Origin of the sequence: Candidatus Pantoea deserta (assembly GCF_003813865.1) — a bacterium.
Taxonomy (GTDB): Bacteria; Pseudomonadota; Gammaproteobacteria; order Enterobacterales; family Enterobacteriaceae; genus Pantoea; species Pantoea deserta.
In genome coordinates this window covers 1-56313 of the sequence record NZ_RMVG01000012.1, presented here as the reverse complement: position 1 = coordinate 56313, position 56313 = coordinate 1, and the positions used below count along the sequence as shown (strand labels likewise).

At 57.2% G+C, this 56313-nt stretch carries 56 protein-coding genes, 3 tRNA genes and 1 other RNA gene (1 of these 60 only partly in view); 27 read left to right on the top strand and 33 right to left on the bottom strand.

What is annotated here, in order from left to right; all coding sequences use genetic code 11:
• Positions 1-536, top strand: partial view of a phosphoenolpyruvate synthase gene (gene ppsA / locus BBB56_RS15210; RefSeq protein WP_123801780.1) — the final stretch only. It extends 1849 nt beyond the left edge of the window; 536 of the gene's 2385 nt are visible here — the last part of the coding sequence; its start codon lies beyond the left edge, outside the window; its stop codon occupies positions 534-536.
• Positions 537-597: 61 nt separating this feature from the next.
• Here ppsA and rprA read toward each other — a convergent pair.
• Positions 598-706: antisense sRNA RprA (gene rprA, locus BBB56_RS15205), an RNA gene on the bottom strand.
• A gap of 244 nt (positions 707-950) precedes the next feature.
• Positions 951-2069 carry an AI-2E family transporter YdiK gene (gene ydiK, locus BBB56_RS15200; protein WP_123801779.1) on the bottom strand — a complete coding sequence of 373 codons (1119 nt, stop codon included), beginning with the start codon at positions 2067-2069 and terminating at the stop codon, positions 951-953.
• Positions 2070-2276: 207 nt separating this feature from the next.
• On the opposite strand from ydiK, the gene ydiJ reads away from it, so the two are divergent.
• Positions 2277-5333, top strand: a complete 3057-nt coding sequence (ydiJ, locus tag BBB56_RS15195; protein WP_123801778.1) for a D-2-hydroxyglutarate dehydrogenase YdiJ — start codon at positions 2277-2279, stop codon at positions 5331-5333.
• A gap of 30 nt (positions 5334-5363) precedes the next feature.
• On the opposite strand, the gene BBB56_RS15190 is transcribed toward ydiJ, so the two are convergent.
• Positions 5364-5768: a hypothetical protein gene (locus BBB56_RS15190; RefSeq protein WP_123801777.1), complete on the bottom strand. Its 405-nt coding sequence runs from the start codon at positions 5766-5768 to the stop codon at positions 5364-5366.
• 390 nt (positions 5769-6158) lie between these two features.
• Between BBB56_RS15190 and sufA the strand changes: the two genes are divergently transcribed.
• From sufA to BBB56_RS15155, 7 genes are read left to right on the top strand one after another with little or no spacing between them, the layout of a single operon-like run.
• Complete coding sequence (gene sufA, locus BBB56_RS15185; RefSeq protein ID WP_123801776.1) at positions 6159-6533, top strand: Fe-S cluster assembly scaffold SufA; 375 nt, start codon at positions 6159-6161, stop codon at positions 6531-6533.
• A 7-nt stretch (positions 6534-6540) separates the two neighbouring features.
• Positions 6541-8034, top strand: a complete 1494-nt coding sequence (gene sufB / locus BBB56_RS15180; RefSeq protein ID WP_123801775.1) for a Fe-S cluster assembly protein SufB — start codon at positions 6541-6543, stop codon at positions 8032-8034.
• Between the two features lie 42 nt (positions 8035-8076).
• A complete protein-coding gene (sufC, locus tag BBB56_RS15175; protein ID WP_123801774.1) occupies positions 8077-8823 on the top strand; it encodes a Fe-S cluster assembly ATPase SufC in 747 nt (248 codons plus the stop codon).
• Positions 8798-10075, top strand: coding sequence for a Fe-S cluster assembly protein SufD (gene sufD, locus BBB56_RS15170; RefSeq protein WP_123801773.1), 1278 nt, complete (start codon positions 8798-8800; stop codon positions 10073-10075). Before sufC ends, sufD begins: the two co-directional genes overlap by 26 nt.
• The gene (gene sufS / locus BBB56_RS15165; RefSeq protein ID WP_123801863.1) at positions 10075-11298 is read left to right on the top strand and encodes a cysteine desulfurase SufS; all 1224 of its coding nucleotides are present in this window, start codon (positions 10075-10077) and stop codon (positions 11296-11298) included. The genes sufD and sufS overlap by 1 nt, the downstream gene beginning before the upstream one ends.
• A gap of 20 nt (positions 11299-11318) precedes the next feature.
• The gene (sufE, locus tag BBB56_RS15160) at positions 11319-11735 is read left to right on the top strand and encodes a cysteine desulfuration protein SufE (RefSeq protein ID WP_123801772.1); all 417 of its coding nucleotides are present in this window, start codon (positions 11319-11321) and stop codon (positions 11733-11735) included.
• Between the two features lie 56 nt (positions 11736-11791).
• Complete coding sequence (locus BBB56_RS15155; RefSeq protein WP_123801771.1) at positions 11792-12799, top strand: L,D-transpeptidase family protein; 1008 nt, start codon at positions 11792-11794, stop codon at positions 12797-12799.
• A gap of 62 nt (positions 12800-12861) precedes the next feature.
• Here the strand turns inward: BBB56_RS15155 and BBB56_RS15150 are convergent, their stop codons facing one another.
• From BBB56_RS15150 to BBB56_RS15125, 6 genes are all read right to left on the bottom strand, one after another.
• A complete protein-coding gene (locus BBB56_RS15150) occupies positions 12862-13098 on the bottom strand; it encodes a major outer membrane lipoprotein (protein ID WP_007374746.1) in 237 nt (78 codons plus the stop codon).
• A gap of 301 nt (positions 13099-13399) precedes the next feature.
• On the bottom strand, positions 13400-14812 hold the full coding sequence (pykF, locus tag BBB56_RS15145) for a pyruvate kinase PykF (protein WP_123801770.1): 1413 nt from the start codon (positions 14810-14812) through the stop codon (positions 13400-13402).
• A gap of 343 nt (positions 14813-15155) precedes the next feature.
• Positions 15156-15232: transfer RNA gene (locus tag BBB56_RS15140), tRNA-Val, on the bottom strand.
• Between the two features lie 11 nt (positions 15233-15243).
• A tRNA-Val gene (locus BBB56_RS15135) sits at positions 15244-15320 on the bottom strand.
• Between the two features lie 3 nt (positions 15321-15323).
• Positions 15324-15400, bottom strand: a tRNA-Val gene (locus BBB56_RS15130).
• A gap of 347 nt (positions 15401-15747) precedes the next feature.
• Complete coding sequence (locus BBB56_RS15125; RefSeq protein WP_123801769.1) at positions 15748-17121, bottom strand: MATE family efflux transporter; 1374 nt, start codon at positions 17119-17121, stop codon at positions 15748-15750.
• A gap of 193 nt (positions 17122-17314) precedes the next feature.
• On the opposite strand from BBB56_RS15125, the gene BBB56_RS15120 reads away from it, so the two are divergent.
• Positions 17315-17962 (top strand): riboflavin synthase subunit alpha, encoded by a 648-nt coding sequence (locus tag BBB56_RS15120; RefSeq protein ID WP_123801768.1) that lies wholly within the window; start codon positions 17315-17317, stop codon positions 17960-17962.
• 46 nt (positions 17963-18008) lie between these two features.
• On the opposite strand, the gene cfa is transcribed toward BBB56_RS15120, so the two are convergent.
• Together cfa and punC are read right to left on the bottom strand one after the other, a co-directional pair.
• Positions 18009-19157 carry a cyclopropane fatty acyl phospholipid synthase gene (gene cfa, locus BBB56_RS15115; protein ID WP_123801767.1) on the bottom strand — a complete coding sequence of 383 codons (1149 nt, stop codon included), beginning with the start codon at positions 19155-19157 and terminating at the stop codon, positions 18009-18011.
• Positions 19158-19468: 311 nt separating this feature from the next.
• Positions 19469-20671: a purine nucleoside transporter PunC gene (gene punC / locus BBB56_RS15110; protein WP_123801862.1), complete on the bottom strand. Its 1203-nt coding sequence runs from the start codon at positions 20669-20671 to the stop codon at positions 19469-19471.
• A 122-nt stretch (positions 20672-20793) separates the two neighbouring features.
• Between punC and punR the strand changes: the two genes are divergently transcribed.
• Positions 20794-21699, top strand: coding sequence for a DNA-binding transcriptional activator PunR (gene punR / locus BBB56_RS15105; RefSeq protein WP_123801861.1), 906 nt, complete (start codon positions 20794-20796; stop codon positions 21697-21699).
• On the opposite strand, the gene purR is transcribed toward punR, so the two are convergent.
• On the bottom strand, positions 21696-22721 hold the full coding sequence (gene purR, locus BBB56_RS15100; protein ID WP_123801766.1) for an HTH-type transcriptional repressor PurR: 1026 nt from the start codon (positions 22719-22721) through the stop codon (positions 21696-21698). The two genes, punR and purR, sit on opposite strands and share 4 nt — an antisense overlap.
• A gap of 285 nt (positions 22722-23006) precedes the next feature.
• On the opposite strand from purR, the gene cydH reads away from it, so the two are divergent.
• The gene (gene cydH / locus BBB56_RS15095) at positions 23007-23096 is read left to right on the top strand and encodes a cytochrome bd-I oxidase subunit CydH (protein WP_123801765.1); all 90 of its coding nucleotides are present in this window, start codon (positions 23007-23009) and stop codon (positions 23094-23096) included.
• Positions 23097-23147: 51 nt separating this feature from the next.
• Here the strand turns inward: cydH and BBB56_RS15090 are convergent, their stop codons facing one another.
• On the bottom strand, positions 23148-23948 hold the full coding sequence (locus BBB56_RS15090) for a C40 family peptidase (protein ID WP_123801764.1): 801 nt from the start codon (positions 23946-23948) through the stop codon (positions 23148-23150).
• 362 nt (positions 23949-24310) lie between these two features.
• Here BBB56_RS15090 and BBB56_RS15085 point away from each other — a divergent pair, with 362 nt between their 5' ends.
• On the top strand, positions 24311-24646 hold the full coding sequence (locus BBB56_RS15085; RefSeq protein WP_199756248.1) for a Grx4 family monothiol glutaredoxin: 336 nt from the start codon (positions 24311-24313) through the stop codon (positions 24644-24646).
• 165 nt (positions 24647-24811) lie between these two features.
• Here the strand turns inward: BBB56_RS15085 and rnt are convergent, their stop codons facing one another.
• From rnt to eptA, 5 genes are all read right to left on the bottom strand, one after another.
• Positions 24812-25489, bottom strand: coding sequence for a ribonuclease T (gene rnt, locus BBB56_RS15080; RefSeq protein WP_123801762.1), 678 nt, complete (start codon positions 25487-25489; stop codon positions 24812-24814).
• A 111-nt stretch (positions 25490-25600) separates the two neighbouring features.
• Positions 25601-26008 (bottom strand): lactoylglutathione lyase, encoded by a 408-nt coding sequence (gene gloA / locus BBB56_RS15075; RefSeq protein WP_123801761.1) that lies wholly within the window; start codon positions 26006-26008, stop codon positions 25601-25603.
• Between the two features lie 111 nt (positions 26009-26119).
• The gene (locus BBB56_RS15070) at positions 26120-27217 is read right to left on the bottom strand and encodes an alkene reductase (RefSeq protein ID WP_123801760.1); all 1098 of its coding nucleotides are present in this window, start codon (positions 27215-27217) and stop codon (positions 26120-26122) included.
• 48 nt (positions 27218-27265) lie between these two features.
• On the bottom strand, positions 27266-27862 hold the full coding sequence (locus BBB56_RS15065) for a TetR/AcrR family transcriptional regulator (RefSeq protein WP_123801860.1): 597 nt from the start codon (positions 27860-27862) through the stop codon (positions 27266-27268).
• A 39-nt stretch (positions 27863-27901) separates the two neighbouring features.
• Positions 27902-29533, bottom strand: coding sequence for a phosphoethanolamine transferase EptA (gene eptA / locus BBB56_RS15060; protein WP_123801759.1), 1632 nt, complete (start codon positions 29531-29533; stop codon positions 27902-27904).
• Positions 29534-29734: 201 nt separating this feature from the next.
• On the opposite strand from eptA, the gene BBB56_RS15055 reads away from it, so the two are divergent.
• From BBB56_RS15055 to BBB56_RS15040, 4 genes are all read left to right on the top strand, one after another.
• Positions 29735-29974 carry a DUF1289 domain-containing protein gene (locus BBB56_RS15055; protein ID WP_123801758.1) on the top strand — a complete coding sequence of 80 codons (240 nt, stop codon included), beginning with the start codon at positions 29735-29737 and terminating at the stop codon, positions 29972-29974.
• 55 nt (positions 29975-30029) lie between these two features.
• Positions 30030-30926: an aldo/keto reductase gene (locus BBB56_RS15050; protein WP_123801757.1), complete on the top strand. Its 897-nt coding sequence runs from the start codon at positions 30030-30032 to the stop codon at positions 30924-30926.
• A gap of 85 nt (positions 30927-31011) precedes the next feature.
• Positions 31012-31533, top strand: coding sequence for a superoxide dismutase family protein (gene sodC, locus BBB56_RS15045; RefSeq protein WP_123801756.1), 522 nt, complete (start codon positions 31012-31014; stop codon positions 31531-31533).
• Between the two features lie 138 nt (positions 31534-31671).
• Positions 31672-32139 (top strand): hypothetical protein, encoded by a 468-nt coding sequence (locus BBB56_RS15040; RefSeq protein WP_123801755.1) that lies wholly within the window; start codon positions 31672-31674, stop codon positions 32137-32139.
• Here the strand turns inward: BBB56_RS15040 and BBB56_RS15035 are convergent, their stop codons facing one another.
• The 3 genes from BBB56_RS15035 to BBB56_RS15025 are packed head-to-tail and all read right to left on the bottom strand — an operon-like array spanning position 32140 to position 35247.
• Positions 32140-34140, bottom strand: a complete 2001-nt coding sequence (locus tag BBB56_RS15035; RefSeq protein WP_123801754.1) for an FUSC family protein — start codon at positions 34138-34140, stop codon at positions 32140-32142.
• 7 nt (positions 34141-34147) lie between these two features.
• The gene (locus BBB56_RS15030; protein WP_123801753.1) at positions 34148-35005 is read right to left on the bottom strand and encodes an efflux RND transporter periplasmic adaptor subunit; all 858 of its coding nucleotides are present in this window, start codon (positions 35003-35005) and stop codon (positions 34148-34150) included.
• A complete protein-coding gene (locus BBB56_RS15025) occupies positions 35005-35247 on the bottom strand; it encodes a DUF1656 domain-containing protein (RefSeq protein WP_123801752.1) in 243 nt (80 codons plus the stop codon). Before BBB56_RS15025 ends, BBB56_RS15030 begins: the two co-directional genes overlap by 1 nt.
• 154 nt (positions 35248-35401) lie before the next feature.
• On the opposite strand from BBB56_RS15025, the gene slyA reads away from it, so the two are divergent.
• Complete coding sequence (gene slyA / locus BBB56_RS15020; RefSeq protein ID WP_123801751.1) at positions 35402-35839, top strand: transcriptional regulator SlyA; 438 nt, start codon at positions 35402-35404, stop codon at positions 35837-35839.
• A gap of 37 nt (positions 35840-35876) precedes the next feature.
• Here slyA and BBB56_RS15015 read toward each other — a convergent pair whose 3' ends face one another.
• A complete protein-coding gene (locus BBB56_RS15015; RefSeq protein ID WP_123801750.1) occupies positions 35877-36344 on the bottom strand; it encodes an outer membrane lipoprotein in 468 nt (155 codons plus the stop codon).
• A 282-nt stretch (positions 36345-36626) separates the two neighbouring features.
• Here BBB56_RS15015 and anmK point away from each other — a divergent pair, with 282 nt between their 5' ends.
• The 5 genes from anmK (at position 36627) to pdxY (ending at position 41091) form a co-directional block, all read left to right on the top strand.
• On the top strand, positions 36627-37742 hold the full coding sequence (gene anmK, locus BBB56_RS15010) for an anhydro-N-acetylmuramic acid kinase (protein ID WP_123801749.1): 1116 nt from the start codon (positions 36627-36629) through the stop codon (positions 37740-37742).
• Between the two features lie 17 nt (positions 37743-37759).
• Positions 37760-38092, top strand: a complete 333-nt coding sequence (locus BBB56_RS15005) for an MliC family protein (RefSeq protein WP_123801748.1) — start codon at positions 37760-37762, stop codon at positions 38090-38092.
• Between the two features lie 5 nt (positions 38093-38097).
• Positions 38098-38754 carry a pyridoxamine 5'-phosphate oxidase gene (gene pdxH / locus BBB56_RS15000; RefSeq protein WP_123801747.1) on the top strand — a complete coding sequence of 219 codons (657 nt, stop codon included), beginning with the start codon at positions 38098-38100 and terminating at the stop codon, positions 38752-38754.
• Between the two features lie 138 nt (positions 38755-38892).
• Positions 38893-40167, top strand: a complete 1275-nt coding sequence (gene tyrS / locus BBB56_RS14995) for a tyrosine--tRNA ligase (protein ID WP_123801746.1) — start codon at positions 38893-38895, stop codon at positions 40165-40167.
• A gap of 63 nt (positions 40168-40230) precedes the next feature.
• Positions 40231-41091, top strand: a complete 861-nt coding sequence (pdxY, locus tag BBB56_RS14990; RefSeq protein WP_123801745.1) for a pyridoxal kinase PdxY — start codon at positions 40231-40233, stop codon at positions 41089-41091.
• Between the two features lie 32 nt (positions 41092-41123).
• Here pdxY and gstA read toward each other — a convergent pair whose 3' ends face one another.
• Together gstA and dtpA are read right to left on the bottom strand one after the other, a co-directional pair.
• A complete protein-coding gene (gene gstA, locus BBB56_RS14985; RefSeq protein ID WP_123801744.1) occupies positions 41124-41729 on the bottom strand; it encodes a glutathione transferase GstA in 606 nt (201 codons plus the stop codon).
• Between the two features lie 144 nt (positions 41730-41873).
• The gene (dtpA, locus tag BBB56_RS14980; protein ID WP_123801743.1) at positions 41874-43370 is read right to left on the bottom strand and encodes a dipeptide/tripeptide permease DtpA; all 1497 of its coding nucleotides are present in this window, start codon (positions 43368-43370) and stop codon (positions 41874-41876) included.
• A gap of 666 nt (positions 43371-44036) precedes the next feature.
• On the opposite strand from dtpA, the gene BBB56_RS14975 reads away from it, so the two are divergent.
• A complete protein-coding gene (locus tag BBB56_RS14975) occupies positions 44037-44732 on the top strand; it encodes a CTP synthase C-terminal region-related (seleno)protein (protein WP_123801742.1) in 696 nt (231 codons plus the stop codon).
• 28 nt (positions 44733-44760) lie between these two features.
• Here BBB56_RS14975 and nth read toward each other — a convergent pair whose 3' ends face one another.
• The 9 genes from nth to ydgT all read right to left on the bottom strand — a co-directional run bounded on the left by nth (position 44761) and on the right by ydgT (position 52191).
• Positions 44761-45396, bottom strand: coding sequence for an endonuclease III (gene nth, locus BBB56_RS14970; protein ID WP_123801741.1), 636 nt, complete (start codon positions 45394-45396; stop codon positions 44761-44763).
• The gene (locus tag BBB56_RS14965; protein WP_123801740.1) at positions 45393-46097 is read right to left on the bottom strand and encodes an electron transport complex subunit E; all 705 of its coding nucleotides are present in this window, start codon (positions 46095-46097) and stop codon (positions 45393-45395) included. The genes nth and BBB56_RS14965 overlap by 4 nt, the downstream gene beginning before the upstream one ends.
• Positions 46090-46722 carry an electron transport complex subunit RsxG gene (gene rsxG / locus BBB56_RS14960; protein WP_123801739.1) on the bottom strand — a complete coding sequence of 211 codons (633 nt, stop codon included), beginning with the start codon at positions 46720-46722 and terminating at the stop codon, positions 46090-46092. Before rsxG ends, BBB56_RS14965 begins: the two co-directional genes overlap by 8 nt.
• Before the next feature lie 3 nt (positions 46723-46725).
• On the bottom strand, positions 46726-47784 hold the full coding sequence (gene rsxD / locus BBB56_RS14955; RefSeq protein WP_123801738.1) for an electron transport complex subunit RsxD: 1059 nt from the start codon (positions 47782-47784) through the stop codon (positions 46726-46728).
• Entirely contained in the window at positions 47785-50166 is a 2382-nt protein-coding gene (gene rsxC, locus BBB56_RS14950) for an electron transport complex subunit RsxC (protein WP_123801737.1), read from the bottom strand.
• Positions 50159-50737 (bottom strand): electron transport complex subunit RsxB, encoded by a 579-nt coding sequence (gene rsxB, locus BBB56_RS14945; protein WP_123801736.1) that lies wholly within the window; start codon positions 50735-50737, stop codon positions 50159-50161. The genes rsxC and rsxB overlap by 8 nt, the downstream gene beginning before the upstream one ends.
• On the bottom strand, positions 50737-51318 hold the full coding sequence (gene rsxA / locus BBB56_RS14940; RefSeq protein ID WP_123801735.1) for an electron transport complex subunit RsxA: 582 nt from the start codon (positions 51316-51318) through the stop codon (positions 50737-50739). The genes rsxB and rsxA overlap by 1 nt, the downstream gene beginning before the upstream one ends.
• 123 nt (positions 51319-51441) lie before the next feature.
• Positions 51442-51885, bottom strand: a complete 444-nt coding sequence (locus BBB56_RS14935; RefSeq protein WP_123801734.1) for a DUF2569 domain-containing protein — start codon at positions 51883-51885, stop codon at positions 51442-51444.
• A gap of 90 nt (positions 51886-51975) precedes the next feature.
• Positions 51976-52191 (bottom strand): transcription modulator YdgT, encoded by a 216-nt coding sequence (ydgT, locus tag BBB56_RS14930; protein ID WP_123801733.1) that lies wholly within the window; start codon positions 52189-52191, stop codon positions 51976-51978.
• Between the two features lie 712 nt (positions 52192-52903).
• Here ydgT and ytfQ point away from each other — a divergent pair.
• The 3 genes from ytfQ to BBB56_RS14915 all read left to right on the top strand — a co-directional run.
• Positions 52904-53860, top strand: coding sequence for a galactofuranose ABC transporter, galactofuranose-binding protein YtfQ (ytfQ, locus tag BBB56_RS14925; RefSeq protein ID WP_123801732.1), 957 nt, complete (start codon positions 52904-52906; stop codon positions 53858-53860).
• Between the two features lie 54 nt (positions 53861-53914).
• On the top strand, positions 53915-55435 hold the full coding sequence (locus BBB56_RS14920; RefSeq protein ID WP_123801859.1) for a sugar ABC transporter ATP-binding protein: 1521 nt from the start codon (positions 53915-53917) through the stop codon (positions 55433-55435).
• Positions 55428-56313, top strand: an 886-nt coding sequence (locus BBB56_RS14915) for an ABC transporter permease (protein ID WP_148085444.1), incomplete at its 3' end; no start/stop codon positions are given. The genes BBB56_RS14920 and BBB56_RS14915, both read left to right, overlap by 8 nt.

Sequence of the window (56313 nt, the reverse complement as noted above, 5' to 3'; positions counted from 1 at the left end):
GCTTCCGTGACTGCTTCGCGCTGGAGTGTGAGGCGGTTAAGCGTGTTCGCAATGAAATGGGACTCACCAACGTCGAAATCATGATCCCCTTCGTGCGTACCGTGGCGCAGGCGGAGGCGGTGGTCGATGAGCTGGCGCGTCAGGGGCTGAAGCGCGGCGAAAACGGGCTGAAGGTGATTATGATGTGCGAAATCCCCTCCAACGCCCTGCTGGCCGAGCAGTTCCTGGCGCACTTTGACGGCTTCTCTATTGGATCGAACGACATGACACAGCTCGCGCTGGGCCTGGACCGCGACTCTGGCGTGGTCTCCGCCCTGTTTGACGAGCGCAACGACGCGGTCAAGGCGCTGCTGTCGATGGCGATTCAGGCGGCGAAGAAGCAGGGAAAATATGTCGGTATCTGCGGGCAGGGACCTTCCGACCATCAGGACTTTGCAGCCTGGCTAATGGAAGAGGGCATCGACAGCCTGTCACTCAACCCGGATACCGTGGTGGAAACCTGGCTATCGCTGGCGGAGTTAAGCAAAACCGCATGATTTCACAGAGAAAATAGTCATACAGAGGCCAGCTTTGCTGGCCTTTTTACTTTTCTTCGGCCAAAAAAAAAGCCCATCACAGGGGATGGGCAAAGACTACACACAGCAATTCTTCACTTTACTCAGGGGAAAAAGGTTGTTTAAAAATCAGTGGGTTGATTTCAAACTATGGAATCATGTTATTCACCGCGCCGCTCTGAGTCTTTAAGAATCCTCTTATTAGTTTAAAGCCAGTAAACTTTTGTCACGTCTTTTATGGGAAAAGTCAGGCAATACAGTGTGAAAAATAAACTATTCGCCGCAGATATGCGGCCTCATGGCCGAAATCTGCGTTTTTTCTTAAAAGCTGCTAATGAAAAAAAATATTTACGTGACGAAAATGAATCAGGGCAGTTAACTGCCCTTACGCCTGCTTCAGGAAGGCAAATGCTCGTCATCGTGGTCAGACAAAATATCCACCACGCTCGCCGGATCGTCCGAAGGCGCCGGCGCCTCATGCATCCAGACGGAAACCAGTCGATAGGAGACTGCCAGCACGACGGGACCGATAAACAGGCCAATCAGGCCAAAGGCTACCAGTCCGCCGATAACGCCTGAAAGGATCAAAATCATCGGCAGATCGGCACCCATTCTAATCAGCACCGGACGCAGCACGTTATCCAGCGTGCCGACCACGCAGCTCCAGATCAGCAGCACCGTGCCCCAGGTGGTGTCGCCGCTCCAGTAGAGCCAGACAATAGCAGGAACCAGCACGATAAGTGGCCCGATTTGTACCAGACAGCAGAGGATCATCAGCACGGTGAGCAGCGTGGCGTAGGGAATGCCGGAGAGCGCCAGTCCGATGCCGCCTAACACGCCCTGTACCAGCGCCGTTACCACCACGCCCAGCGCGACGGCGCGAATAGCCTGACCGGCCAGCAGCACCGTGGCGTCGCCGCGACGACCCGCCATGCGAAAAGCGAAATGGCGGATCCCCTGCGCCGCCTGCTCGCCGCGCCAGAACAGCAGCGCGCTGAACAGCAGCATCACGCCCAGATGGATCATCAGTCGGCCAAAATGGCCCGCCTGCGCCACAAAAAAGCCGGTGGTGCGGCCAACGTAGGGTTGCAGCTTGGCCATAACGGCGGAGCCGCCGCCCGCAATCAGTTTGTGGTAGCTGGAGAAGAGTTTATCGCCAATCGCCGGAACATCGTTGAGCCACAGCAGCTTCGGCATCTCCATATGGCCCTGAGTCGCCCAGGCGATCACGGGCGCGCTGTTGTCAATCAGGCTGTTAACCAGCAGCGTGGTCGGAATAATAAACAGCAGCAGCAGCAGCAGCGTCATGACGATGACCGCCAGCGAGCGCCGGTTCCAGAGCAGTCGCTGCACGCGCAGCATCAGCGGCCAGGTAGCAATGACCACCATACTCGCCCAGGCAAACCCTAAAATAAAAGGCTGTACTATCCAGATGCAGGCGACGATCATCAATAAGATAAACATCAGCGTAAACAGCATCTGCGGCAAATCCGTGGTGCGGTGCAGATTTTTCATAACTGATAACGACCTCAAATAATCCTTCATTAAAGGGCAAACAGGCCCGACCTAATGATGAGCTATTTTGCCGGCATTAAACAGAGCATTAAGAAGGGGTTTTTCCCCATTCTGAAAAAACAGCCAGCGGCATAAAAATGTGTTAAAACGGAGCGTTCAGACAAATAAAGACAACGCAAACGTATACAACATCCTGGTCTTACAACAATGATCCCACAGATTTCTCAGGCGCCTGGCCTTGTTCAGCGGGTGCTGACATTCCTTGAAGCGCTACAAGCGCAGGGTTTCACCGGCGACACCGCCACCAGCTATGCCGACCGCCTGTTAATGTCCACCGATAACAGTATTTATCAGCTGTTGCCGGATGCGGTGCTGTTTCCCCGTTCCACTGCTGATGTGGCGCTGATCGCGCGCGTAGCGGGCGAGGAACGATTCAGAGAGCTGATCTTTACGCCGCGCGGCGGCGGTACCGGCACCAATGGCCAGTCGCTGAATCAGGGCATTGTGGTGGACATGTCGCGCCATATGAACCGTATCCTGGAGATTAACCCTGAGCAGGGCTGGGTGCGCGTCGAGGCGGGCGTCGTTAAGGATCAGCTTAACGCGTGGCTTAAGCCTTACGGCTTCTTCTTTTCGCCAGAGCTGTCCACCAGCAACCGCGCCACGCTGGGCGGGATGATCAATACGGACGCCTCTGGTCAGGGTTCGCTGGTCTACGGGAAAACCTCGGACCACGTGCTGGGGCTACGCGCGGTCTTGCTCGGCGGCGATATTCTCGATACCCGGCCGATGGCCACGGCGCTGGCGGAAACCCTGGCGCAGACGCCGACGCCGGAAGGACGCATCTACCAGCAGGTGCTGACGCGATGCCGTGAACAGCGCGCGCTGATACTGGAAAAATTTCCAAAGCTTAACCGCTTCCTGACCGGTTACGACCTGCGTCATGTGTTTAGCGACGACATGCAGACTTTCGATCTGACGCGCATTCTGTGCGGCGCGGAAGGCACGCTGGCGTTTATCACCGAGGCGCGGCTCGACATTACGCCGATCCCGAAAGTGCGCCGCCTGGTGAATATCAAGTACGACTCGTTCGATTCTGCTCTGCGCAACGCGCCGCTGATGGTGGAGGCCAGAGCGCTGTCGGTTGAAACCGTAGACTCAAAAGTGCTGAACCTGGCGCGGGAAGACATTGTCTGGCACTCGGTGCGCGAGCTGATTACCGATGTGCCGGATCAGGAGATGCTCGGCCTGAACATCGTGGAGTTTGCTGGCGACGACGGCGCGCTGATTGAGCAGCAGGTAAGCGCGCTCTGCGCGCGGCTGGATAGCCTGATGGCGCAGCGCGAGGGCGGCGTTATCGGCTATCAGCTGTGTCAGGATCTCGACGGCATTGAGCGCATCTATAACATGCGTAAAAAGGCGGTAGGGTTGCTGGGCAACGCCAAAGGCCGCGCCAAACCGATTCCTTTTGTGGAAGATACCGCCGTGCCGCCGGAAAACCTTGCCGACTACATCGTTGAGTTTCGCGCGCTGCTCGATAGCCACGGTCTGAGCTACGGCATGTTTGGCCACGTGGATGCAGGCGTGCTGCATGTGCGTCCGGCGCTCGATATGTGCGATCCGCAGCAAGAGATGCTGATGAAAACGCTTTCGGACGAGGTGGTGGCGCTCACCGCGCGCTACGGCGGACTGCTGTGGGGCGAGCATGGCAAAGGCTTTCGCGCCCAGTACAGCCCGGCGTTTTTTGGTGAAACCCTGTTCGGTGAACTGCGCAACATTAAGGCGGCGTTCGATCCCGCTAATCGCATGAACCCTGGCAAAATCTGTACGCCGACAGGCAGCAATGAGCCGATGATGCAGGTCGATGCCGTGAAGCGCGGCAGCTATGACCGCCAGATCCCGCTGACGGTGCGCAGCGACTGGCGCGGCGCGATGGAGTGCAACGGCAACGGTCTCTGTTTCAACTTTGACGCGCGCAGCCCGATGTGCCCGTCAATGAAGATTACCCGCAACCGCATTCATTCGCCAAAAGGACGCGCCACCCTGACGCGCGAGTGGCTGCGTCTGCTGGCGGAGCAGGGCGTCGATCCGCTCCAGCTGGAGCGGCAGCTGCCGGAAAATCAGCTTTCGCTGCGCGCCCTGATCGGCCGCATGCGTAACAGCTGGCACGCCAGCAAAGGGGAATATGACTTCTCTCACGAGGTGCATGAGGCGATGTCCGGCTGTCTGGCCTGTAAAGCCTGTTCGACCCAGTGCCCGATAAAGATTGACGTGCCGGACTTCCGCGCGCGCTTTTTACAGCTTTACCATACGCGCTATCTGCGTCCGGTCAGCGACCACCTGGTCGCGGCGGTGGAAAGCTATGCGCCGCTGATGGCAAAGGCCCCCAGGACCTTTAATTTCTTCCTAAAACAGCCGTGGATGCGCGAGCTGAGCAAAAACCATATCGGCATGGTGGATCTTCCGCTGCTGTCGTCGCCGTCGCTGAAACAGGAGCTGAGCGGCCATCCGGCGATGAGTATGACGCTGGAGAAGCTGGAGGCGCTGAGCGCCGAGCAGCGCGCCGGAACGGTGCTGGTGGTGCAGGATCCCTTTACCAGTTTCTATGAGGCGCGGCTGATTACCGATTTTATTCGCCTGATCGAAAAGCTGGGTCTGCGTCCGGTGCTGTTGCCTTTTATGCCTAACGGTAAGGCGCAGCACGTGAAGGGCTTCCTACAGCGCTTCGCGCGCACCGCAGGCAAAACGGCGGACTTCCTTAATCGCGTGGCGAAGCTGGGAATGCCGATGGTGGGCGTCGATCCCGCGACGGTGCTCTGCTATCGCGACGAATATAAGCAGACGCTCGGCGACAGGCGCGGCGATTTTCATGTGCAGCTGGTGCATGAGTGGCTGCGCGATGTGGTCAGCGCGCGTAACGTGCAGCAGCAGGGCGGCGAAAGCTGGTATCTGTTTGCGCACTGCACCGAGGTGACGGCGCTGCCGGGCGCGCCAGGGCAGTGGCAGGACATCTTCTCCCGCTTTGGCGCGAAGCTGGAAAACATTAACGTCGGCTGCTGCGGCATGGCGGGCACCTACGGGCACGAAAGCAAAAACCTTGATAACTCGCTGGGCATTTACGCGCTGTCATGGCATCCGCAGCTGCAAAAGCTGCCGCGTCAGCGCTGCCTGGCGACGGGTTTTTCCTGCCGCAGCCAGGTAAAGAGGGTAGAAGGCAACGGCATGCGCCATCCGTTACAGGCGCTGCTGGAATTAATCCCCTAAAATTGCGCGCGACGTCACAGCGCGGCTGGATTAGAATATCCAGCCCGCGTGACGCATGAAGTCGCTTTGCAACGCGGTCGCTTTATCCCACTCTCCGACCAGCGCCAGCTGATGGCACAGGCGGGTAAGGGACAGGCGCGCCAGCTGGCAGGCCTGAAGGCGGAACAGGCGATCGCGTTTGCTGTTGCCCATCTCCTGCATCAGGCGATGGTGTAGTCTGCCCAGAGCGTGCAGATAGCTCTGATCGTCTCCGTTGATTTGGCAAACTTCCGCCATATCCAGACAGGTGTCGTTAAACTGACGCAGCTGATGAATGGAACAGTCTGCCCGGTCGAGCTTTGCCTGAGCCATATAAAAATCGACAGTGAGATCGCGTATCGCGAATTTATAGTCGTCGATTTTATGCTGTAACCAGGCGGAGACGGAAAGCGCCACGGAGACACCTCAGGTTGATAATGATAATAATTATCATATTCAACTGGGTCGGGATTGCAATCGGTCAGGTAAAAAATTTACATGATTTACTTAGCCTGTTAATAAAATCGGTAAGAACAATCCTGGCGCGCAAGATAAAGGCGTAACCTATCAATAGGAAATTATTAATAACTGGCTGAAAAATTTTTTACGTAATTTTAACAAGTTAGGCTACAGGGTTCCGCGCGCGCAGCCCTGCCGCAAAGGGCTGTGAAGCAGCTATGCTTAATAAAGCAGCAGTAAAAAACAGCACGAGATGATTATCCCTGCAAAACAAGAGGTTGAAGTGATCGCCCAGATCCTTACCATAGAGGGATAGCCTGAAAAGGTCCGGACTTACGAGGTATCAACATGGCATCTGTAAATGCAGCAACCTTCTCTCCTGATGACTTCATCTGGAAAGGAGTCACGCTGACTGATTCCGCCGCAAAGCAAATTCTGACTCTGGTCGCGCAGGACCCTGAAGTTAAAGGCCTGCACCTGGGGGTGAAACAATCCGGCTGCGCCGGTTTTGGTTATGTCATGGATTTGGTGAAAGAGCCTGCCGATGACGATCTGCAATTTACACATAACGGCGCAACGCTCTATGTGCCGCTTCAGGCGATGCCCTTTATTGACGGCACCGAAGTGGATTATGTCCGCGAAGGCCTGAACCAGATCTTTAAATTTAATAACCCTAAAGCTCAGCACGCCTGCGGGTGCGGTGAAAGCTTTGGCGTCGAGTAAGTGAAATATGTCACGACACAGCGAAGCATCTGACGATGTACAAATGTGGGAAGGCAAGCTCAATTATAAAGAGGGCTTCTTTACCCAGTTGCAAACCGACGAAATGGCGCACGGCATCAACGAAGATGTGGTGCGCGCGATCTCGGCTAAGCGTAACGAGCCAGAGTGGATGCTGGAGTTTCGTCTTAAAGCCTTTCGCGCCTGGCTCGAAATGGAAGAGCCGCACTGGCTGAAAGCGCACTATGACAAACTGGATTATCAGGATTACAGCTACTATTCGGCCCCGTCCTGCGGCAACTGCGACGACAGCTGCGCTTCAGAGCCAGGCGCGTTGCAGTCTTCGGGCGTGGAAGAGACGAATAACTATCTGACGCAGGAAGTGGAAAAAGCCTTCGATCAGCTCGGCGTACCGGTCCGCGAAGGGCGCGAAGTGGCGGTCGATGCGATTTTCGACTCGGTTTCCGTCGCGACTACCTACCGCAGCAAGCTGGCGGAACAGGGCATTATTTTCTGTTCGTTCGGCGAAGCCATTCAGGAACATCCTGAGCTGGTGCAGCAGTATCTGGGCACCGTGGTGCCGGCTAACGACAACTTCTTCGCGGCGCTGAACTCTGCGGTTGCCTCTGACGGCACCTTTGTGTACATCCCGAAAGGGGTGCGCTGCCCGATGGAGCTGTCGACCTATTTCCGCATCAACGCGGCGAAAACCGGTCAGTTTGAGCGCACTATCCTGATTGCCGACGAAGACAGCTATGTCAGCTATATCGAAGGCTGTTCTGCGCCGGTGCGCGACAGCTATCAGCTGCACGCGGCGGTGGTGGAAGTGATCATCCACAAAAACGCGGAAGTTAAATATTCTACCGTGCAGAACTGGTTCCCGGGCGGCGAAGGCGAGGGCGGCATCCTTAACTTCGTGACCAAGCGCGCGTTGTGTGAAGGCGAGAACAGCAAAATGTCCTGGACGCAGTCCGAGACCGGCTCCGCCATTACCTGGAAATATCCAAGCTGCATCCTGCGCGGCGATAACTCTATCGGCGAATTTTACTCGGTCGCCCTGACCAGCGGCCGTCAGCAGGCCGATACCGGCACCAAGATGATTCACATCGGCAAAAATACCAAATCGACCATTATCTCGAAGGGCATCTCGGCCGGTAAGAGCCAGAACACCTATCGTGGTCTGGTAAAAATCATGCCGACCGCCACCAACGCCCGTAACTTTACGCAGTGTGACTCGATGCTGATCGGTCCGGACTGCGGCGCGCATACCTTCCCCTATGTGGAAACGCGCAACAACACCGCCCAGCTGGAGCATGAGGCGACCACCTCGCGCATCGGCGAAGATCAGCTGTTCTACTGCCTTCAGCGCGGAATCAGCGAAGAAGACGCGATCTCCATGATCGTTAACGGCTTCTGTAAAGATGTTTTCTCTGAGCTGCCGCTGGAATTTGCCGTGGAAGCACAAAAACTGTTAGCCATCAGCCTTGAGCACAGTGTGGGCTGATGCCGTCACACGCGTTGCCGGAAGCAATGTGAAGGAAAGAGTATGTTAAGCATTAAAGATTTACAGGTTAGCGTTGAAGATAAAGAGATTTTGCGCGGTCTTAACCTCGAAGTGAAGCCGGGCGAAGTCCATGCCATTATGGGTCCTAACGGCTCAGGCAAAAGTACGCTCTCGGCAACGCTGGCTGGTCGCGAAGATTATGAAATCACCGGCGGCTCCGTCAGCTTCAAAGGCAAAGATCTGCTGGAGCTGGACCCGGAAGATCGCGCTGGCGAAGGCATTTTCATGGCGTTCCAGTATCCGGTTGAGATCCCTGGCGTCAGCAACCAGTTTTTCCTGCAAACCGCAGTAAACGCGGTGCGCAAGTATCGCGGTAAAGATGAGCTGGACCGTTTCGATTTCCAGGACTTTATCGAAGATAAAATCCACCTGCTGAAAATGCCGGAAGATCTGCTGACCCGTTCGGTCAACGTCGGCTTCTCCGGCGGCGAAAAGAAACGTAACGACATCCTGCAAATGGCGGCGCTGGAGCCGGAACTGTGCATTCTTGATGAAACCGACTCCGGTCTCGACATCGATGCGCTGAAAATCGTGGCGGAAGGCGTTAACAGCCTGCGCGACGACAAGCGCGCCTTTATTATCGTGACCCACTATCAGCGTATTCTGGACTACATCAAGCCGGACTTCGTGCATGTGCTGTACAAAGGTAAAATCGTGAAATCCGGCGACTTTACCCTGGTGAAACAGCTGGAGGAGCAAGGCTATGGCTGGCTTACCGACGAAGAGTGATAACGCCCTGCAACAGTGGCATCACCTGTTCGAATCGCGCGGCGAAACACGCTCGTTGCAGGCTCAGCAGCACTGGCAACAGCTGATGCGCGTCGGTCTGCCGACGCGTAAGCATGAGAACTGGAAATACACCGCGCTTGATGGGCTGTTCGCCCATCAGTTCGTGCTGCCGCACACCCAGACGCTGGATCAGGCGCAGGTTGACGCGCTGGCGCTGCCGCTGGACGCCATTCGCCTGGTATTTGTGGATGGCCAGTTTCAGCCCGCGCTGAGCACGGCGGATACCGAATTATTTAGCGTGCAGCTCAGCCGCGCCGCCGAGCGTCGTCCGCTGCCGGCGTCGGTTCAGCCGGAGGTGTTTCTGCACCTGACCGAGAGCCTGGCGGAAGAGGTGGCCTTTGTGCGTCTGGCGCGCGGCAAAGCGGCAGCGCGTCCGCTCTATCTGCTGCATATCACCAGCGGTCAGGCCGATGCCCTCAACACCGTGCATCATCGCCACCACTTCGAGCTGGAAGAGAGCGCGCAGGCGCAGGTGATCGAGCACTACGTGACGCTAAACGGCGCGCAGCACTTTACCGGCGCGCGCTTTACCTTTGCCGTTGGCGACAACGCTCAGCTGACGCATGTCAAACTGGCGTTTGAAGAGAGCAGCAGCTATCACTTCGCCCATAATGACATTGTGATCGGCCGCGATGCCCAGGTAAGCAGCACCAGCTTCCTGCTGGGCGCGGGCCTGTCGCGTCACAACACCAGCGTGCAGCTTAACGGCGAAAACAGCCAGCTGTCGCTGAATAGCCTGGTGCTGCCGATGGGTTCGGAAGTGGCGGACACCCGCAGCTATCTGGAACACAACAAAGGCTACTGCCTGAGCCGTCAGCTGCATAAAACCATCTCGCGTGACAAAGGCCGCGCGGTGTTTAACGGCCACATCAACGTGGCGCAGCATGCGCTGAAAACCGACGGTCAGATGACCAACAACAACCTGTTGCTGGGTCGTCTTGCGGAAGTGGATACCAAGCCGCAGCTGGAAATCTACGCTGACGACGTCAAGTGTAGCCACGGCGCAACGGTTGGCCGTATTGATGATGAGCAGATGTTCTACCTGCGCTCGCGCGGTATTGCAGAGGACGCTGCACAGCAGATGATCATTCATGCCTTCGCGGCCGAGCTGACCGAAGCGCTGGACGATGAGACGCTGCGTCAGGCCGTTCTGCAACGCATCGCGGCGCGTTTCCCTGGAGATGCCTCATGATGAACTTCGATCTCGAACGTATCAGGGCCGACTTCCCGATCCTGAAGCGTGAGGTCAACGGTCATCCGCTGGCCTACCTTGACAGCGCGGCCAGCGCTCAACGTCCGCTGGCGGTCATTAACGCCGAAAGCCACTTTTACCAGCACGGCTACGCCGCCGTGCATCGTGGTATTCATAGCCTGAGCGCGCAGGCCACTACCGATATGGAAGACGTCCGCCTTCAGGCGGCGCGTTTTCTTAATGCTTCTTCGCCTGAAGAGATCGTGTTTGTCAAAGGCACCACCGAGGGTATTAACCTGGTGGCGAACAGCTGGGGCGCAAGCCAGCTGAAAGCCGGCGACAACCTGATCATTACCGAGATGGAGCACCACGCTAATATCGTGCCGTGGCAGATGGTCGCCCAGCGCACCGGCGCGGAAATCCGCGTGCTGCCGCTGAACGATCGGGGCGAGCTGGCCGTTGAGGCGCTGGCGGGACTCATTGACAGCCGCACGCGCCTGCTGGCGGTGACGCACGTCTCAAACGTGCTCGGCACCGTAAACCCGGTAAAAGCGCTGGTGGCGCAGGCGAAAGCGGCCGGTCTGGTGACGCTGGTGGACGGCGCGCAGGCGGTGATGCACGGTCGCGTTGACGTGCGGGACATCGACTGCGATTTCTATGTGTTCTCCAGCCATAAACTCTACGGCCCGAACGGCGTCGGCATCCTTTACGGACGCAAAACGCTGCTCGACGAGATGCCGCCGTGGGAAGGGGGCGGCTCCATGATCGATCAGGTCATGTTGCCTACCGGCACCACCTGGAACAAAGCGCCCTGGCGTTTCGAAGCAGGCACGCCTAATACCGGCGGCATTATTGGATTCGGTGCGGCGCTGCGTTACGTGGAGGAGATCGGCCTGGACGTCATCCAGCAGCGTGAACAGTCGTTAATGCGCTACGCGCTCGACAAACTCGCTTCGGTGCCGGATCTGGTGATCTATGGCCCACAGGATCGCGCGGGCGTCATCGCTTTTAACCTGGGCAAGCATCATGCTTACGACGTAGGCAGCTTCCTCGATCAATACGGTATTGCCATCCGCACCGGTCACCATTGCGCGATGCCGCTGATGCGTCATTTCGCGGTACCGGCGATGTGCCGCGCTTCTTTCGCTTTCTACAACAGCGAAGAAGAGGCCGACCGTCTGGCGGCAGGTTTGACCCGTATTCATCGTCTGCTGGGCGGTTGAGCAGAGTTCAGGAGTCAGTCATGGCAAATTTGCCAGAGAAAGAAAAACTGGTGCGCAACTTTAATCGTTGCGCTAACTGGGAAGAGAAGTATCTCTACATTATTGAACTGGGCGCAAAACTTCCAGAATCATCCGAAAGCCTGCACCAGCCGGAAAATGTCATCTCCGGCTGCCAGAGTCAGGTGTGGATCAGAATGACGCCGCAGGCCGACGGCACTATCGCTTTCGAAGGCGACAGCGATGCCGCAATCGTTAAGGGCTTGATTGCCGTCGTGTTTAGTCTCTATCAAAACCTGACGGCTGCGGATATTGTCGCGCTGGACGTGCGCCACTGGTTCGCTGAACTGGCGCTGACTCAGCATTTGACGCCGTCGCGGTCGCAGGGCCTTGAGGCAATGATTCGGTCAATTCGCCATAACGCTCAAAATCTCCTCTGAGTTAAACTAACAGACGCCAACAGGCGTCTGTTTTTTTATCTGAAAGAGAAGATTGCATGAAATCAGCCTTACGTTTTGCCGGTGCGTTGCTGCTGAGCGTTGGACTCGCCGCACCTGCTTTTTCCACGGAATATCCGCTCCCGCCCGCAGAAAGCCGCCTTATCGGCGAAAATCAGTTAACCACCGTTCCCGATGACAAACGTCCTTTAGAAGCTATTGCCGCTAAATACCAGATTGGTCTGCTCAGCATGCTGGAAGCGAATCCAGGCACGGATCCGTGGCTGCCGAAAGCCGGGACGCAGCTGGTGGTGCCGCAGCAGATGCTGCTGCCGGATACGCCGCGAGAGGGGATTGTGGTGAATCTGGCCGAACTGCGCCTCTACTATTATCCCAAAGGCGAAGACAAGGTTATCGTTTATCCCATCGGCATTGGTCAGCTGGGGGCCGCCACACCGGTTATGGTGACCAGTATCAGCCAGAAAATCCCTAACCCGACCTGGACGCCCACGCCGAATATCCGCAAGCGCTATGCCAAAGATGGCGTGACCCTGCCGGCCGTGGTGCCTGCCGGTCCGGAAAACCCAATGGGGCTGTTTGCGCTGCGTCTGGCGCGCGGCAGCGGCAACTACCTTATCCACGGCACCAACGCCGATTTTGGCATTGGTATGCGCGTCAGCTCCGGCTGTATTCGTCTGCGCCCGCAGGACATCGAAGCGCTGTTCAACAGCGTGCCGAAAGGCACCCGCGTGCAGGTTATCAACCAGCCGGTGAAGTACGCCGTCGAGCCTGATGGAAAGCGCTATATCGAGGTGCATCAGCCGCTGTCGCGCAACGATAAAGACGATCCGCAAACCATGCCGCTAGCGCTCAGCGACGCGCTGAAAAAGTTTATTAAGAGTCCGGAAAGCGACAGCGACCTGATCAAGGCCGCGCTGAAACGCCGCTCTGGCATGCCGGTGCTGGTATCGCGCGGGCAACCGGTGGAGGACGCGACGCTGGCGTCGCAGCAGGGCGCTCAGGCGCCGGTAACGTCGGCAGAAGAGGCGACAGCGAACACGCCGTAAAAGAGAGAAATCAGGACAAAAAAAATGGCACCACAAGGGTGCCATTTTTCAAACCAAAACTCTTACTTACGGTAAGAGTGAGCCTGGTTGTCCAGACGCTGGTTAGCACGAGCTGCGTCATCTTTAGCAGCCTGAACGTCAGAACGGATTGCGTTCACGTCGTTGCTCAGCTGGTCAACTTTCGCGTTCAGAGTCTGAACGTCTGAAGACAGCTGGTCGATTTTAGCGTTGCTTGAGCAACCAGCCAGCAGAGTTGAACCCAGGATTACCGCGCCCAGTACCAGTTTAGTACGATTCATTATTTATACCCTCTAGATTGAGTTAATCTCCATGTAGCGTTACAAGTATTACACAAAGCTTTTTAAGTTGAGAATAAATTTTTGATGAGAACATGCTTAAACTTGATCGTTCGCTCAAAGAAGCAGCGCTTAACCGAAGATGATAAAAATATTTAGCGAAAACAGAGAGATTTAATCGGATTAACCTTAATTTCAGAGGATATTGAATAGTTAATTTCGATTGGAAATTTTTTGAATTTGTATTAGTGGCGGAATAAAAAAAGCGCCGTTAACGGCGCTTTTAAATAAAAGGTTGTCGTAATTAAATGACGTGAACAGAGGCGGTATTTGTGGTACCGCTTGGTACTAATGCGCCCGACACCATCACCACGACATCGCCTTTTTGCGCATAGCCGCTTTCCAGCGCCATTTCCTTACCGATGCGATAGAAATCGTCAGTAGAGGCGATTTCATTCACCACGCGCGTTTCGATCCCTTTGCTCAGGATCAGCTGACGCGCGGTGGTCTCATTGGTGGTCAGCGCCAGGATGGTGGCGTCCGGGAAGTACTTACGCACGGACTTGGCCGACTTACCGCCTTCGGTGGCGACGACAATCAGCGGCGCTTCCAGTTTTTCCGCGGTTTCAACCGCGCCGCGACACACGGCTTCGGTGATGCGCAGCTTGCGAGAGTCTTCCAGCGTGTCGATGCGCGATTTCATCACGCGATCGGTACGCTCGCAGATGGTCGCCATAATGGTGACTGACTCCAGCGGATATTTCCCTTTGGCGCTCTCGCCGGAAAGCATAACCGCATCGGTGCCGTCCAGGATGGCGTTGGCCACGTCGCCCGCTTCTGCACGGGTAGGGCGCGGGTTTTTGATCATAGAGTCGAGCATCTGGGTGGCGGTGATAACCACCTTGCGCGCCTTGTTGCACTTCTTGATCATCATCTTCTGCGCGAAGATAACCTCTTCAACCGGGATTTCAACGCCCAGATCGCCGCGCGCCACCATAATGCCGTCAGAGGCGTCGAGGATCTCGTCGAAGTTATTCAGGCCTTCCTGGTTCTCGATCTTGGAGATGATCTGGATATTTTCGCCGCCGTGGGCTTTCAGGTGCTCACGAATCTCCAGTACGTCGGAACGCTTGCGGATAAAGGAGGCGGCGACAAAGTCCACGCCCTGCTCGCAGCCGAAAATCAGGTCGCGCTTGTCTTTTTCCGCCAGCGCCGGAAGCTGGATAGAGACGCCCGGCAGGTTAACCCCTTTGTTTTCACCCAGGTCGCCGTTGTTCAGGACGGTGCAGACCACGGTATTTTCCGTCACTTCCGTGACTTCCATGCCCAGCAGACCGTCATCCACCAGCACGGTGTTGCCGATTTTCAGATCTTGCGTAAAGCCAGGATAGGTGACCGCGACGCGCTCGCTGTTACCAATCACGCTCTGATCGGTGGTGAAGGTAAAGGTCTGTCCCGCTTTCAGCGAAACGTCATTACCGCCTTCCAGTTTCATGGTGCGGATTTCCGGACCTTTGGTATCCAGCAGGATGGCTGCCTGACGACCGGTTTTCTGCAGCACTGCGCGCATGTTGGCAATGCGCTGGCCGTGCTCGGCATAGTCGCCGTGCGAGAAGTTGAGGCGCATAACGTTCATGCCGGCTTCCAGCAGTTGAGTCAGCATCTCTTCTGATTCGGTTTTCGGCCCGATAGTACAAACGATCTTGGTCTTTTTCATGACAGGTTATCTGTAAGTTGTGATGGATGATAAAGGTTGGGATTCGATGACACGGCATCGAAATGAAAATTCTGGTTGATTGAGCAACGGACGGTACAGAGTAAGGATAGGTGACGCGGGCTGAGCGTGCAGGGAAGTTGTGCGGTTACGTCTGGAAACCGACAATGGCGTGTTGCGCAAAGAGTTTGAGTTATTGCCATAAGCACGCAGCGCTGAAACCTTTCAAGTGGAACAACGGAGCACAGTATAGTCGCTAAGTATGCGAAAACCAATTAAAAAGCAGAATCGGACGCGACAGAGATCAATAAAAAGTGAAGTTGCGCAAGGAAGTAAAACAGAAGAGTGGTGCGTTCTAATGGACTCGAACCATCGACCCCCACCATGTCAAGGTGGTGCTCTAACCAACTGAGCTAAGAACGCATTGAGAAAACTGGTGCGTCCGAGTGGACTCGAACCACCGACCCCCACCATGTCAAGGTGGTGCTCTAACCAACTGAGCTACGGACGCACTTGGTGCGCTCTAATGGACTCGAACCATCGACCCCCACCATGTCAAGGTGGTGCTCTAACCAACTGAGCTAAGAGCGCAACACGCTGTCAGGGCGACAGCGGGGACGAATATTAACGACAGGCCGCAGCGCTGGCAAGGGGAAAAACGCTTTTTTCATGCCGACTGACCATCAACTGTGCTATGCGTCGTTTTTTTAGGCGTAACAGACCCTTGCTGAGCCATCCGAGCGGCTTGCGCGGTCGCGTCGCGGCAGAAACAGACCCAAGGGACTGGCGATTCGTCAGCCCCTGCGCGCCGCAGGCGTTTTGCATCGCGCGCTGTGGACGGGAACGCACCTCAAAGATGAGGTGCGTATCGGTGCGCAACAGACGGGGATAGCGTTTTAGCTTCTGCGCGCAACGGCGCTTTTCTGCGCAACGGCCTGCTAGCGCGCGGCGCGCGCAAGGATCACCTGCGCAGGCAGCTGTTGCAGTCGACGAATGCGCCACAGCATCATCACCGCCGCCGACGTCAGGCCGATGATAAATCCGCACCAGAAGCCCGCTGGTCCCATGCGCGGCACGACCCAGTCGGTCAGCGCCAGCACATAGCCGCTGGGCAGTCCCAGAATCCAGTAGGCAATAAAGGTAATAAAGAAAATAGAGCGCGTATCTTTATAACCTCGCAAAATGCCGCTGCCAATAACCTGAATGGAATCAGAGAACTGATAAATGGCCGCCAGCAGCATCAGCTGCGCCGCCAGCGCCACCACCTCAGGATTGTTGTTGTAGAGCAAGGCGATTTGGTGGCGGAAGGCGACGGTAAACAGCGCCGTGATCGCCACCATACAGAGACCGACCCCCTGCGCGGTCCAGGCGGCGACGCGCGCCTGCTCGGCCGAACCCTGTCCCAGACGATAGCCTACGCGAATAGTGGTCGCGACGCCTAATGACAGCGGCAGCACAAACATCAGCGAGCTAAAGTTAAGGGCGATCTGATGGCCCGCGACGTCAACAATGCCCAGCGGCGAAACCATCAGCGCGACGACGGCAAACAGCGTCACTTCAAAGAACAGCGCCAGCGCGACCGGCAGTCCAAGCGACACCAGGCGCTGTAAAACCGCGCGTGACGGTGGCGACCAGCGATTCGTCATGCGGATGTCGCGCATGCTACCCATGCGGCGCACCCACAGGCGCATCACCAGGAACATCACCCAGTAAACCGATCCGGTCGCCACGCCGCAGCCTACGCCGCCCAGCGCGGGCATGCCGAAGTGACCGTAAATAAAGATCCAGTTCAGGGGGATATTGACCAGCAGGCCAATAAAGCCCATTACCATGCCCGGTTTGGTTTTCGACAATCCTTCACACTGGTTGCGCATCACCTGAAAGAACAGGTAGCCAGGCGCGCCCCACAGCAGGGCGCGAAGATAGCCTTCCGCCTTTAGCGCCAGCTGCTCGTCAATATCGTGCATGGCGCGAATGGCGTAGCCGGCATTCCACAGCACCACCATAATTAAAACCGCGACGAAAAATGCCAGCCAGTAAGCCTGCCGGACCTGTTCGGCAATGCGTTCGCGGCGGCCTGAGCCGTTGAGTTGCGCAACGGTGGGCGTCAATGCAAGCAGGAGACCATGACCAAACAGAATGGCCGGAAGCCAGATAGAGGTGCCGACTGCGACGGCGGCCATATCCGTGGCGCTAACCGCGCCGGCCATTATGGTATCCACAAATCCCATTGCGGTCTGCGCCACCTGAGCGAGGATGACCGGAATCGCAAGGGCAAGCAATTGACGCGCTTCTGTTAAATACTTCTGCACGTTAACACCTGTCAAAAAAAGAAAGGGGAAAGATCCCGGAGAAATGCGCGGTTAGTGTAGCGGGATTAACGACATTCACCAAGTTTTGTCACGCTGTGCGTTATATTACCGCCCCGAAGCCGGGGCGACGCGTAAATAAAATTCACGCGCTAAGCTGTGATAAGCTAGGACAAACTTCGCAGAGGCCAAAACTATGTTTACTGGAATTGTGCAGGGCACCGCAAAGATTGTGTCCATTGAAGAGAAAGAGCTGTTCCGCACCCACGTAGCGGAGCTGCCGGAAGAGCTGCTGCCCGGTCTGGCGCTGGGCGCATCGGTCGCCCATAACGGCTGCTGCCTGACCGTAACCGCCATTGAAGGCAATCGCGTCAGTTTTGACCTGATCAAAGAAACGCTGCGCGTGACCAATTTAGGCGACCTGCAAGAAGGCGACATCGTCAATATTGAGCGAGCGGCGAAATTCAGCGATGAGATCGGCGGTCACCTGATGTCTGGCCATATTATGACCACTGCGGAAATCTGCAAAATTATTCAGTCAGAAAATAACCGCGAGGTGTGGTTTAAAATTCAGGACCCGGAGCAGATGAAATATATTCTGCATAAAGGTTTTGTGGGCATTGACGGCATAAGTCTGACCGTCGGCGACGTGACGAAAAGCAAATTTTGCGTCTATTTAATCCCCGAAACCCTTGAGCGCACCACGCTGGGGGCAAAAAAACTGGGTCACCGCGTCAATATTGAGATCGATCCCCATACCCAGGCGATAGTGGACACCGTCGAGCGCGTGCTGGCGCAGCGCGAGGCGGCCGCCGCGGCCGCGCTCGGCAACGACGCGGAATAAGCATAAAAAAAGGCGCTCTGCGCGCCTTATTCATCTGCTCAGGGGGTTAGCGCGCCACGCGCAGCCCGCCTTCCACGCCCCGACTGAATACCACCTGCCACAGCTGAATATCGCGCGCGCGAAAGGCGCCGGCGCAGGCATTCAGATAGTAGCTAAACATGCGTTTGAAACGTTCGCCATACTTCTCCGCCAGCTCCGGCCAGGCCTGAGTAAAGCGCTCAAACCAGGCCATCAGCGTGGTGTCATAGTCCGCGCCGAAATTATGCCAGTCTTCGAGGATAAAGTGAGACTCGCTGGCGTCGGCGATATGACGTACCGAAGGCAGGCAGCCGTTCGGGAAGATATATTTATTGATCCAGGGATCCACGTTCATATCGGTGCGAATGGCGCCGATGGTGTGCAGTAAAAACAAACCGTCCGGCTTCAGATTGCGATCGACAACGTCGAAATAGGTGGCGTAGTTTTTCGGACCGACGTGTTCGAACATACCCACTGAAACGATACGGTCAAACTGCTGGTCGAGATCGCGGTAATCCTGCAACAGGATAGTGACGTTAAGCCCCTCGCAGCGCTGCTGCGCCAGCTTTTGCTGCTCGGCCGAAATGGTCACGCCGTGGACGATGGCGCCATAGTGACGCGCCGCGTAGGCCGCAAGCCCGCCCCAGCCGCAGCCGATGTCCAGCAGCGTCATGCCTGGTTCAAGTTGCAGTTTGCGACAGATCATATCCAGCTTGGCTTCCTGCGCCTGCTCCAGCGTGTCGGCTTCTTTCCAGTAGCCGCAGGAGTACTGCATATAGGGATCGAGCATCAGCGTGAACAGGTCGTTACCCAGATCGTAATGCTCTTTGCCCACTATCCACGCGCGTTTTTTCGACTGGAGGTTGGTCAGACGCGCCGCCGCTATGCGCAGCGTGTCTTTGAAATGGTGCGGCAACTGTTGATCCAGCTTGTGCTTCAGCACGCGATGGAAAAACATATCCAGCCGCTCGCAATTCCACCAGCCATCCATATAAGCTTCACCCAGACCAAGTGAGCCTTCCTGAATCACACGCTTAAAAAAATCAGGGTGTTTAACCTGAACATCCCAGGGGCGGCTGCCGTTGATTTCGATGTCCGCTTTTTCCAGCATTTCGTGGACAATGCGATACCAGTGGTTTTCTTCAAGGCTCACTTCTTCTATGCACGATGAACTCATAGCTTCTCCATCACCTGTCCGCGTTGAACCTGAGAAAAAGAATAGCCAATTTCCCAGGGGTTGTGAGAAAAGTCACGGATTGCTCCGTGCGCCTGACATCCGACGTTTTACAGAGGATTGAATCTGAAAATCTTTGTCTGCCACAACGGGAGAGAGAGTGCGCGCAGACACCATCCGGGCGATAAACTTCGCCTAAAAATAATGCAATTATGTTGTTGATTTGTTGCAGATTTATTGACCTGGATGAGTATATGCTCAACCAGGTCAATATTCAACGACTTATTGTTAGGCGGCTAACTATAAAAGTTGCCTTAGTGATTATCCTGGCAGGGAGTGCAGGTGCGGACAATATCCGTTTGTGCGCTGGCGCGGCGCTGCCAGAAGAAGCCCGCTGCTGCCAGAAGAATCGTCACGGCCATAATCAGCGTAGTCATCAGCAGCGGCAGTTGTAAACCTGCTGAAACCGCCAGACTGGCGATAAAGCAGAGACCCAGCTGCAAGGTGTTTTGCAGCGCTGCGGCTTTTCCGGTCGCGTGGGGAAAGGGCAGCAGCGCGTTTGACACGACGATGGGATAGATTGCGCCGTTTGCCAGCGCCATGCCGCAGAACGGCAGAAGCAGGGCGATCAGGCTGTGACTTTCCGCCAGCGCTACGGCAAACAGCGTTGCCACGCTCAGACTATACAGCGTTAACAGCCAGGGCAGCAGCTGCGCGCCGGATAAGCGGTTCAGCAGCGCGCGGCAGCCGAATCCGCCCAGTAAAAAGGCGATGGTTTGCGGAATATAGCTCAGTCCGATGTCCGCCGGCGTCAGGCCCGCGTCGGCGAGAATAAATGGCGAGCCGGTTAGCCAGGCAAAAAAGCTGGCGGAGCAGGCGGCATAAATCAGCACGTTGCCGCTATAGACGCCGGAGCGCAACAGGGTAAAGAAGCCAGGCTGCTCGCCATCCTGTTTCGCCGTCGCCCGGCTGGCGGGCAACCGCAGCGTCACCAGCATCAGCGCGACGCCGGTCAGCGTCAGCACCAGAAAAATCGAACGCCAGTGAAAATGGCTGATGAGCCAGGCGCCGAGCAGAGGCGCCAGCGCGGGAGAGAGCGCAACCAGCGGCATAATGGTCGCGAAGACTTTATTGGCGTGGGAGCCTGAGTAGCGATCGACCACCAGCGCCTGCCAGCTGACAGCGGCGGCGCAAACGCCAACGGCCTGTACAAAGCGCAGCGCCAGCATCAGTGCCACATTCTCCACCCACAGCATACCCGCGCAGCCGAGGGCAAACAGCCCCAGCCCCATCAGCAACACAGGCTTACGGCCAATGCGATCGGACAGAGGACCCCAGAAAAGCTGCCCGACAGCAAAGCCGGCCAGGAACAGGCTCATACTGGCGCTGATAACGCCGGGAGAGGTGGCGAAGCTGGCCTGCATCGCGCCGAACGCGGGCAGGTACATATCCGTCGCCAGAAAGCCGAGCATACTCAGCAAGGCGAGATAGGGCAGGAATCCTTTTGAAGACAGCATGGTTTTACGCATTCTCATCGTTAGTAGTCATAGTAAACGCCGCAAAGTGTAAAAGGGTGCGCCTCAGGCTGTGAAACGCTAAAATTTGCAGATAGCTGTGAAAAATTTTGAAAGGAAAAATGATGTGGTCTGAATATGCGCTTGAGGTGGTAGACGCCGTGGCGCGCACCGGCAGCTTTAGCGCCGCCGCGCAGGAGCTGCATCGCGTGCCTTCTGCCGTCAGCTATACGGTGCGCCAGCTGGAAACCTGGCTGGCGGTGCCGCTGTTCGAACGGCAGCATCGCGAGGTCGCTCTCACCGCCGCAGGCGAACATTTTGTGCGTGAAGGGCGAGAGGTTATCAAAAAAATGCTCGCGACGCGCAGGCAGTGTCAGCAGCTGGCAAACGGCTGGCGCGGGCAGCTCAGTATCGCAGTCGATCGCATTGTGAAGCTGCCGCGCAGCCGCCAGCTGGTGAACGACTTCTACCGTCATTTTCCCGATATGGAACTGCATATCAGCTATGAAGTTTTCAACGGCGTCTGGGACGCACTGGCCGACGGACGCGTCGACGTGGCGATAGGCGCAACCCAGGCCATTCCGGTCGGCGGCCGCTTTACGTTTCGCGATATGGGCGCGCTGAACTGGCGCTGTGTAGTGGCGCGCCATCACCCGCTTACGCAACAGGCGCAGCTTGACGACGACGCCCTGCGCGCCTGGCCGTCGCTGGTGCTGGAGGATACGTCGCGGGCGCTGCCGCGTCGTATGACCTGGACGCTGGATAACCAGCGGCGTCTGGTGGTGCCGGACTGGCAGGCCGGGCTGGTCTGCGTGCTGGACGGATTATGCGTCGCGATGATGCCGGGCCACCTGGCGCGTCCGCTGCTGGACAGAGGCGATCTGGCGGAACTGAGGCTGCCGGTGAGCTTTCCCGACAGCCCCTGCTGTGTCAGCTGGTCAGAAGATCGCGCATCTCCTGCGCTAAGCTGGCTGCTTAGCTATCTGGGCGATGCGCAAACGCTGAATCAGGAGTGGCTAAGCGAGGATTAGCGACGATAGTCGCGGAACGGGCCGTCGCCGACCGAACGACGTTCAATCAGCGTGGGATGGACTTCAATGGTCTGCGACTCTTCGCGCTTGCTGGTGATACGATCAAGCAGCATTTCCAGCGCTTTCTCGCCCAGCTGCGCTTTAGGCTGATGGACCGTGGTCAGCGCCGGGGTAAAGTAGCGCGCGTTGCGCACATTGTCATAGCCGATCACCGAAATATCCTGCGGTACGCGCAGTCCCATCTCGTCGGCAGCGCAGATAGCGCCCATCGCCATAATGTCGCCGCCGCAGAAGACCGCGGTCGGGCGCTGCTTCTGCTGCAATATCTGCTGCATTGCCTGATAGCCCGATTCCGGCTCAAAGTCGCCCTGAACGATCCACTCGGCGCGCAGCGTAATGCCTGCCTCTTCCAGCGCTTTTAAGAAACCAGCGTGGCGACCGCCGCCGGTATTGCGCTCCAGCTGACCGGGAATCGCGCCAATATCGCGATGGCCGCGCTCAATCAGGTAACGTCCTGCCAGATAGCCGCCCTGGAAAGCATTATCCAGCACGGTATCGGTGAAATCGCCGCGCGATTCGCCCCAGTCCATCACCACCATCGGAATATTGCGGTTCTCTTCCAGCATTTTCAGCAGGTCGTCAGGATATTCGGAGCACATCACCAGCAAACCATCGACGCGCTTCTGCGCCATCATCGACAGATAGGCCCGCTGCTTTTGCAGATCGTTATGCGCGTTGCCGAGAATAAGGGTATAGCCTCGCTCAAAGCAGTGGTGCTCAACCGCCTCAATAATTTCCGCGAAATAGGGCGCTTCGCTGGAGGTGGCCAGCAGACCCAGCGTTTTGGTGTGGTTGACCTTCAGGCTACGGGCTACCGCGCTGGGCGAATAGTGTAACTCCTGAATGGCCTGCCAGACGGCGTTGCGCGTCTCTTCCGCAACGAAGCGCGTCTTATTGATTACGTGAGAAACCGTCGTCGTCGAAACGCCTGCGCGCTTCGCGACATCTTTGATTGTTGCCATGAAAAAGAGACTCCAGCGCCTATCAATAACTGGCTGATAAGCATAATGTTAAACGTTTGCGTCCGCTAAGAATAATTGCTGTTAATTTGCTGCGTTTTTGGTCGGGAAAAGAGTCGCCAGGCAGGAAATTACAGAGACAGTTGCGCGCGAACGGAACCGACGTTGCGCCAGTTGCGCAACAAAGGCGGGGATTTTAGCAAGGCTTGCGGGATAAAACGAGATTTTTACCGCTGACTATGGGAAAATCCGCTAAGACCCTGACAATTGTGTGGATAAGGAGAAGCGATGAGTACTGATTTGAAACTGGCGTTAATGACGACGGGTGCGGCGCTGCTGATGATTGTGGCCTTTGGCCTGACTGCCGTCATGCACTGATAAGGCGTGATAAAAAAAACCGGGGCGATGCCCCGGTTTGTCGTTTGCGCGTTAGCGAATGGTTTTCGGCGTCATCATGCGACGCGCGCCGATATAGTGGCGCTGCCAGTAATCTTCCGACAGCGCGCTGATCTGAATATCTTTTCCGGTACGCGGCGACTGGATGAATTTGCCGTTGCCGAGGTAGACGCCGACGTGGTCCGCCGTGCCGCGCCCGTTAATGCGGAAAAACACCAGGTCGCCTTTCTCCAGCGATTCGCGCTTAATCGGCGCGGCATCGCGCAGATGATACATTTCGTTGGCGGTACGCGGGATGCGGAACTTCACTAAATCCTTATAGGCGTACCACACCAGGCCGCTACAGTCGAAGCCGGTATGAGGCGAGCTGCCGCCCCACTGATAGGGCTTGCCCAGCTGACCCATCAACTTGGTCATCGCCGTTTCACGCGCCTTCTGGTAGCGCAGGCGATGGGTCTTGCTTAATTTAATGGTGGTGCCGTCATCGGCTTCATCGAGCGGCGCTGTTGCGGCTTTTGCCTTGCTCAGCGTGCGCTGATGCCCATAACGCTTGCGTAAGGTCTTCGCGGATGTTTTCTTTTTGCTGGTGGGACGAGAAAGGGACGCGGTTTCAATCTTCTGCTGTTTTTTCTGTTTGAGTTTTTGAACAGGTGAGAGACGCGATTTCTTTGCGCTGGTTTTCACTGGCCGACGCTTGCGCCGCTCGTCTTCGCGCGCGCTCTTTTTCTCCTCTTTATGCAGACTGGCATTGACCGGCGTCTGCGGCGAAGCCGACGCGACGTTCAGAAACAGCTGCGCAAAAGCTAATATGAAAAGCGTAATCAGTAAACGCATAGTCCGGTTACAGGGTTAGCGGTTACGACGACTGGCCGTAACGAGGTTAGAAAAATCTGATCGGGGATCAGCGCCGGGGCCATTCTAAGCCAGGTTTTTTTCAAAAGTTAAGCCATTTTTCTATTAAACTGTTACAGGGTTGCAGTTGGGTTTAAAATAAACAATTTCAGCGGGTTATAGCAGCAAAAGTATTACCAGTTATGAACAACCCTGATGTTGATTATCGTCAGAAAAAATCAGATCTTTACAGAAGAATTTAACAAACATGGCGTTTTTGCCCGGCTCGCGAGAAATTGTCGTTTTCAGGGGCGGGGCGAAGTCGCTACAATAAACAAACACGAAGTAGGGAATTAAGGAAGGCAATTATGAGTACTGTAGAAAAAATTCAGCGCCAGATCGCAGAAAACCCGATCCTGCTGTACATGAAAGGTTCTCCGAAGCTGCCAAGCTGCGGCTTCTCTGCGCAGGCGGTACAGGCGCTTTCTGCCTGTGGTGAGCGTTTTGCTTACGTGGATATTCTGCAGAACCCTGATATTCGCGCCGAGCTGCCGAAATACGCCAACTGGCCGACCTTCCCGCAGCTGTGGGTTGACGGTGAGCTGGTAGGCGGGTGCGACATCATCGTCGAGATGTTTCAGCGCGGCGAGTTGCAGTCGCTGATCAAAGAGACCGCAGAGAAGCACAAAGAAGCGGAATAAACAAAAAGGCCGACGCAAGTCGGCCTTTTTACTGCCAGCGGTCTGAAGGCGAAGCTGTCCGCGTAAGCGACGCCTTGTCCTGTCTCGCGCCTTATGGCGAGCAGGCCGCAACGGCGGCGCGGCAGTACTGGCGCGGCATGGCGCGCCAGCTTAGCGCGGAAGCCTTCAGGCCTGCGCCGACGCGGCCTCATCCTGATCGTCCGCATTCACAACGGGCAGCGGCCAGCCGCCCAGACGCTTCCAGCGGTTAACCAGTTCACAAAACAGCGTTGCCGTCTGCTCTGTGTCGTAAAGCGCCGAGTGGGCCTGGGTGCTGTCAAAATCCATACCCGCCGCTTTGCAGGCCTTCGCCAGCACCGTCTGTCCCAGCACCAGCCCGCTTAGCGCGGCGGTATCAAAGGTGGCGAACGGATGGAAAGGGTTGCGCTTTAGCCCGGCTCGTCCGGCGGCAGCCATCATAAAATTCAAATCGAAGGTGGCATTATGCGCCACCATAATGGCGCGATTACAGCTGTGATCTTTAATGCCTTTGCGCACCATCTTAAAAATGGCGTGCAATGCCTCGTACTCGCTAACCGCGCCGCGCAGCGGGTTGCTGGGGTCGATGCCGGTAAACGCCAGCGCTTCGGGGTGCAGCAGGGCGCCCTCGAAAGGCTCAACGTTGAAGTGCAGCGTCTGGTCACGGTGCAGCCAGCCGTCTTCATCCATTTTCAGCGTGGTGGCGGCAATCTCCAGCAGCGCATCGGTCTGCGCGTTGAAGCCTGCGGTTTCGACATCGATCACCACAGGATAGAAACCTCGGAAACGTTGATTAAGCGCGTTCAGGGAGTTCGTTTCAGACATCAGCATCTCATAGCAGGAATTAGGCAGCGCGCATTATGGCAAAAAAAAAGAGAGGGTGCAGCAGAAGGGAGGGCTTCAGCCTGCCGACATCAGCAGACTGAAGCAGCAAACTTAGTTGCCGAGGCCGTGACCCGCATGTTTGTTTTCGATCAGCTCGATCTTGTAGCCGTCTGGATCTTCCACAAACGCGATAATGGTTGAGCCGCCTTTTACCGGACCGGCTTCGCGCGTCACCTTGCCGCCCGCGTTGCGAATGCGGTCGCAGGTGGCCGCCACGTCATCGACGCCCAGCGCGATGTGACCGTAAGCGTTGCCCATATCGTAGCTGTCTACGCCCCAGTTGTAGGTCAGTTCGATAACCGCGCCTTCACTCTCTTCGGTATAGCCTACGAATGCCAGCGTATATTTGTATTCGGTATTTTCACTCTGGCGCAGCACGCGCATGCCGAGAACACGAGTATAGAAATCGATAGAGCGTTGCAGATCGCCAACGCGAACCATGGTGTGAAGTAAACGCATAACATCCTCTTTTATTAAATCGCCATCTTTTGATGACGCACACGCTAAGTATAGCGATGAAAATAGCAAAAAACGGCCGCTGGCGTAACCGCCGTCGCGCCAGCGTGGTGTTCAGAGCGTGGGGTAGTCGGTGTAGCCTTCCGCGCCGCCGCCGTAGAAGCTCTCCGGGCGCTGCGGATTAAGCGGGGCGTCCTGTTGCAGACGCGCCACCAGATCCGGGTTGGCGATAAAGTCACGGCCAAAAGCCACGGCGTCGATGAGTCCGCGCGCAATCAGGTCATCCGCTTTTTCAACGCTGTAGGCGCCCGCGCCGATGATGACGCCAGGAAACAGGCTGCGCACTTTTTCCCGGAAGGCGTCGCTGTAAGGCTTGCCGCCCGCCCAGTCAGGCTCGGAAAGGTGCAGGTAGGCGATGTTGCGCTTCGCCAGCTCGCCGATATACCACAGCGCCGCCTTTTCCTCATCGGGACCGTTGTCCAGATTCTGGAAGCTGCCAATCGGTGAAACGCGAATGCCGATACGGTCGGCGGACCAGTTGGCAATAGCGGCGTCCACCACTTCCAGCGCGAAGCGGCCGCGCTTCTCGATGCTGCCGCCGTACTCGTCGGTGCGCTGATTAGAACCCGGCGCAAGGAACTGATGCATCAGATAGCCGTGCGCCGAATGCAGCTCCAGCAGATCGAAATCGGCTTCGTGCGCGTTGGCGGCCGCCTGGCCAAAGTCCGCTACGATCTGATGAATCTCCGCGACGCTAAGCTCGCGCGGCGTTGACGTCTCTTCACGATAGACGCTGCCATCTTCGGCGCGCAGCGACGTGCGTGTGCCAGCGGGAAGGGCGGAAGGCGCAACCGGCGGCTGGCCGTCCGGCTGGACGCTGCGGTGTGAAATGCGTCCGGTATGCCACAGCTGAACGGCGCTATGACCGCCCGCTTCGTGAATGCCTGCGTTAATCTCTTTCCAGGCGGCAATCTGCTGCTGGGTATGTAATCCCGGCGCGCCGGCATAGCCTTTCGCCTGGAACGAGACCTGCGTTGCCTCGGTGATAATCAGGCCGGCGCTGGCGCGCTGGCGATAATATTCGCCCATTAGCGGGGTTGGGATGTCGCCGGGTTCGATGCTGCGCAGGCGCGTCAGAGGCGCCATAAATACGCGGTTAGGTACGGTAATCGCACCTACTTTAAGCGGGCTAAACAGCTGGGTACTCGCCATAACAACTCCTGTAGTAGACCGGTCGGCTATAAAATGCGTTTTTAAAAATCAGTGGAGATGAAGCCACTGTTCGATCGTGGTTAATGCCAGGCGCAGCGGCTGCGGTTCACGGGAAATCTTACTTTGCAGGCTGGCGCCCAGCCATAAAATATAGATGACTTTCGCCATCTCCTGCGGTGCAAAAGGCAGCGACAGCTTTTCCTCCTGCCGGGCCGTCTCCAGCGTCAGCGCATAGGCGGCAATCACGCGGCTCGCGCCGTGCTGAAGCGCATCGCGCATGGGCTCAGACAGGTCGCACACTTCGGCAGAAAGCTTCACCGCGAGGCAGCCGACAATATGGCCTTGCTCGCTAAAAAGGCGTTCCGCCGAGCGGAAGTGCGCCAAAAGACGCTGCCGCGCCGTCCCTTCGCCGTGCAGCAGCTGCGCACTGACCTGCTGATAATGCTGCGCAAAATAGCGCTCAAGCAACGCCACGCCAAACGCCTCTTTCGAGCGGAAATAGTAGTAGAACGAGCCTTTAGGCACGTCCGCCTGCGCCAGCAGTTCGCTCAGGCCCATTCCGGTGAAGCCGCGTTGCAGGCAAAGCTGCTCGCCGGTGGCAAGCAGATGTTCGCGGGTTTCATTGCGTTGTAGCGTTTTGTTCATGGCGGTTAAGGTAGTAGACCGACTGGTCGAATGCAAACGTTAACCGGTTTTGCGGCACGTTCTGATCATATCCAGCGGCGCCTGATACTCTGTGGTTTGCACATCAAACATGCCCAGCAGCGTATGGAAAAGATTGTCCTGCGAGACCTCTGCGACAGGAGCCTGCTGGCGTAAACAGGATTCGCTGATGCCGTAAGCGCGGGCGTAATCCGCCGACATCCAGAGCAGCAGCGGAATATGCGTTTGCTGCGAAGGGGCAAAGAGATAAGGCGCGCCGTGAAGGTACATACCGTGCTCGCCCAGCGATTCGCCATGATCGGAGAGATAGATCAGCGCCACGTTAAAACGGTTGCTAAGGCCTTTTAGCTTATCGATGGTGCGGCTGATCATATCGTCGCTGTACAGCAGGGAATTGTCGTAGGTATTCACCAGCGCCTGGTGATCGCAGTCCTGAATCTGATTGCTGTCGCAGGTTGGGGTAAACTGACGAAACTGCGGCGGATAGCGGCGATAATAGGCGGGACCGTGGCTGCCCATCTGATGCAGAACAATAAGGCCGTCGTTATTCAGGCCTGCCGTATAGTTGTCCAGTCGGTGCAGCAAGACGTCATCCAGGCAGGAGCCATCCTGACAATAGTCGCTTAACTTCCATTGGGTCATATCGGTATGCGGCACCCGATCGCAGGCGCCTTTGCAGCCGCCGTCGTTCTCGCGCCACAGCACGCTGATGCCTGCGCGGGCAAGAATATCCAGCACGCCGTCCTGATGATGCGCCAGATTAGCGTCGTAATGGGCGCGCGGCATATTTGAAAACATACAGGGCACCGAGATGGCGGTTTCTGTGCCGCACGACGTTGCCTGCGGATAGTAGATAACATTTTGCTTTTTAAGCTGAGGATTGGTCTCGCGAGCATAGCCGCCCAGCGAAAAGTTTTCCGCGCGCGCGGTTTCGCCGACCACCAGCACCACCAGCGTTTTTTTCTGCTCAGCGGCGATCGCTGGCCCTTTATGGGCGTCCTGGCCGATATGGACCCATGCCTGACTGCCTTTCAGCCAGCGATCGTTAACATAGTGACCTACGCCGCTGACAATATTGGCGGGCGTCACCATTTTGACCAGTCCTTTGTTATTGCGGATCAATGATGCGTAATCTTTATAAAACAGCACCGCCATCAGAAGGATAACGCCCAGCGACGCCGCCATGAACAGCGCGCGGTAAGCCAGGTTGCGCCACAGGCTGCGGCGCGTAACGCGCACCGATACCATAATAAGGGTTGGCACTACGCCCATTAGCATGACCCAGATAATGGCGTTACGGCTTACCAGCGCGATGGATTCCTGAAGATCGGTTTCAAACACGTTCTGCACCATATTGGTGTCGATGATCGTGCCGAAGCTAAACATAAAATAGTTTGCCGCCGCGCTCGACAAGATCAGCAGCGCCAGCAGCGGCTTGCGCAGGTAAGGCCAGGCGATAAGATTAAATATCAACAGAAAGGCGGCGCTCAGCACTACGGGAAGGCTAACGGCAAACGCATAATCATGCAGCGACGTATAGGGGATGCGCTCCCAGGCGCGAACTAAAAACTGCCCGTTCAGCACCACGGCAAAAAAGAGTGAAACGCAAAGAGTGAAAACATTTTCGTGACAGCGTAACGTTTTTGCCAGCATGATTATCCAGAGCAGGGCGTAAGTGATTCGCAAAGCATAAGGATTTATGCTGAAGCAAACCTTAACGAAAGCTAAACATTACAAAGATATGATCATTTTGTGAAGCCTGTTAGCCAGATTGCGCGATCTAAGACGTTTGTAACGGGGAAAGATGTACAGAGTGCGCTATCTTTAAAAAAGAATCGTCATTCTGGAGTGGTTGTGGCAGAGCAACTTGAGTTTTTCCCGGTACCCAGCCCCTGTCGCGGCATCTGTCAGGTGGATACCCGCGGCTATTGCATCGGCTGCCTGCGCAGCCGTGATGAACGCTTTCAGTGGATGTCATTCAGCGATGCGCAGAAGCGTGAAGTGCTGCGTCTCTGCCATCAGCGACGCCTGCGTATGCTGCGCCAGCAAAAACAGGATGCCGATCCCGATCCGCAGCAGCCATCCCTGTTTTAACGTCTTTTCGTTATACTCCCTGACATCGTCTAACGCCTACTCGCAGGGATTACCTATGCTACAGCCGCAAAGCCTTTCGCCACAGGGTCCAGACTTCTCTCCATTAATTATGGGGTACTGGCGTTTAATGGACTGGAACATGACGCCGCAGCAGTGCGTCAGCTTTATTGAAACTCATCTCTCAGAAGGGATCACCACGGTCGATCACGCCGACATCTATGGCGATTATCGCTGTGAGGCCGCCTTCGGCGAGGCGCTGAAGCTGTCGCCTGGCCTGCGTGACAGGCTGCAAATCGTGACCAAATGCGGTATCGCCACCCGTGCAAAGCCCGAACACCATATTGGCCATTACATCACTGACCAAACGCATATCGTGCAGAGCGCGGAAAACTCGCTGCGCCATTTCGCCACCGATCGCCTCGATCTGCTGCTGATCCATCGTCCCGATCCGCTGATGAATGCCGATGAGGTCGCCGAGGCCTTCCTGGCGCTGCATCAGAGCGGCAAAGTGCTGCACTTCGGCGTATCGAACTTCACGCCCTCCCAGTTTACGCTGCTTCAGTCGCGCCTGCCTTTTACTCTGGTGACTAACCAGGTCGAGATCTCGCCGATACAGCAAAACGTTATTCTGGACGGCACGCTCGATCAGTGTCAGCAGATGCGCCTGCGCCCGATGGCCTGGTCTTGCCTTGGCGGCGGCGAGCTGTTTAACGACCCGCACTATCAGCCGCTGCGCGATGAGCTGGAAAACGTGCGTCGTGAGACCGGGGCCGCCAGTCTGGCGCAGGTCGTTTACGCCTGGGTGCTGGCGCTGCCCAGTCGGCCGCTGCCGATTATCGGCTCTGGAAACCCTGCGCGTATCAGCGATGCGGCAGGAGCGCTGCGCATTCAGCTAAACCGTCAGCAGTGGTTCCGCATTCGTAAGGCGGCGCTAGGGTATGACGTGCCCTGAAGCGTAAAACTGTGTCAAAACGGGGCAGAATCGATGAATTACGGCCAGGCTTATCAAACCTGAAAGAGCGAGATAAGAGGCAATAATGAAAAAATCGATTCTGGCCTGTTTATTCCTGGTAAGCGGCGGCATTGCCAGTCATGCGCTGGCTGAAGAGGTCACGCTGCATAAAGTGAGCGCCGAGGGCATCGGAGAGGCGATCGGCACCGTTGATATTCAGCAGACAAAGTATGGCCTGCAATTTACGCCCAAACTCAAGGGGCTAACGCCGGGCGTTCACGGTTTTCATGTGCACGCCAACGGCAGCTGCGAGCCTGGCGTCTCTGAAGGCAAAACGGTGGCGGCCGGGGCAGCAGGCGGGCATCTCGATCCGCAAAAAACCGGTAAGCATCTTGGTCCTTACGGAGAAGGCCACCTGGGCGATTTGCCGGCGATCTATGTCGATGATAAAGGCAACGCCGCCTATCCGGTGCTGGCCCCGCGTCTTCAGTCGCTGGACGCCATCAAAGGCAAGGCGTTAATGGTGCATATCGGCGGCGATAACCATGCCGATCATCCGCAGCCGCTGGGCGGCGGCGGCGGACGCTATGCCTGCGGTGTGATTTAACCTCAGCGTTTCAACGGCTCCTGACGGGAGCCGTTTTAATATCATTTAGTTTATCTCCTGGTTATATTCTCCTGATGATTTACCGCCTATGATACTGATTATTGGCACTTTCAGCGGGTGCGGTCAAAGGAGAAAGGAATGAAGAAAACAGGTGCGCTGCTGTTTTGTCTGCTGCTGACAGGCTGCGATCAACCCAATGACACCCAACTCATGACCGAAACGGGACGCCAGCTCCAGCGCACCATTGATGCCAGTCCGGCACGCGGCGAGTGTGAGGATATTGCGAAAGGACGCGAGCGGCTCAGCCGCGGGACGCGTAAAAAGCTTGAAGAGAAGGGCTGCCAGTTTGTGCTGCGCAGCGCTACCGAGACTAACTTTGCCGAGGCTGCGGTGTTTCACTCCACCATGACGATGGTCTGCGGCAGTATTACTGGCAAAAGCTTTACCGGCAGCGACATCCGTCGGCGTTTTATCTACTCGCCGGAGGAACGCGCGCTGGTCATTGAACCCATGACGCCGAACGATAAAACGCGATTCGAGCAGCGTAAAACCCTGACGCAGCTCCAGGCCGATTTTGCGCGCCAGCAGCTGCAATACTGCAAATAATTAATCGGGCACCGCCTGTTTTAGCTGCGCCAGCGAACAGCGTAAACGCCACAGTATGCCGGCCAGGGTGTTGGCTTCTGTGCTGCTCTCCGCCGCCAGCTGGCGGATGGTTTCATCCAGCGCCGTCAGCGACTGATCGAGCGAGCCGTGGCGCACGCCGCGCGCGCTCATAATACGCTGCAAATCTTTCAGGCTGGTTTCGCGCGCCTGCGCCAGCCTTGCCGAGGCGGGCTGCCAGTCGCGCAGCTGCCAGACAATATGCGAGCAGTTCAACAGCACCACGCCCCAGCGCAGCAGCCAGAGGCGCGCCTGTTCATCGCGGCTGCTGCCCAGCAGACTGATGCGATGATAAATCTGCGACTCAAAGCGGCTCTCGCTGAGGCGCGGACGGCGGCGAAGCTGATCGAGAAAAGCCAGACGCAGCGCGCGAATATGGCGACGACTGCGGCGCGCATCGGAACTGGGCCGCAGGATCTGAAACGCCAGCCATGCGAGCATCACGCCGCAGACTTTAGCGATATTGTCATTGAGAAAGTCGGCGTAATCCCAGCTCGGCGGATTGGTCACCGCGATAAAGGACCCCATAAAGACAATAAACTGTCCCCACAGCGCGGCGCGCTGCTTTTGCTGGAGTTTAAACAGCTGCAACGTAATCAATAGCGGAAACAGCAGCAGCAAAAACTGCCACAGCTGAGAGATCTGCACCATCAGGCCGAACTTCATCACAAAGCTGAACAGCGACAGCCACAGCAGCGTTTTCAGCAGCAGAGAGACGCTGCCGCTCGGCGAGGGCGCTGAGGAGTAGAGCACGCAGGCGATAGCGGTAAGCGTCAGCGCCGCCGCGCCGGAAGACCACTGCGTGTTAATCCAGAACGCGCAGCCCAGCACGATAACGCAAAAGGTACGCAGCGCGCTCCATCCCGCCTCGGCGCTGTCGCTTTCGCGCGCCAGCGACGGCACGCGCGGCGGCTGAAAACGGGTATCCGCATCGGCGCGGGCGATCAGGCGGATCCAGCGGCTGACGTTGAGGTACATCCAGCAGAAATAGCGCAGGCGCTGGCAAAAGGCGCGCTGGCGAAAGTCGCCGTCGGCGGCGGGCGTAATGCTGCGCAAAATCTGCGCCAGGCGGTATTTGTCACAGTGCGCGCTGGCCAGCTCCTGCATTAAGGCATTGATGGCGTCATAAAGCGGCTGAGGCGCATCTGGCCAGTTGAGCAGCATACGTCGCAGGCTGGAGAGCACGCTGGTCAGGCGCAGCTGCTGATGCAGCACATAATTAAGCACGTTGTTATGGCGACGAAAGCGGTAATGGCTCCAGAAGGCCTGGATACGCAGCAGGTTCATGGTCAGGATCTGGCTGATGACGGCTTCATGCGCGGTGCGCACCCGATCGCCGGAATCAGGTTGCAGCAGTAGCCCGGCATGCTCCAGCAGGCGCGCGTGCATCTTTTGCAGCGAGTCGATCAGCGCGTCGCCGTCCGATGTACTGGGCAACACCATCATCATAAATCCGGCGCAGAGAATGCCGGAAATCACTTCGCACACCCGCGCCTGTGTCAGCGTCCAGAGATCGGTGGCGTCAGTGAGATCGACGCTGCTGAAGACAATAATGGCCGCAGTGTAGCCTGCCAGCGAAAAGGCATAGGCCACATTATTCTGGTAATGGTTGGCGATGCCGGTGCAAAAGGCCAGCCAGCCGGCGATAAAAAAGGTAAACAGCCAGGGATCGTTAAGCGTATGCCCGGCGATGAGCAGCGCGGCGGCGGCGCCCAGCAGGCTGCCTGCGATACGTCCCAGGCTTTTGCCGATCGCGCCGCCCACGGTAGGAAAGCTGATTACCGCCGCTGACGTCATGGCCCAGTAGGGTTCGTCCAGGTCAAGCGCGTAGGCGATGCTGAGCGCCAGGCACATGGCGATAGCGTTTCGCAGCGCGTAGCGCCACTGGTTCGCCGTTGCTTTTATCCACGGCAGGCTATCCCATGCCAGCCAGTTCAGGTTCATCAGGCGCTCAGGGTTCAATACTGATGGTGCAGGTGGTGCCCGCCACCAGCGGCACATCGTCAGGGATGGCGGCTAAGCGAATGCGCACCGGCACGCGCTGCGCCAGCCGCACCCAGGGTACATTTGGCTTGATGTCCGGCACCAGCCCGCTGTCGCTGTCGATGCTTTGATCGTAGATGGCGCGCCCAATGCTTTCGACCTCGCCCTGTAGCTGAGCGCCATTGCTGTAGAGCACAATGTGCGCGGGCGCGCCGGGGCGAATATGGCGCAGTTTGGTCTCCTCAAAGTAGCCCATCACGTAATAAGAACGGCTGTCCACCAGAGCGAAAAGCGGGGTGCCTGCCGTCGCGTAATCCCCGGCTCTCAGCGTCAGATTGCTAATCCAGCCATCGGCGGGCGCCACCACCGTGGTTTGCTCTCGATCCCAGCGCGCGCGGTCGCGCGCCGCCTCGGCGGCTTTGGCGCTGGCCGCCATCGACTCGGCATTGAGGCGCGCGGCATCAAGATCTTCAGCGGAAATCACGCTGCGCGGCAGGCTCGCTCGCCGCCGCAGTTCATGCTGCGCTTGCGCCAGCTCGGCCTGCACCTTAGCCAGCTGCGCTTCGGCATTATCCAGCGCGATTTGCCAGGGCACCGTATCAAGCAGCAGCAGCGTGTCGCCTTTATGCACAAACTGATTATCCTTCACTGCGACGCGCAGAATGCGGGCGGAGATCTGTGGCGTGATCTGCACCAGCTCGGCGCGTACTTTACCGTCGCGCGTCCAGGGAGACTGCATGTAATAATTCCACATCCACCAGCCTGCCAGCAGGGCGGCCGAAAAGACAATCAGCGTCGAAAAATATTTCACTGCGTTAAATTTCATTATGCGTATCCCTGACCCAGCAGAAAAAGCGCGACGGTGACGCACAGGACAAACAGCGACAGATCCAGCAGCGTGGGGTGCCATACCTCGCCGGAGTAAATCCAGCCGCGCAGCAGCGGGTGAATAATCAGCCAGAAAAAGAAGCCGAGCAAAACCGCTTTAAACAGCGGCGGGAAAAACAGCGACGCCCCAAACACCAGATCGGTGAGAGGGTGAGCGGTAGGGTAACTGACATGGGCCAAGTCGCATCCTCCTGATATAACCCCAGGCAATGGTCTCAAAAAGCGTAGATGAACCGTTGCGGCTTCGCCTGGGGGTTTGTAATTTGTCCTTTAAACTCGCAGAATAGTGTAAAATCTGGCTTGATAGCTAGCAAGCTAATTATAAGGAGATGAAATGGATACGCCCCTTGGAACGGATTTGTCTCGGCTGGTGCGCATCTGGCGCGCGCTGATCGATCAGCGCCTTAAGCCGCTTGAGCTTACGCAGACGCACTGGGTTACGTTACATAATATTCATCAACTGCCGCCGGAACAGTCGCAAATTCAGCTGGCGAAGGCGATCGGCATAGAGCAGCCGTCGCTGGTGCGCACGCTGGATCAGCTGGAAGAGAAAGGCTTAATCACCCGCTCAACCTGCGCGAACGATCGCCGCGCCAAGCGCATTAAGCTGACGCAGCAGGCGGAGCCGATCATTGAACAGGTAGAGAACGTTATCGACGCGACGCGCGACGACATTCTTGCGGGTATTAGTCGGGAAGAGATCAATCAGATGGTCACGCTGGTTGCTCGCCTGGAAAAAAACATTCTTGAGCTACAGAATCGCGAGAAATAAAAAACCGACGCCATGGCGTCGGTTTTCTTGCGCGAAATTAGCGCGGTGAAACGGTAATCTGGCTGCCGTTTGACGCCAGCGCGACGCGCTGTCCCACAGAGAAGCGGGTCGCAGCCTGCTTTTGCACCACCATAATGGTATTGCCGTCGTCTTTGCGGATTTCCAGCTCAACGCCATCGGTTTTATTGATCGCGCCCTGAACGCCCTGGCCAGCCAGGCCGCCAGCAATAGCGCCGCCTGCGGTAGCCAGACTGCGTCCGGAGCCGCCGCCGATCGTATTACCAATAAAACCGCCCAGCACGGCGCCGCCGATAGCGCCAATGACATTATTCTCATCACCGCCCTGAATTTTAACCGGACGAACAGAAACCAGCGTACCGTATGAGACGCTTTGAATCTGTTTAGCCTCGCTGGCGCTGTAGGTATCGCCTGACAGCGAGCTGGTGTTTGTGCATCCTGCCAGCGTAATGCCAGCCAGTGCGACCGCAACGAAACGCTTAATCATTTGTCACTCCTTTCTTATGCAATGCGCCATCTGTATCGCCAAATCCTGCAAACAGTATAAGACACATCGCAAATTAATCTTAGTCTGAGTAAAACACCCTAAAGCGAAGCATAGACTAACGAGGGTCAATAATAATTCAATCAGGCAGCAAAAAAAGTTGCACAAAGTTACTGGTTGCGCAAATTCTGGCAAAAAAGATCAGGTAACCGTCGAATCCGGCGAGGGAATTTGCCAGACTTATCATCAGTGATTCGCACCTCCTCCACAGCGTAAGGACCAGAAATGAAATCAGGACGTTATATCGGCGTGATGTCGGGCACTAGCCTGGATGGCGTGGATGTGGTGCTGGCCGCCATTGATGAAAATATGGTGGCCCAACAGGCCAGCTACTGCCATCCGATGCCAGACGAACTGCGCCAGCAAATCCTCGCTATTTGTCAGGGACAAAGGCTGACGCTCTCCCAGCTGGGGCAGCTGGATACGCGTCTCGGCCAGCTATTCGCCGAGGCGGTTAACACCTTAATGCGGCGCGAAGCGCTGGAGCCTGCCGATATTGTCGCCATTGGCTGTCATGGACAGACCGTCTGGCACGAACCGCAGAGCGCCGCGCCGAATACCCTGCAAATCGGCGACAATAACCAGATTGCGGCGGCGACCGGTATCACGGTCGTCGGGGATTTTCGCCGGCGCGATATGGCACTGGGCGGACAGGGCGCGCCGCTGGTTCCGGCGTTTCATCAGGCGCTGCTGATGGATGCGGTAGAGCGCCGCATGGTGTTGAATATCGGCGGCATCGCCAATCTCTCTTTACTGCTGCCCGGCCAGCCCGTCCGCGGCTTCGATACCGGGCCGGGCAATATGCTGATTGACGCCTGGATCTGGCGTCAGCAGGGCAAACCCTTTGATGAAGACGCGCGCTGGGCGCGCAGCGGCAGCCTGGCGCCCGCGCTGCTGGAGCAGATGCTGCGCGATCCCTGGTTCGCGCTGCCGCCGCCGAAAAGTACCGGGCGCGAATACTTTAATCTCGGCTGGATCGAACGCCATCTGCAACACTTTCCTGGTCTGCCGCCGCAGGATGTGCAGGCGACACTGACCGAGCTGAGCGCCGTTACCATTGCGCATCAGGTACAGCTTCATGACGGGTGCGATCGGCTGCTGGTGTGCGGCGGCGGCGGGCGTAACCCGCTGCTGATGTCGCGCCTTGCCGCGCTGCTGCCCGGCACCGAAGTAGCCAGTACCGACACGGCAGGCATTCGCGGCGATGATATGGAGGCGCTGGCCTTTGCCTGGCTTGCCAGCCGCACGCTTTCCGGCCTGCCTGGCAACCTTCCCGCCGTGACCGGCGCGCGGGAAAAAAGCGTTATCGGCGCCATCTATCCGGCCAATTTGCTCTACTGACCCTAAGGAGAATCATAATGAAAAAGGCGTTACCCTTTGCGACCGTGCTGCTGCTGGCAGGGTGCGGTTTGGTGAATAAACAGGCTGAGCGCCCGCAAACGCTGCACTACCGCTGCGGGACGCTGCCGCTGACCGTCACGCTCGACAACGCCAGCGAGCAGGTCAGCTTTATTCTGGACGGCCAGCCGTTAACGCTGAAACGGGCGATGTCGGCATCAGGCGCGCGCTACAGCGACGGGAAATATGTATTCTGGTCTAAAGGCGAAAGCGCCTTTATTGAACGCGATGATAAAATCGTTATTAACGACTGCGAGCTTCAGTCAGACAGTCAGTCTGTTCACTTTGAGTAAAGCCCATGAGCACAAGTTTTACACTGCAAGAGATCGCCAGCCTGCGCCGCGAATATACGCGTGGCGGGCTGCGCCGTAAGGATCTGCCAGACCAGCCGCTGGCGCTGTTTGAAACCTGGCTGCGCCAGGCCTGTGATGCGCAGCTGCCCGATCCCACCGCGATGACGGTGGCGACGGTGGATGAGCAGGGGCAGCCATACCAGCGCATCGTCCTGCTAAAGCACTATGACGACGACGGGATGGTATTTTATACCAACCTGGGTAGCCGCAAGGCGCAACATCTGGCGACTAATCCGCGCATCTCGCTGCACTTTCCGTGGCATTTTCTGGAGCGGCAGGTGATGGTGCTGGGCGAAGTTGAGAAGCTTTCGCCGCTTGAGGTGCTGAAATATTTCCACAGCCGCCCGCGCGACAGTCAGATTGGGGCCTGGGTGTCACGGCAGTCGAGTCGTATCTCGGCGCGCGGCGTGCTGGAAGGCAAGTTTCTCGAGCTTAAACAAAAATTCCAGCAGGGCGAAGTGCCGCTGCCCAGCTTCTGGGGCGGCTATCGCGTTAAATTCCACACGATGGAGTTCTGGCAGGGCGGCGAACATCGTCTGCATGACCGCTTTCTTTACCAGCGCGACAACAACGGCTGGAAAATCGACCGGTTAGCGCCTTAAAACAGCGTTTTTCACCTCTCTCAGCGCTGGCACAACCGTCGCCAGCGCTTTATGCTATAGCCCTCATTTTTTTCTTCCGCATCTCAGCGGAAAGCTGTGTACCAGCATAGGTGCAGTCTGATCAATTTGGAGTCAGTGATGACCAGCAGTAACCTGATACAACAATTGCAGGAAAGGGGCTTAATCGCCCAGGTAACGGACGAAGAAGCGTTAGCAGAGCGACTGGCGCAGGGGCCGATTTCTCTCTATTGCGGCTTCGATCCGACCGCTGACAGCTTGCATTTGGGCCATCTGGTGCCGCTGCTCTGCCTGAAACGTTTTCAGGATGCCGGACACAAGCCGGTCGCGCTGGTGGGTGGAGCCACCGGTCTGATTGGCGATCCCAGCTTTAAAGCAGCAGAACGTAAACTCAATACCAGCGACACCGTCAGCGAGTGGGTCGAAAAGATCCGCAAGCAGGTGGCGCCTTTCCTGGATTTCAACTGTGGCGACAACAGCGCGATCGCGGCCAATAACTACGACTGGTTCGGCGGGATGAACGTGCTGACGTTCCTGCGCGATATTGGCAAACACTTCTCCGTTAATCAGATGATTAACAAAGAAGCGGTGAAACAGCGTCTGAACCGTGACGATCAGGGGATCTCTTTTACCGAGTTCTCTTACAACCTGTTGCAGGGCTTTGACTTCGCCGAGCTGAACAAGCGTCACGGCGTGACGTTGCAGATTGGCGGCTCCGATCAGTGGGGCAACATTACCTCCGGCATCGACCTGACGCGTCGTCTCTATCAGAATCAGGTCTTCGGCCTGACGGTTCCGCTGATCACCAAATCCGACGGCACCAAATTCGGTAAAACAGAAGGCGGCGCGGTATGGCTGGATGCGAAAAAAACCAGCCCGTACAAGTTCTATCAGTTCTGGATCAACACGGCGGACGCCGATGTCTATCGCTTCCTGAAATTCTTCACCTTCCTGAGCATTGACGAGATCAATGCGCTGGAAGAAGAAGACAAGAACAGCGGCAAAGCGCCGCGCGCGCAGTATGTGCTGGCCGAGAACGTTACGCGACTGGTGCACGGCGACGCCGGCCTGGCGGCGGCGAAGCGCATTACAGAAAGCCTCTTCTCCGGCGCGCTGAGCGACATGACCGAAGCGGACTTTGAACAGCTGGCGCAGGACGGTATGCCCACTATTCAGCTTGGCGCGGAAGAGGATCTGCAACAGGCGCTGGTCAATGCCGAACTGGTTCCGTCACGCGGTCAGGCGCGCACCATGATTGGCTCCAACGCGGTGACCGTTAACGGCGAGAAACAGTCTGACGCCGAGTACCGCTTCAGCGAGAATGACAAACTCTTTGGCCGCTACACGCTGCTGCGCCGCGGTAAAAAACACTACTGCCTGGTTGTCTGGCAGTAAGCATTTCAGGGCCGGTTTCCGGCCCTTTTTTTAGCAGGCAAGGGTAAGGCAGTACCAAACATAATGAAAAATATTCTGGCAATTCAGTCACACGTCGTCTTTGGTCACGCAGGCAATGCCGCCGCCGAATTTCCGATGCGGCGCATGGGCGCCAATGTCTGGCCGCTTAATACCGTCCAGTTCTCCAATCATACGCAGTACGGCCACTGGACCGGCACCGTTATGCCCGCGACGCATCTGACGGACATCGTGAAGGGCATCCATGACATCGATCGGCTGAAGACCTGCGATGCGGTGCTGAGCGGCTATCTGGGGTCGGCCGAGCAGGGCGAACAGATCCTTGAGATTGTACGCATGGTTAAAGCCGCCAATCCAGACGCCTGGTTCTTTTGCGATCCGGTAATGGGCCATCCGGAAAAAGGCTGTATCGTCGCCCCTGGCGTCGCCGAGTACCACTGTAAATACGCCATGCCTGCCAGCGACATTATCGCGCCGAACCTGCTGGAGCTGGAGATGCTCAGCGAGCGGAGCGTGGCCAGCGTGGAAGAGGCGATGGCGGCGGCGCGCGTGCTGATTGCGCAGGGACCTCGGGTGGTGCTGGTAAAACATCTGGCGCGCGCCGGTCGCCGCAGCGATCGTTTTGAGATGCTGCTGGTGACGGCGGAGGAAGCCTGGCATATCAGTCGTCCGCTGGTGGACTTCGGCGTGCGTCAGCCGGTGGGCGTAGGCGATCTCACCAGCGGTCTGCTGCTGGTCAACCTGCTGCACGGCAAAGATCTGCAAAGCGCGCTTGAACACGTCACCGCTGCGGTGTACGAAGTGATGCTGAAAACCCACGCGATGGGCGAGTATGAATTGCAGCTGGTGGCTGCGCAGGACGCTATCGCGCAGCCGACCCAGCACTTTGGCGCTGAACGGCTGTAACCTTTCAGGGCCGACTGGCATCGGCCCCGTTTTTACGCCAGACCTTCCGCTTTCAGCGCCGCCTGCACCGCCGGTCGCTGCGACGTTCGCTGAAACCAGGCCTCCAGCGCCGACAGCCCATCTAAATCCAGTTTGAGCGCCTGCGCCCAGCGCACCATCACATAAAGATAGGCGTCCGCCACGCTAAAGCGCAGCCCCATCAGCCACTGCTTGTCCTGAAGCGCTGTATCGACATAGCGGAACTGGTGCGTCAGCCGGTCACGCAGCGCGCGTTTATACTCTTCAGGCGTATCGGATTTTAACAGCGGCGCAAAGGTTTTATGCAGCTCGCTGCTGATAAAGCTGAGCCACTCCAGCGTGTGATAGCGCGTCAGGCTGCCAACCGGGGCCAGCAAATGACGATCGGGTTTTAGATCCGCCAGGTACTGCACAATCGCCACCCCTTCGGTCAGGATTGTGCCATCGTCCAGCTCAAGCGCAGGCACCTGACCTTTGGGATTGATTTGCAGGTAATCTTCGCTGCATTCGGTGACTTTTTGCTTCAGGTCGACGTTGACCTGAGTGAAATCCAGCCCGCATTCGCGCAGAACGATATGCGGCGAAAGAGAGCAGGCTCCCGCTTTACAGAAGAGTTTCATGACGGACCTCCGGATTGCGACAGGATCATTGCAGCTTAATGTGTCGCCGCCGATTTGCCAGTGATAATGATCATGCGTTGCGTCTGGTCCGAAAAAGAGTAAAAAAAAGCCGGGCGGAAAGCCCGGCTGTCAGCCTGAGAACGGTCAGGCCTGAGATTTTTTCAGCGCAGGCTGTGAAGACTGCGCCATGCGGTTCAGCAGAGGAGCGGTGATCAGCATCAGCACGGCAATAACGCCGGTTACGATACCAATCTGCTGGAACACGCGGCTGTAAACGCTGAGCGAAGCGAGCGGGTCGGTGACATTTTCCGGTACGGCCATCAGACCGGCGACTTTACCGGCAATCATCGCCGCGCCAGCCGTGGTCAGGAACCATGAACCCATAATAAAGCCCATCAGACGCTGTGGCACCAGCTGCGCCACCATCGCCAGGCCAAGACCGGAGATCATCAGCTCGCCGACAGACTGCAACGCATAGCTCAGAATCAGCCAGTTAACCGAAACGATACCGGCATCAGAAGCGAACTTCGCACCCAGCGGCAGCACCAGAAACGCGGCTGAACACAGCACCATGCCGATAGCGAATTTAAACGGCATCGGCAGCTTGTCGCCCAGCTTGTTATAGACCGCCGCCAGCAGCGGACTGGCCAGCATAATCCAGAACGGGTTAAGCGCCTGGAACTGCTCCGGCTCAAAAGCAATGCCCAGAATGCTGTGCTCTACGTTGCGAATGGCAAAGAAGTTCAGCGACGTCGGCATCTGCATATAGAGGACGAAGAAGACAATGGCTTCAACCATCAGCAGGAACGCCACAATCATTTTGCGACGCGCCGCGCCATGCAGCGAAAACGCCTCTTTAGCGAAGATAAAGATAATGCCCAGCGCGACCACGCCCAGCGTAATGCGCGCAATGGTCTGATGGTGCAGCAGCCAGGCGGCAACCGCGACCAGTACGACCACGCCAGCCAGGGTCATCAGCAGTTTGCGCACCTGAAGCGGGGCAAAGTCGGGTTTCGAACCGTAGTTTTTGACCAGGCCCTTGCAGAACAGGAAGTTCAGCAGGGTAATGATCAGACCGACAACCGACAGCGAAAACGCCACGCTCCAGCCATATTTTGCCGCCAGCCACGGGGTCAGCATCATAGAAAACAGCGAACCGACGTTAATGGACATATAAAACATAGTGAAAGCGCCGTCGATGCGCGGGTCGTTTTTTTCATAGCAGGTAGAGAGCAGAGAAGAGGGGTTAGCTTTAAACAGTCCGCTACCCACCGCGATGGTCGCCATACCTACGTAGACCGTGCCGACGTGATGTCCGGAGAACGCGACCAGCGCATATCCCAGCGCCAGCACCAGCACGCCCAGAACAATCACCCGTTTGGTGCCCAGCACCTTATCGCCGAGCCAGCCGCCGATAGCCACCAGGCCATAGACCAGCGCGCTAAAAGAGGCGAACAGGGTGATGGAGTCTGCTTCCGACATGCCCAGCTGTTTAACAAGATAAACAGCCATGATGGCCTGAAGGCCGTAAAAACCGAAACGTTCCCATAACTCGATTGAGAAGATCAGGTAGAACGCCTTCGGCTGTTTGAACGCATTGAGGCTGGTGGCCTCATCAGTGTGTTTGTTTGCAGTTGACACTTGTACCTCTGTTTTTCTCGTACCCTGTTTTATGACAGGAAATAAGTCCGCGTCATGTCAGGTTTCCATGCGCGACATTGTTATTAGTAGGGAAAAGCGGGGCCTAATGTGGCTGATTACGCGCATCAGGGCAAGGATTTTTTGAATGCTGAAAAGCCTGGGTTATGTAAGGTTTAAAAACTTAACCCTGCTAAACGGTCGGATTTAAATTTCAATAAGAAAGATTATAACAGAACAAACGTTTGTTTTTCATGCTCAGAGCACGACAATAACCAGATAAGCTGCCTCTGGCGATTAAGACAGCAAATGGTGTTGTTGATAATTATTTGTACAGACTTTTATTTCATAATGCATGGTTTTGTTAGTTGATTTGCATAATAGTTCGTCAGATTGTGTTTAGCAGCGTCAGTCAGCAGAACACTCTGATCCCTAAGGCATTAATTCAGCGTGTGAAAAAAGGGAAAGCCGCGTGCCGTGTGGACTAGCTGACTGATCGCAGGGTCTGGCAAGCCTCCGCGTGAAATTTAGCCTGAGGGGGCTGTAAATCTTGTGACAGCACTGTGAATAAATGCCCGGACCTGACGAATAAGAATTACGATTTTTACCGTCTCGACAAAGATTTTACACTCCGTTAGCCTGTCAGCTTCTCCCTTACAGGACGTTATTATGGCAGCTTCTTTAAACCTGGCGCTGGTCGGTGATTATCGCGCGACGGCGGTCGCCCACCAGGCTATTCCTCTGGCTATCAGGCGCGCCGCAACGCATCTGGATATTAACGTTAACGTCAACTGGCTGCCGACAAACGAGCTTGCCGATCTTAGCGCCGTGCGCGGCAGCGACGCCATCTGGGTGGTGCCGGGCAGTCCTTACGTCAATGACGAGGCGGTGTTTGCCACGCTTCGCTGGGCGCGAGAGCATCATAAACCGCTGCTGGGATCCTGCGGCGGGTTTCAGTATGCGGTCATTGAGTACGCGCGTAACGTGCTGGGCTGGCACGACGCCAGTCATGCAGAAACGGATAAAGGCGGACGTATGGTGATCGCGCCGTTAAGCTGCTCGCTGGTGGAGCAGCGAGGCGTCGTCAGGTTCGCGCCGGGATCGCGGATAGCCGCAGCCTATGGCGCGCAGTCAGGCGACGAGGGTTACCACTGTAATTTCGGCGTTAATCCCGACTTTAGCGAGGCGCTGGAAGGTAAAAATCTGCGCATTACCTCCTGGGATGAGGCGGGTGACGTGCGCGGCATAGAGCTGACCGATCACCCTTTCTTTGTGGCGACGCTGTTTCAGTCAGAGCGCGCCGCGTTGCTGAACAAAAACTCGCCGCTGGTGATTGCCTGGCTTCAGGCGGCGCTGAGAGCCTGAGATAAAATAACGGGCGCTCGCGCGCCTGCTATATTTCCGTTTTATCCGGATATTCGCACAGATCTTCAATCAGGCAGGCGCCGCAGCGCGGCTTGCGCGCCACGCAGGTATAGCGTCCGTGCAGGATCAGCCAGTGATGACAATCGACCTTGAACGACTTTGGCACCACCTTCAGCAGTTTTTCCTCAACTTCTTCCACATTCTTTCCTGGGGCAAAGCGGGTGCGGTTGCTGACGCGAAAAATATGGGTATCCACGGCGATAGTCGGCCAGCCAAAAGCGGTATTCAACACCACGTTGGCGGTTTTACGGCCCACGCCCGGCAAGGCTTCCAGCGCGGCGCGATCTTCCGGCACTTCGCCGCCGTGCCGCTCCAGTAAAATGCGGCAGGTTTTGATCACGTTTTCGGCTTTGCTGTTAAACAGCCCAATGGTCTTGATATGTTCCTTTACACCCTCGACGCCCAGCGCCAGCATGGCGGCAGGCGTGTTCGCTACAGGATAGAGCTTTGCCGTGGCTTTGTTGACGCTGACGTCGGTAGCCTGCGCTGACAGCAGCACCGCGATCAACAGCTCAAACGGCGAGCTGAAGTTAAGTTCAGTGGTGGGATGCGGGTTGTTATCCCGCAGCCGACTGAGGATTTCAACGCGTTTCGTCTGGTTCACACTGCCTTCCCGGCATGCTCATGCAGCCCGGCGGCGGCCGCTTCTTCGGCGCGACGAGCCGCGCGCTGCTTCGTTTTCTGGTCAATAAGATATTTCAGGGCCAGCAGCATACCCAGACCAATAAAGGCGCCCGGCGGCAGCATCGCCAGCAGCATCGGCGAGTCAAAATGCACCACTTCGATGCGCAGCGCTTTCGCCCAGGGGCCAAGCAGCTGATCCGCGCCGTTAAACAGGGTGCCGCTGCCGATCAGTTCGCGGATTGAACCGAGCGTAACCATTGCGCAGGTCGCGCCCATGCCGATAGCGAAGCCATCCAGCGCGGAAAGGGGAATACTGCTTTTGGATGCCACGGCTTCGGCGCGACCCACCACGATACAGTTGGTCACGATCAGCGGAATGAAAATGCCGAGCGACTCATACAGGCCATAGGCGTAGGCGTTGATCAACATCTGCACGCAGCTCACCACCGAAGCGATGATCATCACGTAGATAGGAATACGGATCTCCGACGGCACCCAGCGACGCGACGCGGAAATCGCGCTGTTGGTAATCGTCAGCACCAGCGTAGTGGCCAGACCGAGGCCCAGCGCATTGGTGGCCGTTGAGGTCACAGCCAGCAGCGGGCAGAGTCCCAGCAGCTGTACCAGCGCCGAGTTGTTTTTCCACAGGCCGCCAACCAGCAAATTTTTCGCTTCACTCATTTGCGTCTCCACATTCCGGCAGCGAGGCAAGTCTGCCGCTCAGGGTTTCAATCAGTAACGCAGTACGTTTAGTGGCGTTAACCACCGCGCGCGGCGTAATAGTTGCGCCGGTAAACTGGTCAAATTCACCACCGTCTTTCTTTACCGCAAAGGCTTTATCGTCTGCGCCGTGGACCACTTTGCCGTTAAAACTGTTAATCCAGTCAGAAATGCGCAGTTCGATCTTATCGCCGAGACCGGGCGTCTCATGATGTTCAATCACGCGCACGCCCAGCACTTTGCCGTGGAAATCCGCGCCTACCAGCATTTGAATCGCGCCGGAGTAGCCGTCCGGCGCGGTGGTCTCAAGCGCCGCCGCGACGGGGTTATCGCCTTTGCGCGCCAGATAGAGATGGTGCGCCGTCGCGTTTCCCAGCGCCGGATCGGTGACAAGGTAACATTCGCGCTGAATCTGATTATCGTACATTTCTACCGGAACAACCTGATCCAGCAAATTTTTCTGATTCAGCGCCGTCTGATGCGCAATCGTCGGTTTAGTCACGTAGTTCACCACGGCGGTTAAGCCTGTGGTCACTACGGCGAACAGCGCCAGCGTAACGGCATTCTTGCGAATAGTTTCAAACATCGATTACTCCTTACGATGGCCGTAAACGCGCGGCTGGGTGTAGTAATCGATCAGCGGAACGCAAATATTGGCCAGCAGCACCGCAAAGGCGACGCCGTCCGGGTAGCCGCCAAAGCTGCGGATCAACCATACCAGCAGGCCAATCAGCGCGCCGTAGAGCAGGCGGCCACGGTTAGTCGTCGAAGCGGTAACCGGGTCGGTAGCAATAAAGAACGCGCCGAGCATCGTTGCGCCGGAGAAAAGGTGGATAAGCGGGGTATTCAGGCTGTCGGGCGCAATCAGCCAGCCCAGCGTGGCGCAAAAGGCCAGCGAGAGCAGCATCGCCGCCGGAATATGCCAGCGAATCGCGTTCTTCCACAGCAGAAACAATCCGCCCGCCAGATAGCCGACGTTGATCCACTGCCAGCCAAGACCCGCCAGGATGCCGGTATAAATCGGCTGCGCCAGCAGCTGTTCCGCGCTGTGACCGGCGCGCAGGCCAGTTTTGAAATTATCCAGCGGCGTCGCCTGGCTAATGCCGTCTGCGCCGATTTGCAGCTGTTGCATGGTGTCGCCCGCCAGGGTGTGGCCGGTGAAAATCATGCTCAGCGAGTCAGTCAGGCCGGGTTTTATCGCCTGGAGCGCATCGGGCGGCAGCCAGCTGGTCATCTGTACCGGGAAGGAGATCAGCAGCACCACATAGCCGACCATCGCCGGATTAAAGGGGTTTTGTCCCAGTCCGCCGTACAGCTGTTTGGCAATGATAATGGCGAAAACGGTGCCAATCACCACCAGCCACCAGGGCGCCAGCGGCGGTAAACTGATGCCGAGCAGCACGGCGGTCAGCAGCGCGGAGTTATCCGCCAGATTAGGCACGACCGGCGCTTTGCGCAGACGCAGAATCGCGGCTTCCGCCAGCCAGGCGGTCAGGACGGCCAGCACAACCTGCAACAGGCTGCCGTAGCCGAAAAAATAGCACTGGGCGGCGAAGCCGGGCACGGCCGCCAGCACCACCAGCAGCATAATATTGCCGGTGCTGCGGTGGTTATGGGTATAGGGAGAACTTGCGATACGAAAAGCCATTTATTCCTCAAACGTCGACGGCGTCTGCGCTTTACGCGCTTTAGCCCTGGCGATAGCGGCAGCGACGGCTGCCTTGCGCGCGTCATCCGACGGACGCGCATCACTGTGTTCAACGTCGGGGGTCACGACGTCCTTTTCTGACTCTTGCGCGGCAGCGGCTTTTTTCGCTTTGGCACGGGCAATTGCGGCTTCCACCGCCGCTTTGCGCGGATCGACCGGCGGTACGTCCTCAACCGGCTGAACCTCTTCGGTCAGCGTACCGGCTGCGGCCTGCGCAGCGGCGGCTTTCTTCGCTTTGGCGCGGGCAATCGCCGCTTCAACCGCGGCCTTGCGCGGATCGACGGCGTCGGCCTCAGCATCAGGCTGCGGCGCGTCGCTCTGCGCGGCTTTCTTCGCTTTGGCGCGGGCAATCGCGGCTTCGACCGCGGCCTTGCGCGGATCGACGGCGTCGGCCTCAGCGTCAGGCTGCAGCGCGTCGCTCTGCGTGGCTTTCTTCGCTTTGGCGCGGGCAATCGCGGCTTCGACCGCGGCCTTGCGCGGATCAACGGTCTCTGCCGCGGCGTCAGGCTGCGGCGCGTCGCTCTGCGCGGCTTTCTTCGCTTTGGCGCGGGCAATCGCCGCTTCAACTGCTGCCTTGCGCGGATCGACAGCGTCGGCCGCGGCGTCAGGCTGCGGCGCGTCGCTCTGCGTGATTTTCTTCGCTTTGGCGCGGGCAATCGCCGCTTCTACTGCTGCCTTGCGCGGATCTTCTGCCTGACGGCTCAGGGCCTGCGTTTCCGCCTGCGCTTCGGCCTGACGCAGATGCGCCTGGGCATGACGCGCCTGGCGTTGCGCTTCTTCTACGGCAGGATCGACTTCGCCTGCGGCCTGTCGTCTGGCCATTACGCGCTCGCGCGCAGCAGCCAGTTCGCCTTCATCATTACGGGCGACGCGCTGTTTAGCCTGCTCATGTTTGGCTTCGCGCGCCAGTTTTTCCCGTTCCAGACGCGCCTGGCGCGCCTCAAAACGCGCTTTTGCCTCGGCGGTACGTTTAGCCTCAAGATCGATGGCGCGCAGCTCGGCCTTTTCCTGGCGATAGTACTGCACCAGCGGAATATTGCTCGGACATACCCAGGCGCAGGCGCCGCACTCAATACAGTCGTCAATATGATGGGCGCGCGCTTTGTCGTGGTCGCCGCCCTGGCTGAACCAGTAAAGCTGCTGCGGCAGCAGCTTCGCCGGACAGGCGTCTGCGCAGGCGGAGCAGCGAATACAGGACTGCTCTTCCTCACTGTTGCCCATCTCGCTGGCGGAGGGCGCGAGGATGCAGTTGGTGATTTTCACCACCGGCACGTCAAGCGACGGCAGGGTAAAGCCCATCAGCGGGCCGCCCATAATCACCATCTGTCGCGCCGCCGGGGTAAAGCCTGCATGGCGCAGCAGATGGCTGATGGGGGTGCCGATGCGGCCCCAGACGTTGCGCGGCTGTGCAATCGCCTCGCCGGTTAAGGTCACGACGCGTTCGGTAAGCGGTTCGCCGTTGATAACGGCGCGCTTCACCGCCCAGGCCGTGCCTACGTTCTGCATCAGCACGCCAATATCGGTGGAGCGGCCGCCGTGCGGCACTTCCAGACCGGTCAAAATTTTGGTCAGCTGTTTCGCGCCGCCGGACGGATATTTCGTGGGGATCACGCGAATTTGCAGGTCCCGTTCGCCGCCCAGCGCCTGTTTCAGCGCGGCAATAGCTTCCGGTTTGTTGTCTTCGATGCCGATCAGCACGCGCTCGGCCTGAAGCACCCAGGCAAGGATGCGGCTGCCTTCCAGCACTTCGGCGGCATAATCCTGCATCAGACGATCGTCAGCGGTGATATAGGGTTCGCACTCCGCCGCGTTGATGATCAGGGTGTTGACGCCGCGCAGTCCGCCGCGCAGCTTGGTGCCGGTCGGGAAGCCCGCGCCGCCCAGGCCTGCAACGCCTGCGTCATGGATACGCTGCACAATCTCGCTGCGTTCGCGCTGACGGTAATCGGCCATCGGGACCAGCGTGGTCCAGCGGTCTTCACCATCCGGCGACATAAAAATGCACAGCTCTGACAGCCCCGACGGATGCGCAGTCATATGCTGCGCAATGGCGTCGATGGTGCCGGAGGTTGGCGCGTGCACCGGCAGCATGCGGCCATTGCCAAAGGTCAGCGGCTGGCCGCGCAGTACGCGATCGCCAGGGGCGACGCAAATTTCACCCTCATGGCCGATATGCTGCTTCAGCGGAATGATAAACCGATCCGGCAGCGGCAGCTGGCTAAGCGGCGTGCCGTTGGACTGGGTTTTCATTTCCGGCGGATGGATGCCGCCCTCGAAATCCCACAGCTTCTCTTTACGAAAGATATTCAACAGATTAAGCATGACTTTCTACCGGGATCACCCGTACAGGAATGGTATTGAGGTCCCACTTCCAGTTAGCGGTGGTGGTAGCCACTGGACGCATTTCGATGCAGTCGGTAGGACAGGGGGCGACGCAGAGATCACAGCCTGTGCAGACGTCGCTCAGTACGGTGTGCATGGCGCGCGTTGCGCCGACGATAGCGTCGACCGGACAGGCCTGAATACATTTGGTGCAGCCGATGCAGTTCGCTTCATCAATCCAGGCTACGGTACGCACCGGCTCTTTCGCCGTCTCATCGCCGTCAATCGGCTGCGGATCGACGTTCAGCAGCGCCGCCAGTTTCAGCATGGTTTGCTCGCCGCCGGGCGCGCATTTATTGATAGCCTCGCCGTGGTTTCCCACCGCGTCGGCATAGGGACGACAGCCGGGGTAGCCGCACTGTCCGCACTGGCTTTGCGGCAGCAGTTCGTCGATCTGCTCGACAATGGGATCTTCTTCGACCTCAAAGCGGCGCGAGGCATAGCCCAGCAGCGCGCCGAACACCAGGCTCAGCGCGCTCAAAACAATAATTGCAATCCAGATCGCCGTCATCAGAATTTCACCAGACCGCTAAAGCCCATAAATGCCAGCGCCATCAGACCAGCCGTGACCAGCGCGATAGAGGAACCTTTAAAGGGGGCGGGAACATTGGCGAGCACCAGTCGCTCACGCATACCGGCAAACAGCACCATGACCAGCGAGAAGCCGAGTGAGGCGCTAAAGCCGTAGATGGCCGCCTGTAAAAAGGTGTGATTAAGATTGACGCTCAGCAGCGGGACGCCAAGGACCGCGCAGTTCGTGGTAATCAACGGCAGAAAAATGCCGAGCAGACGATAAAGCGAGGGGCTGGTTTTGCGTACCACCATTTCGGTGAACTGCACCACCACGGCGATCACCAGGATATAGGCCATTGTACGCAGATAAACCAGGTCAAGGGGCACCAGAATCAGGTGGTTAACCAGCCAGGCACAAATCGACGCCAGCGTAATCACAAAGGTGGTAGCGAGACCCATGCCAATCGCCGTCTCCAGTTTTTTGGAAACGCCCATAAAGGGACACAGGCCGAGAAACTTCACCAGAACGAAGTTATTTACCAGCACTGTACCTACAAACAGCAAGAGATAATCGGTCATTTTTTCGCCATTAATTCGGAAAGCGACCTATTATCTGTGATCTGTGACGCTATCTCAACCACTGTGCAAGAAGCAGAAAGCGGTTTCGCACTCAGAATTAAATTATTGTCTAAACTCGCGGCGTTACGGCTGGATAAAGGTGGTTTTCACGCGCTGCGACCGTTTGAAGTAGGGCACGAAAACTGCGGCGGCGAGCAGCGTCAGCAGCAGCGTCTGGACCGCTTTGCCATCGGCCACAGGGGTAAAAGCGAAGGTTTTAAGCGCCAGCAGCAGCGTGACCAGCAACCAGATAATGTAGTGGCGCGGCAACCGGCGCGAGCGCTTACAGAACATCCAGCAAACCCACAGGCTGTAAAGCCAGACGGCCAGCGCGGTCAGCAGCGAAACGACCCAGTTGGTGACCAGTAACCCCTGGTATGAAAACAGGGTGGCGCGCCATTCAGGGTTGAACAGCGGGCTGAGGTACATGGCCAGCAGCAGAGCGCTGGTCAGCATGGTCATAATCAGCCAGGCGAGCGGGACGAGCAGCCATCCGCCAAGACGCGGTGCGGTTACCGGTTTATTCATTGCAGTGTTCCTGTTGCGACGAGAAAAGCGGTAGAGGATAACACGTCGGCCCGCGCCCGCTCACGCAGAAAAGGTGAAGAGGAGGGAAGATCAGACCACGTAATGCCATACGGTTTTGGGGACGCAGCCCAGATCGTAGAGCCTGCCGCCGGAGGCGAGTTCGGCGCGACGGTGATCCGCAGCACGATACATATTGATAAGTTCCCTGTTATCGGTGAGCGAATAGTTAAGATGGTCGTAGAGTTTTTCGAGGCTTTCCAGGTTATTTACTTTGCGAAATTTGAGCAGGTAATCTTGCGCAGTCATGATTGTCATAAATGAAGAGAACAGGGGAGCGCCCAGTATAGGGAGCCGGCATTTTCTGTCCAGTGGCTTATCCTAAATAATATTTAAATTTTCCAGTAATGGCGACCAGTGGGTTAAAAAGGCACGTTTTGCGCTTTTTTTCATCTGGCATCGCCCTGATACGGGCGCTGAAAAGCCCTGTCAGCCCTGACTACGCCGCTGGCTGCTGCGCAAGACGCGATTGCGGTTTTTTTGCAATAAACGCTGGCGAAAATAGCCTGCGCCAGGCGAATAAACCGTTATTAACTGCGCAGGTTTACCTTATCGGTAGAGAAAGACGTGCAATAAAAAGCGTTGAGTTTATTCGGATTTACCCCTGTTACGCCTGTCCCCGGCCGCCAGCCCGGCGCGCTTCGGCGACTGTGCGGATAATCACAAATTTATTATCTGATACGGACTGCGAGAGAATGACCAATGTTTGCCTAAAATTGTAATCGCTTTCAAATGCAGATTTCATAAGCGATTCTCTTTATTACATTTATTTAACCACAGCGCCAAAATTCCACAGTTATTTTGTCCATGCCGCTTGTATGCCTGACCTGCCGGATCTGCACGTAACTCCTTTAATTTGAACCGTTTTGTGAAGCGCGTCGCCCTAATTGCGCCGGTTTTACGCCAGGCTAAACAGGCTCTTTACCCTTACTCGCAAACGCCCTTCAGAGGAGTGCAATCTATGTGGAAACGTTTACTTTTGACCAGCCTGGTCAGCGCCGCGCTCGCCGCGCCGGTCATGGCCGCAGACCTGACGGTCGGCTTCTCTCAGGTTGGCTCTGAATCCGGCTGGCGCTCAGCGGAAACCAACGTGGCGAAAAGTGAAGCAGCGAAGCGCGGCATCACGCTGAAAATCGCCGACGGCCAGCAAAAACAGGAAAACCAGATCAAGGCCGTGCGTTCCTTTATCGCCCAGGGCGTCGATGCCATTTTTATCGCGCCGGTAGTGCAGACGGGCTGGGAGCCGGTACTGGAAGAGGCCAAAGACGCTAAGATTCCGGTTTTCCTGCTTGATCGCGCCATCGTCGTAAAAGACAAATCGCTTTATATGACCGTGGTGACGGCGGACAACGTACTGGAAGGAAAACTGATTGGCGACTGGCTGGTGAAAACCGTCGGCGACAAGAAGTGTAACGTTGTGGAGCTACAGGGCACCGTCGGCGCCAGCGTCGCCATCGACCGTAAAAAAGGCTTTGCCGAAGCTATCGCCGGTCATCCGAACATCAAAGTCGTGCGTTCGCAGTCCGGTGACTTTACCCGCAGCAAAGGTAAAGAGGTTATGGAGAGCTTTATCAAGGCGGAAAATAACGGCAAGAACATCTGCATGGTCTATGCGCATAACGACGATATGGCGATCGGGGCGATTCAGGCGATCAAGGAAGCCGGACTCAAACCGGGCAAAGATATTCTTACTGGCTCTATCGACGGCGTGCCGGACATCTATAAAGCCATGCTGGCGGGCGAAGCCAACGCCAACGTGGAGCTGACGCCCAACATGGCCGGTCCTGCTTTCGACGCGCTGGAGAAATTCAAAAAAGACGGCACGCTGCCGCCGAAAATCACCCGAACCGAATCCCGACTATATCTGCCAGCCGACGCGCAGGCACAGCTGGACACCAAAAAAGGCATGGGCTACTGAGCCGCGAGCCGCTCTCACGAGCGGCTTTTTATCTGTTGAGGCGGAGCTGACATGATGACTACGCACAATGACGACACGCTACTCACTATCAGCGGCGTCAGCAAAGGCTTCCCCGGCGTTAAAGCGCTGGATAATGTCTCCTTTAGCGTACGTAAAGGCGAAATCATGGCGCTGCTGGGCGAAAACGGCGCCGGAAAATCGACGCTGATTAAAGTGCTGACCGGTGTTTACAGCCGCGACGCGGGCACCCTGACCCTGAACGGGCAGGCTATCGCGCCGCGCAGCACCGCCGACGCGCAAGAGATGGGCATAGGTACGGTATATCAGGAAGTGAATCTGCTACCGAACATGTCGGTGGCCGACAATTTATTTATCGGGCGCGAGCCGCGCCGCTTCGGCATGATCGATCGGCGCCGCATGGTGCGCGACGCCGACGCGCTGATGCGCAACTATGGTTTTGCGCTGGACGTGACGCGTCCGCTGGGTCACTACTCGGTGGCGATGCAGCAGATCATCGCCATCTGTCGCGCGGTGGATCTCTCGGCACAGGTTTTGATCCTGGATGAGCCGACCGCCAGCCTCGACGCCAGTGAAGTCGATATGCTGTTTACCCTGATGGCGCAGCTTAAAGCCAAAGGCATGAGCCTGATTTTCGTCACCCATTTTCTCGATCAGGTCTATCGCATTACCGACCGCATTACGGTGCTGCGCAACGGCCAGTTTATTGCCACGCGCGATACCGCGACGCTGCCGCAAATCGAGCTGATCAAGCTGATGCTGGGGCGCGAGCTGCTGGAAACGGCGCTGCAACGTCAGGGCAGCACGCTGCGCAGCAATCAGCCGGTCGCCTCGTTCCGTGACTACGGCAAAAAGGGCACCATCGAACCTTTCAGCCTTGAGGTTCGCCCTGGCGAAGTGGTGGGGCTGGCCGGGCTGCTTGGTTCCGGCCGTACCGAAACCGCGGAAGTGCTGTTTGGCATTCGTCGTCCCGACCGCGGCACGGCAACCATCAAGGGCAAACCCCAGACTATTCGCTCGCCGGCAAAGGCGTCGCGTCTTGGCATGGGATTCTGTCCGGAAGATCGCAAGACCGACGGCATTATCGGCGCGGCCTCGGTGCGCGAAAACATTATCCTTGCGTTGCAGGCGCAGCGCGGCTGGCTGCGGCCTATCAAGCGTCGCGAGCAGCAGGCCATCGCGGAGCGTTTTATCAAAAGCCTCGGTATTCGCACGCCGCACGCTGACCAGCCGGTTGAGCTGCTTTCCGGCGGCAACCAGCAAAAGGTGCTGCTGTCGCGCTGGCTGGTGACAAAACCGCAGTTTCTGATCCTCGATGAACCGACGCGCGGCATCGACGTCGGCGCGCACGCCGAAATCATCCGCCTGATCGAATCACTGTGCGCCGACGGGCTGGCGCTGCTGGTGATCTCCTCTGAACTGGAGGAGCTGGTGGGTTATGCCGATCGCGTGCTGATTATGCGTGACCTGAAGCAGGTCGCGGAGATCCCGCTTGAGCAGCTGTCAGTGGCGTCCATTGTTAACGCCATTGCGGATGGAAGGGCACAACATGCTTGAATCCCATATGACCAAGACCGAACGACGTAAATTTCGGCTGCCGCCGGGCCTGCCGCAAATCGCGGCGCTGATTCTGGTGCTGCTGGTAGACAGCCTAGTGGCGAATAACTTTTTTGCCGTGCACTTACAGGATGGCCGCCTGTTCGGCAGCCCGATCGATATTCTTAACCGCGCCGCGCCGGTGGCGCTGCTGGCCGTCGGAATGACGCTGGTGATCGCCACCGGCGGCATCGATCTTTCCGTAGGCGCGGTGATGGCGATTGCCGGAGCGACCGCCGCCACGCTGACGGTCGCGGGACACAGCCTGACGGTGGTGATCTTTTCCGCGCTGGGCGCGGGACTGCTGTGCGGCCTGTGGAACGGCGTGCTGGTGGCGCTGCTGCGTATTCAGCCCTTTGTCGCCACGCTGATTTTGATGGTGGCGGGACGCGGCATTGCCCAGCTGATTACCCAGGGGCAAATCGTGACCTTCGACAGCGTCAGCCTGGCCTGGCTGGGCAGCGGTTCGCTGTGGCTGCTGCCGGTGCCGGTGTGGATTACGCTGGCGGTCGCCGTGCTGGTATGGCTGCTGACGCGCAAGACCGCGCTCGGTCTGTTTATCGAAGCGGTGGGCATTAATCTGCGCGCGGCGCGCAATGCAGGCGTCACCGGCTGGCTGGTGGTGATGTCTCCCTATGTGATTAGCGGGCTGTGCGCGGCCGTGGCGGGGGTGGTTGTCACCGCCGATATTCGCGGCGCAGACGCCAATAACGCCGGATTATGGCTGGAGCTGGATGCGATTCTGGCCGTGGTGATCGGCGGCGCCTCGCCGCTGGGGGGGGGCCTTAATCCTGTGCTGGTGCCCGTCCGCGGCCCGGTTTTTTCGGGGGGGAATAACC

Excerpts from the sequence above, each read along its gene's own strand:
- punC (WP_123801862.1), bottom strand. The coding sequence starts at position 20,671 with ATGCTGTCTTCAAAAGGATTCCTGCCCTATCTCGCCTTGCTGAGTATG.
- sufB (WP_123801775.1), top strand. The coding sequence starts at position 6,541 with ATGTCACGACACAGCGAAGCATCTGACGATGTACAAATGTGGGAAGGC.
- pykF (WP_123801770.1), bottom strand. The coding sequence starts at position 14,812 with ATGAAAAAGACCAAGATCGTTTGTACTATCGGGCCGAAAACCGAATCA.
- BBB56_RS15090 (WP_123801764.1), bottom strand. The coding sequence starts at position 23,948 with ATGCGTTTACTGATTACGCTTTTCATATTAGCTTTTGCGCAGCTGTTT.
- sufE (WP_123801772.1), top strand. The coding sequence starts at position 11,319 with ATGGCAAATTTGCCAGAGAAAGAAAAACTGGTGCGCAACTTTAATCGT.
- sufC (WP_123801774.1), top strand. The coding sequence starts at position 8,077 with ATGTTAAGCATTAAAGATTTACAGGTTAGCGTTGAAGATAAAGAGATT.
- BBB56_RS15070 (WP_123801760.1), bottom strand. The coding sequence starts at position 27,217 with ATGGCGAGTACCCAGCTGTTTAGCCCGCTTAAAGTAGGTGCGATTACC.
- ydiJ (WP_123801778.1), top strand. The coding sequence starts at position 2,277 with ATGATCCCACAGATTTCTCAGGCGCCTGGCCTTGTTCAGCGGGTGCTG.
- BBB56_RS15065 (WP_123801860.1), bottom strand. The coding sequence starts at position 27,862 with ATGAACAAAACGCTACAACGCAATGAAACCCGCGAACATCTGCTTGCC.
- BBB56_RS14965 (WP_123801740.1), bottom strand. The coding sequence starts at position 46,097 with ATGAGTGAAGCGAAAAATTTGCTGGTTGGCGGCCTGTGGAAAAACAAC.
- sodC (WP_123801756.1), top strand. The coding sequence starts at position 31,012 with ATGAAAAAATCGATTCTGGCCTGTTTATTCCTGGTAAGCGGCGGCATT.
- BBB56_RS15155 (WP_123801771.1), top strand. The coding sequence starts at position 11,792 with ATGAAATCAGCCTTACGTTTTGCCGGTGCGTTGCTGCTGAGCGTTGGA.
- BBB56_RS15050 (WP_123801757.1), top strand. The coding sequence starts at position 30,030 with ATGCTACAGCCGCAAAGCCTTTCGCCACAGGGTCCAGACTTCTCTCCA.
- tyrS (WP_123801746.1), top strand. The coding sequence starts at position 38,893 with ATGACCAGCAGTAACCTGATACAACAATTGCAGGAAAGGGGCTTAATC.
- rsxB (WP_123801736.1), bottom strand. The coding sequence starts at position 50,737 with ATGACGGCGATCTGGATTGCAATTATTGTTTTGAGCGCGCTGAGCCTG.
- BBB56_RS15150 (WP_007374746.1), bottom strand. The coding sequence starts at position 13,098 with ATGAATCGTACTAAACTGGTACTGGGCGCGGTAATCCTGGGTTCAACT.
- rsxA (WP_123801735.1), bottom strand. The coding sequence starts at position 51,318 with ATGACCGATTATCTCTTGCTGTTTGTAGGTACAGTGCTGGTAAATAAC.
- purR (WP_123801766.1), bottom strand. The coding sequence starts at position 22,721 with ATGGCAACAATCAAAGATGTCGCGAAGCGCGCAGGCGTTTCGACGACG.
- slyA (WP_123801751.1), top strand. The coding sequence starts at position 35,402 with ATGGATACGCCCCTTGGAACGGATTTGTCTCGGCTGGTGCGCATCTGG.
- ydgT (WP_123801733.1), bottom strand. The coding sequence starts at position 52,191 with ATGACTGCGCAAGATTACCTGCTCAAATTTCGCAAAGTAAATAACCTG.
- BBB56_RS14920 (WP_123801859.1), top strand. The coding sequence starts at position 53,915 with ATGACTACGCACAATGACGACACGCTACTCACTATCAGCGGCGTCAGC.
- pdxH (WP_123801747.1), top strand. The coding sequence starts at position 38,098 with ATGAGCACAAGTTTTACACTGCAAGAGATCGCCAGCCTGCGCCGCGAA.
- rsxG (WP_123801739.1), bottom strand. The coding sequence starts at position 46,722 with ATGTTTGAAACTATTCGCAAGAATGCCGTTACGCTGGCGCTGTTCGCC.
- gstA (WP_123801744.1), bottom strand. The coding sequence starts at position 41,729 with ATGAAACTCTTCTGTAAAGCGGGAGCCTGCTCTCTTTCGCCGCATATC.
- BBB56_RS15030 (WP_123801753.1), bottom strand. The coding sequence starts at position 35,005 with ATGAAATTTAACGCAGTGAAATATTTTTCGACGCTGATTGTCTTTTCG.
- sufD (WP_123801773.1), top strand. The coding sequence starts at position 8,798 with ATGGCTGGCTTACCGACGAAGAGTGATAACGCCCTGCAACAGTGGCAT.
- punR (WP_123801861.1), top strand. The coding sequence starts at position 20,794 with ATGTGGTCTGAATATGCGCTTGAGGTGGTAGACGCCGTGGCGCGCACC.
- BBB56_RS14975 (WP_123801742.1), top strand. The coding sequence starts at position 44,037 with ATGGCAGCTTCTTTAAACCTGGCGCTGGTCGGTGATTATCGCGCGACG.
- sufA (WP_123801776.1), top strand. The coding sequence starts at position 6,159 with ATGGCATCTGTAAATGCAGCAACCTTCTCTCCTGATGACTTCATCTGG.
- cydH (WP_123801765.1), top strand. The coding sequence starts at position 23,007 with ATGAGTACTGATTTGAAACTGGCGTTAATGACGACGGGTGCGGCGCTG.
- rnt (WP_123801762.1), bottom strand. The coding sequence starts at position 25,489 with ATGTCTGAAACGAACTCCCTGAACGCGCTTAATCAACGTTTCCGAGGT.
- ytfQ (WP_123801732.1), top strand. The coding sequence starts at position 52,904 with ATGTGGAAACGTTTACTTTTGACCAGCCTGGTCAGCGCCGCGCTCGCC.
- BBB56_RS15015 (WP_123801750.1), bottom strand. The coding sequence starts at position 36,344 with ATGATTAAGCGTTTCGTTGCGGTCGCACTGGCTGGCATTACGCTGGCA.
- cfa (WP_123801767.1), bottom strand. The coding sequence starts at position 19,157 with ATGAGTTCATCGTGCATAGAAGAAGTGAGCCTTGAAGAAAACCACTGG.
- rsxD (WP_123801738.1), bottom strand. The coding sequence starts at position 47,784 with ATGGCTTTTCGTATCGCAAGTTCTCCCTATACCCATAACCACCGCAGC.
- BBB56_RS15005 (WP_123801748.1), top strand. The coding sequence starts at position 37,760 with ATGAAAAAGGCGTTACCCTTTGCGACCGTGCTGCTGCTGGCAGGGTGC.
- eptA (WP_123801759.1), bottom strand. The coding sequence starts at position 29,533 with ATGCTGGCAAAAACGTTACGCTGTCACGAAAATGTTTTCACTCTTTGC.
- gloA (WP_123801761.1), bottom strand. The coding sequence starts at position 26,008 with ATGCGTTTACTTCACACCATGGTTCGCGTTGGCGATCTGCAACGCTCT.
- BBB56_RS15120 (WP_123801768.1), top strand. The coding sequence starts at position 17,315 with ATGTTTACTGGAATTGTGCAGGGCACCGCAAAGATTGTGTCCATTGAA.
- ydiK (WP_123801779.1), bottom strand. The coding sequence starts at position 2,069 with ATGAAAAATCTGCACCGCACCACGGATTTGCCGCAGATGCTGTTTACG.
- BBB56_RS15035 (WP_123801754.1), bottom strand. The coding sequence starts at position 34,140 with ATGAACCTGAACTGGCTGGCATGGGATAGCCTGCCGTGGATAAAAGCA.
- rsxC (WP_123801737.1), bottom strand. The coding sequence starts at position 50,166 with ATGCTTAATCTGTTGAATATCTTTCGTAAAGAGAAGCTGTGGGATTTC.
- pdxY (WP_123801745.1), top strand. The coding sequence starts at position 40,231 with ATGAAAAATATTCTGGCAATTCAGTCACACGTCGTCTTTGGTCACGCA.
- BBB56_RS14935 (WP_123801734.1), bottom strand. The coding sequence starts at position 51,885 with ATGAATAAACCGGTAACCGCACCGCGTCTTGGCGGATGGCTGCTCGTC.
- sufS (WP_123801863.1), top strand. The coding sequence starts at position 10,075 with ATGAACTTCGATCTCGAACGTATCAGGGCCGACTTCCCGATCCTGAAG.
- BBB56_RS15040 (WP_123801755.1), top strand. The coding sequence starts at position 31,672 with ATGAAGAAAACAGGTGCGCTGCTGTTTTGTCTGCTGCTGACAGGCTGC.
- anmK (WP_123801749.1), top strand. The coding sequence starts at position 36,627 with ATGAAATCAGGACGTTATATCGGCGTGATGTCGGGCACTAGCCTGGAT.